This window comes from Salipiger sp. IMCC34102 (genome assembly GCF_004145405.1).
In the GTDB taxonomy this organism is placed as follows: domain Bacteria; phylum Pseudomonadota; class Alphaproteobacteria; order Rhodobacterales; family Rhodobacteraceae; genus Loktanella.
In genome coordinates, this window is record NZ_SELQ01000007.1 from 1 (window position 1) to 55,454 (window position 55,454).

The 55,454-nt window shown below is 66.5% G+C and carries 54 protein-coding genes, 6 pseudogenes and 1 riboswitch (1 of these 61 running past the window's edge); of the genes and pseudogenes, 32 read left to right on the forward strand and 28 right to left on the reverse strand.

Annotation, left to right across the window (positions count from 1 at the left end; translation table 11 throughout):
* The 10 genes and pseudogenes from EU805_RS13805 to EU805_RS17890 all read right to left on the reverse strand — a co-directional run.
* On the reverse strand, positions 1-126 hold a 126-nt coding region (locus tag EU805_RS13805; protein ID WP_129761895.1), incomplete at its 3' end, for an ACT domain-containing protein.
* Positions 123-1,133 (reverse strand): inositol 2-dehydrogenase, encoded by a 1,011-nt coding sequence (gene iolG, locus EU805_RS13810; RefSeq protein ID WP_129764580.1) that lies wholly within the window; start codon positions 1,131-1,133, stop codon positions 123-125. The genes iolG and EU805_RS13805, both read right to left, overlap by 4 nt.
* Positions 1,130-2,206, reverse strand: a complete 1,077-nt coding sequence (locus EU805_RS13815; RefSeq protein ID WP_129764581.1) for a Gfo/Idh/MocA family protein — start codon at positions 2,204-2,206, stop codon at positions 1,130-1,132. The genes iolG and EU805_RS13815 overlap by 4 nt, the downstream gene beginning before the upstream one ends.
* Positions 2,207-2,254: 48 nt before the next feature.
* On the reverse strand, positions 2,255-3,037 hold the full coding sequence (locus EU805_RS13820; protein ID WP_129764582.1) for an ATP-binding cassette domain-containing protein: 783 nt from the start codon (positions 3,035-3,037) through the stop codon (positions 2,255-2,257).
* A 12-nt stretch (positions 3,038-3,049) separates the two neighbouring features.
* Positions 3,050-4,135: an ABC transporter permease gene (locus EU805_RS13825; RefSeq protein ID WP_129764583.1), complete on the reverse strand. Its 1,086-nt coding sequence runs from the start codon at positions 4,133-4,135 to the stop codon at positions 3,050-3,052.
* A gap of 65 nt (positions 4,136-4,200) precedes the next feature.
* Positions 4,201-5,145: a substrate-binding domain-containing protein gene (locus tag EU805_RS13830; protein ID WP_129764584.1), complete on the reverse strand. Its 945-nt coding sequence runs from the start codon at positions 5,143-5,145 to the stop codon at positions 4,201-4,203.
* A 79-nt stretch (positions 5,146-5,224) separates the two neighbouring features.
* A complete protein-coding gene (locus EU805_RS13835) occupies positions 5,225-6,109 on the reverse strand; it encodes a TIM barrel protein (protein WP_242494171.1) in 885 nt (294 codons plus the stop codon).
* Positions 6,110-6,175: 66 nt separating this feature from the next.
* Positions 6,176-7,189, reverse strand: a complete 1,014-nt coding sequence (locus EU805_RS13840) for a LacI family DNA-binding transcriptional regulator (protein WP_242494172.1) — start codon at positions 7,187-7,189, stop codon at positions 6,176-6,178.
* A gap of 202 nt (positions 7,190-7,391) precedes the next feature.
* Positions 7,392-8,114 (reverse strand): annotated as a pseudogene (locus tag EU805_RS13845) (IS5 family transposase).
* A 98-nt stretch (positions 8,115-8,212) separates the two neighbouring features.
* Positions 8,213-8,331 (reverse strand): annotated as a pseudogene (locus tag EU805_RS17890) (IS3 family transposase); the annotation flags it as partial.
* 103 nt (positions 8,332-8,434) lie between these two features.
* On the opposite strand from EU805_RS17890, the pseudogene EU805_RS17740 reads away from it, so the two are divergent.
* Positions 8,435-8,821 (forward strand): annotated as a pseudogene (locus EU805_RS17740) (transposase); the annotation flags it as partial.
* Positions 8,822-8,922: 101 nt separating this feature from the next.
* Here EU805_RS17740 and EU805_RS13855 read toward each other — a convergent pair.
* Genes EU805_RS13855 through EU805_RS13865 form a run of 3 tightly spaced genes read right to left on the reverse strand, consistent with a single transcriptional unit; the run spans position 8,923 to position 11,103 of the window.
* Positions 8,923-9,654 (reverse strand): amino acid ABC transporter ATP-binding protein, encoded by a 732-nt coding sequence (locus EU805_RS13855; RefSeq protein ID WP_129764587.1) that lies wholly within the window; start codon positions 9,652-9,654, stop codon positions 8,923-8,925.
* Positions 9,651-10,325: an amino acid ABC transporter permease gene (locus tag EU805_RS13860; RefSeq protein ID WP_129764588.1), complete on the reverse strand. Its 675-nt coding sequence runs from the start codon at positions 10,323-10,325 to the stop codon at positions 9,651-9,653. The genes EU805_RS13855 and EU805_RS13860 overlap by 4 nt, the downstream gene beginning before the upstream one ends.
* A 7-nt stretch (positions 10,326-10,332) precedes the next feature.
* Positions 10,333-11,103: an amino acid ABC transporter substrate-binding protein gene (locus EU805_RS13865; RefSeq protein WP_129764589.1), complete on the reverse strand. Its 771-nt coding sequence runs from the start codon at positions 11,101-11,103 to the stop codon at positions 10,333-10,335.
* A gap of 389 nt (positions 11,104-11,492) precedes the next feature.
* On the opposite strand from EU805_RS13865, the gene EU805_RS13870 reads away from it, so the two are divergent.
* The 10 genes and pseudogenes from EU805_RS13870 to EU805_RS13910 all read left to right on the forward strand — a co-directional run bounded on the left by EU805_RS13870 (position 11,493) and on the right by EU805_RS13910 (position 18,118).
* Positions 11,493-12,203 carry a Crp/Fnr family transcriptional regulator gene (locus tag EU805_RS13870; RefSeq protein WP_165351956.1) on the forward strand — a complete coding sequence of 237 codons (711 nt, stop codon included), beginning with the start codon at positions 11,493-11,495 and terminating at the stop codon, positions 12,201-12,203.
* 96 nt (positions 12,204-12,299) lie between these two features.
* Positions 12,300-13,013, forward strand: coding sequence for an acyl-CoA dehydrogenase (locus EU805_RS13875; RefSeq protein WP_129764591.1), 714 nt, complete (start codon positions 12,300-12,302; stop codon positions 13,011-13,013).
* 18 nt (positions 13,014-13,031) lie between these two features.
* A pseudogene (locus tag EU805_RS13880) lies at positions 13,032-13,448 on the forward strand (hypothetical protein); the annotation flags it as partial.
* Complete coding sequence (locus EU805_RS13885; RefSeq protein WP_129764593.1) at positions 13,445-14,143, forward strand: PIG-L deacetylase family protein; 699 nt, start codon at positions 13,445-13,447, stop codon at positions 14,141-14,143. The pseudogene EU805_RS13880 and the gene EU805_RS13885, both read left to right, overlap by 4 nt.
* A complete protein-coding gene (locus EU805_RS13890) occupies positions 14,140-14,721 on the forward strand; it encodes an SAM-dependent methyltransferase (RefSeq protein ID WP_129764594.1) in 582 nt (193 codons plus the stop codon). Before EU805_RS13885 ends, EU805_RS13890 begins: the two co-directional genes overlap by 4 nt.
* A complete protein-coding gene (locus tag EU805_RS13895) occupies positions 14,718-15,581 on the forward strand; it encodes a glycosyltransferase (RefSeq protein WP_165351957.1) in 864 nt (287 codons plus the stop codon). Before EU805_RS13890 ends, EU805_RS13895 begins: the two co-directional genes overlap by 4 nt.
* Positions 15,550-16,375: pseudogene (locus tag EU805_RS13900) on the forward strand (manganese catalase family protein). Before EU805_RS13895 ends, EU805_RS13900 begins: the two are co-directional and overlap by 32 nt.
* Positions 16,376-16,465: 90 nt before the next feature.
* Entirely contained in the window at positions 16,466-17,269 is an 804-nt protein-coding gene (locus tag EU805_RS13905) for a hypothetical protein (protein WP_129764596.1), read from the forward strand.
* Between the two features lie 16 nt (positions 17,270-17,285).
* Entirely contained in the window at positions 17,286-17,447 is a 162-nt protein-coding gene (locus EU805_RS17475; protein WP_165351958.1) for a hypothetical protein, read from the forward strand.
* Between the two features lie 116 nt (positions 17,448-17,563).
* Positions 17,564-18,118, forward strand: a complete 555-nt coding sequence (locus tag EU805_RS13910; RefSeq protein ID WP_129764597.1) for a DUF421 domain-containing protein — start codon at positions 17,564-17,566, stop codon at positions 18,116-18,118.
* Positions 18,119-18,360: 242 nt separating this feature from the next.
* On the opposite strand, the gene EU805_RS13915 is transcribed toward EU805_RS13910, so the two are convergent.
* A complete protein-coding gene (locus tag EU805_RS13915; protein ID WP_129764598.1) occupies positions 18,361-19,356 on the reverse strand; it encodes an ABC transporter ATP-binding protein in 996 nt (331 codons plus the stop codon).
* A gap of 3 nt (positions 19,357-19,359) precedes the next feature.
* Positions 19,360-19,770 carry a carbohydrate ABC transporter permease gene (locus EU805_RS13920; protein WP_242494173.1) on the reverse strand — a complete coding sequence of 137 codons (411 nt, stop codon included), beginning with the start codon at positions 19,768-19,770 and terminating at the stop codon, positions 19,360-19,362.
* Between the two features lie 19 nt (positions 19,771-19,789).
* On the opposite strand from EU805_RS13920, the gene EU805_RS13925 reads away from it, so the two are divergent.
* The 4 genes from EU805_RS13925 to EU805_RS13940 all read left to right on the forward strand — a co-directional run bounded on the left by EU805_RS13925 (position 19,790) and on the right by EU805_RS13940 (position 23,062).
* The gene (locus EU805_RS13925; RefSeq protein ID WP_255465905.1) at positions 19,790-20,038 is read left to right on the forward strand and encodes a substrate-binding domain-containing protein; all 249 of its coding nucleotides are present in this window, start codon (positions 19,790-19,792) and stop codon (positions 20,036-20,038) included.
* Positions 20,039-20,185: 147 nt separating this feature from the next.
* On the forward strand, positions 20,186-21,607 hold the full coding sequence (locus EU805_RS13930) for an ATPase domain-containing protein (RefSeq protein ID WP_129764600.1): 1,422 nt from the start codon (positions 20,186-20,188) through the stop codon (positions 21,605-21,607).
* Positions 21,604-22,641, forward strand: a complete 1,038-nt coding sequence (locus EU805_RS13935) for a sensor histidine kinase (RefSeq protein ID WP_129764601.1) — start codon at positions 21,604-21,606, stop codon at positions 22,639-22,641. Before EU805_RS13930 ends, EU805_RS13935 begins: the two co-directional genes overlap by 4 nt.
* Positions 22,642-22,714: 73 nt before the next feature.
* The gene (locus EU805_RS13940) at positions 22,715-23,062 is read left to right on the forward strand and encodes a response regulator (RefSeq protein ID WP_129764602.1); all 348 of its coding nucleotides are present in this window, start codon (positions 22,715-22,717) and stop codon (positions 23,060-23,062) included.
* A 148-nt stretch (positions 23,063-23,210) separates the two neighbouring features.
* Here EU805_RS13940 and EU805_RS13945 read toward each other — a convergent pair whose 3' ends face one another.
* Positions 23,211-23,483, reverse strand: coding sequence for an SUMF1/EgtB/PvdO family nonheme iron enzyme (locus EU805_RS13945; RefSeq protein ID WP_129764603.1), 273 nt, complete (start codon positions 23,481-23,483; stop codon positions 23,211-23,213).
* A gap of 239 nt (positions 23,484-23,722) precedes the next feature.
* Here EU805_RS13945 and EU805_RS13950 point away from each other — a divergent pair.
* Both EU805_RS13950 and EU805_RS13955 read left to right on the forward strand, forming a co-directional pair.
* Positions 23,723-24,480: pseudogene (locus EU805_RS13950) on the forward strand (IS5 family transposase).
* A 16-nt stretch (positions 24,481-24,496) separates the two neighbouring features.
* Positions 24,497-24,715 carry a hypothetical protein gene (locus tag EU805_RS13955; protein ID WP_129764604.1) on the forward strand — a complete coding sequence of 73 codons (219 nt, stop codon included), beginning with the start codon at positions 24,497-24,499 and terminating at the stop codon, positions 24,713-24,715.
* Between the two features lie 403 nt (positions 24,716-25,118).
* On the opposite strand, the gene smc is transcribed toward EU805_RS13955, so the two are convergent.
* Complete coding sequence (gene smc / locus EU805_RS13960; protein WP_129764605.1) at positions 25,119-28,574, reverse strand: chromosome segregation protein SMC; 3,456 nt, start codon at positions 28,572-28,574, stop codon at positions 25,119-25,121.
* Between the two features lie 236 nt (positions 28,575-28,810).
* A riboswitch (cobalamin riboswitch) is annotated at positions 28,811-29,035 on the forward strand.
* A gap of 35 nt (positions 29,036-29,070) precedes the next feature.
* On the opposite strand from smc, the gene EU805_RS13965 reads away from it, so the two are divergent.
* The 3 genes from EU805_RS13965 (at position 29,071) to EU805_RS13975 (ending at position 31,373) form a co-directional block, all read left to right on the forward strand.
* Positions 29,071-29,745: an energy-coupling factor ABC transporter permease gene (locus tag EU805_RS13965; RefSeq protein WP_129764606.1), complete on the forward strand. Its 675-nt coding sequence runs from the start codon at positions 29,071-29,073 to the stop codon at positions 29,743-29,745.
* Positions 29,746-29,862: 117 nt separating this feature from the next.
* A complete protein-coding gene (gene cobW / locus EU805_RS13970; protein ID WP_129764607.1) occupies positions 29,863-30,924 on the forward strand; it encodes a cobalamin biosynthesis protein CobW in 1,062 nt (353 codons plus the stop codon).
* A complete protein-coding gene (locus tag EU805_RS13975; RefSeq protein ID WP_129764608.1) occupies positions 30,921-31,373 on the forward strand; it encodes a GNAT family N-acetyltransferase in 453 nt (150 codons plus the stop codon). Before cobW ends, EU805_RS13975 begins: the two co-directional genes overlap by 4 nt.
* Positions 31,374-31,375: 2 nt before the next feature.
* Here EU805_RS13975 and EU805_RS13980 read toward each other — a convergent pair whose 3' ends face one another.
* Positions 31,376-31,669 (reverse strand): hypothetical protein, encoded by a 294-nt coding sequence (locus EU805_RS13980; RefSeq protein ID WP_129764609.1) that lies wholly within the window; start codon positions 31,667-31,669, stop codon positions 31,376-31,378.
* Positions 31,670-31,734: 65 nt separating this feature from the next.
* Here EU805_RS13980 and cobN point away from each other — a divergent pair, with 65 nt between their 5' ends.
* Positions 31,735-35,478 (forward strand): cobaltochelatase subunit CobN, encoded by a 3,744-nt coding sequence (gene cobN / locus EU805_RS13985; protein WP_129764610.1) that lies wholly within the window; start codon positions 31,735-31,737, stop codon positions 35,476-35,478.
* Between the two features lie 97 nt (positions 35,479-35,575).
* On the opposite strand, the gene EU805_RS17855 is transcribed toward cobN, so the two are convergent.
* Positions 35,576-35,698 carry a hypothetical protein gene (locus EU805_RS17855; RefSeq protein WP_255465899.1) on the reverse strand — a complete coding sequence of 41 codons (123 nt, stop codon included), beginning with the start codon at positions 35,696-35,698 and terminating at the stop codon, positions 35,576-35,578.
* An 86-nt stretch (positions 35,699-35,784) separates the two neighbouring features.
* Here EU805_RS17855 and EU805_RS13990 point away from each other — a divergent pair, with 86 nt between their 5' ends.
* The 3 genes from EU805_RS13990 to cobO are packed head-to-tail and all read left to right on the forward strand — an operon-like array spanning position 35,785 to position 37,479.
* Entirely contained in the window at positions 35,785-36,126 is a 342-nt protein-coding gene (locus EU805_RS13990; protein ID WP_129764611.1) for a CidA/LrgA family protein, read from the forward strand.
* Positions 36,123-36,848 carry an LrgB family protein gene (locus EU805_RS13995; protein WP_129764612.1) on the forward strand — a complete coding sequence of 242 codons (726 nt, stop codon included), beginning with the start codon at positions 36,123-36,125 and terminating at the stop codon, positions 36,846-36,848. The genes EU805_RS13990 and EU805_RS13995 overlap by 4 nt, the downstream gene beginning before the upstream one ends.
* Positions 36,820-37,479: a cob(I)yrinic acid a,c-diamide adenosyltransferase gene (gene cobO, locus EU805_RS14000; protein WP_255465901.1), complete on the forward strand. Its 660-nt coding sequence runs from the start codon at positions 36,820-36,822 to the stop codon at positions 37,477-37,479. Before EU805_RS13995 ends, cobO begins: the two co-directional genes overlap by 29 nt.
* Before the next feature lie 135 nt (positions 37,480-37,614).
* Here cobO and EU805_RS14005 read toward each other — a convergent pair whose 3' ends face one another.
* On the reverse strand, positions 37,615-38,649 hold the full coding sequence (locus EU805_RS14005; protein WP_129764614.1) for an FAD-binding oxidoreductase: 1,035 nt from the start codon (positions 38,647-38,649) through the stop codon (positions 37,615-37,617).
* A 49-nt stretch (positions 38,650-38,698) separates the two neighbouring features.
* Here EU805_RS14005 and mnmD point away from each other — a divergent pair, with 49 nt between their 5' ends.
* Together mnmD and EU805_RS14015 are read left to right on the forward strand one after the other, a co-directional pair.
* Positions 38,699-39,364 (forward strand): tRNA (5-methylaminomethyl-2-thiouridine)(34)-methyltransferase MnmD, encoded by a 666-nt coding sequence (gene mnmD, locus EU805_RS14010; RefSeq protein WP_129764615.1) that lies wholly within the window; start codon positions 38,699-38,701, stop codon positions 39,362-39,364.
* 4 nt (positions 39,365-39,368) lie between these two features.
* A complete protein-coding gene (locus EU805_RS14015; protein ID WP_129764616.1) occupies positions 39,369-40,253 on the forward strand; it encodes a DMT family transporter in 885 nt (294 codons plus the stop codon).
* 105 nt (positions 40,254-40,358) lie between these two features.
* Here the strand turns inward: EU805_RS14015 and EU805_RS14020 are convergent, their stop codons facing one another.
* Positions 40,359-42,530 (reverse strand): lytic transglycosylase domain-containing protein, encoded by a 2,172-nt coding sequence (locus EU805_RS14020; RefSeq protein WP_129764617.1) that lies wholly within the window; start codon positions 42,528-42,530, stop codon positions 40,359-40,361.
* A 155-nt stretch (positions 42,531-42,685) separates the two neighbouring features.
* Here EU805_RS14020 and dapA point away from each other — a divergent pair, with 155 nt between their 5' ends.
* The 6 genes from dapA (at position 42,686) to EU805_RS14050 (ending at position 48,570) form a co-directional block, all read left to right on the forward strand.
* The gene (gene dapA, locus EU805_RS14025) at positions 42,686-43,558 is read left to right on the forward strand and encodes a 4-hydroxy-tetrahydrodipicolinate synthase (RefSeq protein WP_129764618.1); all 873 of its coding nucleotides are present in this window, start codon (positions 42,686-42,688) and stop codon (positions 43,556-43,558) included.
* Between the two features lie 236 nt (positions 43,559-43,794).
* Positions 43,795-44,268, forward strand: a complete 474-nt coding sequence (smpB, locus tag EU805_RS14030; protein WP_129764619.1) for an SsrA-binding protein SmpB — start codon at positions 43,795-43,797, stop codon at positions 44,266-44,268.
* Between the two features lie 69 nt (positions 44,269-44,337).
* Entirely contained in the window at positions 44,338-45,201 is an 864-nt protein-coding gene (sseA, locus tag EU805_RS14035) for a 3-mercaptopyruvate sulfurtransferase (protein WP_129764620.1), read from the forward strand.
* An 11-nt stretch (positions 45,202-45,212) separates the two neighbouring features.
* Positions 45,213-46,397: an amino acid aminotransferase gene (locus EU805_RS14040; RefSeq protein WP_129764621.1), complete on the forward strand. Its 1,185-nt coding sequence runs from the start codon at positions 45,213-45,215 to the stop codon at positions 46,395-46,397.
* Positions 46,398-46,515: 118 nt separating this feature from the next.
* Positions 46,516-47,472 (forward strand): L-malyl-CoA/beta-methylmalyl-CoA lyase, encoded by a 957-nt coding sequence (locus EU805_RS14045; RefSeq protein ID WP_129764622.1) that lies wholly within the window; start codon positions 46,516-46,518, stop codon positions 47,470-47,472.
* 135 nt (positions 47,473-47,607) lie between these two features.
* Complete coding sequence (locus EU805_RS14050) at positions 47,608-48,570, forward strand: acetyl-CoA carboxylase carboxyltransferase subunit alpha (RefSeq protein WP_129764623.1); 963 nt, start codon at positions 47,608-47,610, stop codon at positions 48,568-48,570.
* A gap of 157 nt (positions 48,571-48,727) precedes the next feature.
* Here the strand turns inward: EU805_RS14050 and EU805_RS14055 are convergent, their stop codons facing one another.
* The 7 genes from EU805_RS14055 to EU805_RS14085 form a co-directional block, all read right to left on the reverse strand.
* Positions 48,728-49,714: an endonuclease/exonuclease/phosphatase family protein gene (locus EU805_RS14055; RefSeq protein WP_129764624.1), complete on the reverse strand. Its 987-nt coding sequence runs from the start codon at positions 49,712-49,714 to the stop codon at positions 48,728-48,730.
* Positions 49,711-50,784 carry a sn-glycerol-3-phosphate ABC transporter ATP-binding protein UgpC gene (ugpC, locus tag EU805_RS14060; RefSeq protein ID WP_129764625.1) on the reverse strand — a complete coding sequence of 358 codons (1,074 nt, stop codon included), beginning with the start codon at positions 50,782-50,784 and terminating at the stop codon, positions 49,711-49,713. Before ugpC ends, EU805_RS14055 begins: the two co-directional genes overlap by 4 nt.
* Positions 50,784-51,626, reverse strand: a complete 843-nt coding sequence (locus EU805_RS14065) for an ABC transporter permease subunit (protein WP_129764626.1) — start codon at positions 51,624-51,626, stop codon at positions 50,784-50,786. The genes ugpC and EU805_RS14065 overlap by 1 nt, the downstream gene beginning before the upstream one ends.
* A 4-nt stretch (positions 51,627-51,630) precedes the next feature.
* The gene (locus tag EU805_RS14070; RefSeq protein WP_129764707.1) at positions 51,631-52,548 is read right to left on the reverse strand and encodes an ABC transporter permease subunit; all 918 of its coding nucleotides are present in this window, start codon (positions 52,546-52,548) and stop codon (positions 51,631-51,633) included.
* A gap of 127 nt (positions 52,549-52,675) precedes the next feature.
* Positions 52,676-53,974 (reverse strand): extracellular solute-binding protein, encoded by a 1,299-nt coding sequence (locus EU805_RS14075; RefSeq protein WP_129764627.1) that lies wholly within the window; start codon positions 53,972-53,974, stop codon positions 52,676-52,678.
* 388 nt (positions 53,975-54,362) lie between these two features.
* The gene (locus EU805_RS14080) at positions 54,363-54,962 is read right to left on the reverse strand and encodes an MSMEG_1061 family FMN-dependent PPOX-type flavoprotein (RefSeq protein ID WP_129764628.1); all 600 of its coding nucleotides are present in this window, start codon (positions 54,960-54,962) and stop codon (positions 54,363-54,365) included.
* Positions 54,959-55,454 carry the 3' portion of a 1-acyl-sn-glycerol-3-phosphate acyltransferase gene (locus EU805_RS14085; RefSeq protein ID WP_129764629.1) on the reverse strand. It continues 278 nt past the right edge of the window, so the window shows 496 of its 774 coding nt (coding positions 279-774); its start codon lies beyond the right edge, outside the window; the stop codon is at positions 54,959-54,961. The genes EU805_RS14080 and EU805_RS14085 overlap by 4 nt, the downstream gene beginning before the upstream one ends.

A 55,454-nucleotide genomic window follows, 5' to 3' on the forward strand; every position in this document is an offset into this window, starting at 1 on the left:
GGTCTCCAGGTCGTCGAACTGCGAGGCATCGGTGATGTTGCAGCCCTGGTCGGCCAGGAACACGGCGATGGCGGCGACGATCCCGCGACGGGAGGGGCATTGGACGCGAATGGCGAATTTGCTCATGCCGCGTCCAGCACGTCCGAGACCTTGACGGCGCGCCCTTCTTCCACGGATTTCAGTGAGGCATCGGCCAAGGCCAGGGCCATCATCCCGTCATGCCCTGTGGTGGGCGTCGGCGTGCCGTTGGCCACCGCATCGCTGAAAGCGGCGATTTCGTTGGCATAGGCATTGACGTAGCGCGACATGAAGAAATTCAGCAGCGGCGGCCGGACGTAGCCGGAGCCGTCGGCGATTTCGATATTGGCCTCGCGGTGGTTTTCGGCCGAAACCGATCCCTTGGAGCCCAGAACCTCGATGCGCTGATCATAGCCGTAGGTCGCGCGGCGCGTGTTGGTGATCGTGCACTGCTTGCCGCTGGCGGTCGTCAGGATCACATTCACGCTGTCGTAATCGCCCAGTTCGCCGATCTTTGCGTCGGTCAGGACCGAGGCCGCGGCCTGCACCGTCTCGACCTTTTCGCCCAGTAGCCAGCGGGCCACGTCGAAATCGTGGATCGTCATGTCGCGGAAGATCCCGCCCGAGACCTTGATGTAGTCGTAGGGCGGCGGACCGGGGTCACGGCTGGTCAGCGTGATCATCTCGACCTCGCCGATGCGGCCCTCGTCGATGGCCTGCTTGAGCGCCATGAAATCGGGATCGAAGCGGCGCTGAAAGCCGACCATCAGGCTCGCGCCCTCTGACTCTACGGTTTTCAGGCATTCTTTCACCCGTGCCAGCGACAGATCGACGGGCTTCTCACAGAACACTGCCTTACCGGCCTTGGCGAATTGCTCGATCAGGTCGGCATGGGTGTTGGTCGGCGTGCAGATCAGAACTGCATCCACGTCGTCGCTGGCCGCGATCTCGTCGATCGAGCGGATGTCGCAACCGTAGGTCTCGGCCAGACGCTTCACGACGTCGGCCATGGGGTCGGAGATGGCCACCAGCCGGGTGTTCGGCGTTGCGGACACCGCGCGCGCATGGACCTGACCGATGCGGCCGGCCCCCAGAATGGCGATACGAAGGGTCATGTTTTGTCTCCTTTGGGCGTGGTCGCCGCATCCGCGTCCGCCACTTCATGTAATTCAACGACTTGTCCCGCGGCGGCACTGGCGCGAGCGGCTTCCAGAACGGCGACCGTGTGAAGGGTTTCCGACGGCGGCACCGGAGGTGCCGTGCCTGCCGTCACGGCCCTGGCGAAGCTTTCGTAGACCTCCGCGTAACGGGTCTGCACCGCGGGAACACGCTGCGCACCGCCTTCCAGATAGAGCGTGCCCCACGCCTCTTCCGGCTCGACACCCCAATCCGGGCGGTTTCCGACCGGCAAATCGCAGGCCAGCACCGCGGCGACCTGCGCATCTGCCCCTCGCACGACGAAAACGCCAGTCTCACCGTAGGCGCGCAGGTCGCGCGCATGAAGATGGTTCGCCTTGCTTGCCTCGCTGAAACTGACGGCCCCGCTTGGGTGGCGCAGCGTGACGGTAAAGCCGACCTCGGTCCGGCCGCCGGGAACCTCACCCTGCTCGGTCTGGGCAAAGACCGAAACAGCGGGACCCAGAAGCCACAGCATCTGATCGACGAGGTGACTGCCCAGATCCCCCAGAAGCCCGCCTTCGGGCCCCGGCAGCAAGCCGTCGAGCGAGGGGAAATCCATTCGGTTGTGAACCCGCTGCACCCGGCCCAGAGATCCGTCCGCAATAACCTTTGCCAACGTGCGCAGATCGGAATCCCAGCGGCGGTTCTGGTAGGCGGCGATGACGACGCCCGCGGCCTCGGCCGCGCGCACCATGCGAAGGGCATCCGCTGTGCGAAAGGCGAACGGCTTGTCGGCGACGACGTGCAGACCGGCGGCGATCGCCTCCATCACCAGCGGCACCCGTGTTGATGGAGGCGTGCTGACAGCGACGGCCTCGATCCCACCCGCCGCGATCATGTCGGTCAGGCTTGCGAAGACCGGCACGTCTGGAAAATCCGCCCGGGCGTCGGCCACGCGGTCCGGGGAGCGCACGACGATCCCGGCCAGCTCGCCCCCCCCGGCGGCCCGGATGAAGGGCGCGTGGAACCAGCGGCCCCCGAAGCCGTATCCTGCGAGACCAAGTTTCATTTCATCTTCGCCAATTGTTGGTGTCTGCCGCGGTTTCTTTCCGCGACGTTACAGAACGCCGTCTTCGGCGAACTCGGGCTGGGTCTTGGCGCCCGTGATATAGGCGACCACGTCCTGGCCATCGGTCTCTTCCTTGGCGAGGTCGGCCACGATCCGTCCGCGGCGGAAAACCACGATCCGATCCACGAGGTCCATCACCTGCCGCATGTTGTGACTGACGAGGATGAGCGGCTCACCCGCCTCCTTAAGTGTGCGCACGATGTTCTCGACCTGCGCCGTCTCCTGCACGCCGAGCGCCGCGGTGGGCTCGTCCATGATCGTCAGCTTCGAGTGGAACGTCGCGGTGCGGGCGATGGCGACACATTGCCGCTGGCCGCCGGACATGTTGCGGATGCTGCCCCTAATGTTCGGGATCTTCACCGCCGTGCGTTCCAGCCCCGCCATCGTCGCCTCGCGCATCGCCTTGTAGTCGAGGATCCGGAACGGGCCAAGCCAGTCGAACTTCGTCTTCTCGCGCCCCAGAAAGAGGTTGTCGGGCACATCGAGATCGTCGCAAAGCGCCAGCGTCTGGAACACCGTCTCGATCCCGGCCTGCCGCGCCTCGAGCGGGCCCTCGAAATGCACCGGCTTGCCATCGAAGATGATCTCGCCGCGGGTGCGGGTCTCGACCCCGGTAATCTGGCGCACGAAGGTGGATTTGCCCGCACCGTTGTCGCCCATGATCGCGATATGCTCGCCGCGGCGCAGTTTGAAGTTCGCGTTCTCCAGCGCGTGAACGCCACCGTAGTGCTTTGTCAGACCGCGGGTCTCGAGGATCAGGTCGTCGCTCATGTCACGTCCTCCCTAGCGCAGCGTTGCGCGACGTTGGCGATACTGGTCGAGGACCACGGCGCCGATGATGATCGAACCCATCGCCATCAACTGATAGAAGGCGTCGAGCTTGATGAAGGTGAAGCCGGACTGGATAACGCCGAAGACCATGGCGCCCAGCACAGTGCCGACGATCGACCCACGACCGCCACGCAGCGACACGCCGCCGATCACGGCCATGGCAATCGCATAGAGTTCATAGAACTGCCCCATGCCAGCCTGCGCGGTCAGGTTCTTGGAGCTCAGCACGATGGCTGCGAAGGCGGCCAGCATCGAGGCGATCATGTAGACCATCATCTTGTGGCCCTTCACGTTGATGCCCGACATGCGCGCCGCATCCTCGTTCGACCCGATGGCGTAGGTGTGCTTTCCGTAGACGGTGTATTTCATCAGAAGGCTCAGCACGATTGCGAGCAGGATGAACCACACGACCGGCATCATCCCCGACCCGATGGCGGCGAACTGATCGCTGGGGAACGACACCGGCTGGCCCTTCGTCCACCACTGAGAGATACCGCGGCAGATCAGAAACATGCCGAGCGTCGCGATGAAGGGCGGAATCCCGGTGAAGGCGATCAGACTGCCGTTGATCAGCCCGATCATGGCCCCGAAGGCGAGGCCCACCAAGATCGGCGCGAGCACCGGCAGATCGAAGGACCAGGGCCCGAAGACCGCCTTGGGATTGAGCTGGCCGTTCACCAGCTCTGTCTGGGCGAAGGACATCACGATCATTGCCGCCGCGCCCACCAAAGGACCGGATGACAGGTCGATGCCGCCCAGGATGATGACTTGTGTGACACCCAGAGAGATGATCCCGATGATCGCTACCTGCAGGATCACGATCTTGATGCGCGCCATGTTCAGGATGGTGCCATCGCGCGCCTCGTTGAAATCGAAGAGCATCGACTGATTGTTCATGTAGGGCAGAACCTGGCCCAAGAGTTCGAAGATGAGAATGATCGCAACGAGCGCGATGAATACGTTGGCCTCGTTCGGCCATCCGCGCTTCTTGCGGTCGTAGGTCAGCCCCCCGATACCGTGTGACGTCTGATCAGCCATTGCGGCGCCCTCCCCCGGCCCCAGTCTGGTTCGGGCGGCGCGGGTGTGCGCCGCCCGGTGTCGCCTCAGTTGGACGACATGTAGTCAGCCATGTTGTCCGGCGTGACGAGTTCGAATGGCACGTAGACCTTCTGCTCCACGTCCTCGCCATTGGCGAGTGCCAGCGCCGCCTCGAGCGCGCCGCCACCCTGTGCAGCCGCGTTCTGGAACACGGTCACGTCCAGATCGCCCGCCTGCATCGCGGCCAGAGCGTCCTGCGTGGCGTCCACACCGCCCACGACCACGGTGTCCATGCCGATGCCGGCGGCCTTCATCGCCTGAATCGCACCCAGCGCCATCTCGTCGTTGTTGGCGATGACGGCGTCGAAGGACTCGCCCGAGGACAACCAGTTGGTCATCAGCGAGTTCGCCTGCTCCCGCGACCAGTTGGCGGTCTGACGGTCGATCTCCTCGATCTCGACAGCACATTGGCCGTTGGCGATCACGTCGTCGATGTCTTGTGTGCGCACGACGGCAGCCTGGTTCGACAGCTCGCCCATCATGATGTAGACGCGCGCGGGATCGGTGCCTTCGGCAGCCAACTGATCGCACATCGCGATGGTTTCCAGCGTGCCGGACTCGACCTCGTTCGAGGCGACAAACGCCTGGTTGTCGGGCAGCGTGTCGACGTTGATCGGCTGGCGGTTCACGTAAACCAGCGGCACGCCCGCGGCCTCGGCGGCCTGGGTCATCGCTTCGGTAGCCGAGGTATCGACCGGGTTCACGATGATCGCATCGACGCCGGACGCCACGAAGTTGTTGATCTGGTCCAGCTGGCGCGCCACGTCGTTCTGCGCGTCCTCGATCTGGACGTCGACGCCGTCCATGCCGTCGGCCTGCTCCTGGATGCCGTTGCGCAGAACGGTCAGGAAGTTGTCGTCGAACAGCGCCATCGAGACGCCGATCGTCTCGGCCATAGCGGTGGTGGACATCAGCGACGCGAACGCCGCAACGGTCAGGGTCTTCTTCATCGGGTTCCTCCCTTGATCGGTGTCCGGCGCACCGTTTTCCCGTGCCGGAAGCCCCGTTCCGGGGCGGTTCATCCCCGCATCAGGCGGCGCGCGCCTGAAGTTGCGAGGAAATGAAATCGAACGATCGCTTTATCTCCGTGTAAGGATCCTCGAGCGCGTGGGTCTGCGTCGAGAAACATTCGTAGGAAATCGGCCCGTCGTAACCGGCGGCGATCAGGGCCGCGATCTGCTCGACATTGCCAAGACGATCCTGCGCGTCGATCAGCACCCGATGCTCGTCCTCCATCTGCGCGATGGTCAGGTCGGGATCGACCACGGCCGAAATATGCACGATTCCGGTCATTTCGGGATAAATCGGGCCGCCGTTCGCCAATGTATGATGGAACGTGTCGTGGACGATCCTGAACCGATCCTGCCCGCCTATCGCGGAAATCGCCTCGATCAGCTCGGCCTTCGAGCGCAGCGACGAGCGCTGGAAGCCCAGCGGTTCGACCAGCGCCGTCATCCCGGCATCCTGCAACAGTGGTAGCACACCTTCCAACGCGGCCTTCAGGTTGGCCTGACGTTCCCCGTCTGCACCGGCAGTTCCGTCATTGCGGGGGATCAGGCTGATGGTCTCTGCCCCGCAGGCTTTTGCCGTTTCGATCAGCGCTTTCACGGCATCCTCGCGCTCCGGCGTCCAGTCGTTGAAGGGATAGACCTGGCTGAGACCGACAAGACGAAGCCCCTTGTCCGTCGCGATGCGTCCGGCCTCGGTTGGATCGAGATCGTCGAACAGAGGGCGAGGGATATCATTGCGCACCTCGACGCCGATGCAGCCCAGCCGTGCGGCCAGATCGAGGAACGACACATACCCCAGATCGGGTGTCGTCATGTGGTTCAATGCTGTCTTCATGTGCCCCTCCTGCCGAATCCTCCATTCGGCTCTGATGGTCAAATTGCGTGGACCTCCCCATTCAGTCAATCATGGCCTCTGCATTTCACGTCATTCATGACGCATTCTACGGTATAAAATGACGCGTTATCGTCATCAAACTATTTCGGGCAGATGCAGGACCGGATCCAGGAAGTATTGCCCCGCGACACCGTCGTCCGCCCGACCCTGTGTCTCGACCATCATATCGACCAGATCCCTGCAGAGACCCGAAAGCGGTGTCTCGATGACCATGATCGCGTATCCGTCCCCGAGTGCGGCGCGGCTTTCGGCTGTCAACTCGTTGACGACAAGGGCGACCTGCGGTTCGGAATGACGCTCGCGCAGGGCAGCGATTGCGCCCTCCATGCCTCCGCCAGCCACGTAAAGTCCCTTCAGATCCGGGTGTCGGTCCAGAAGTTCGAGCGTCGCTTCGTAGGTCAATTTTCGTGTCTCCAAATTGACGAGCGTGTCTAAAACGGAGAAGCCCGAGTTCGCCTCGCGCACGAAAGATCGAAACCCGACCTCACGCAGATCATGTCCATGCCAACGGTTGCCCCCCACGAAGATCGCAAGTTTTCCTGGCTCATGCACAGTCTTGGTTATCAACCAAGCCGCCACTCGCCCCACCTTCATGTTGTTCAGGCCGACGTAGCTTCGACGGATCCCTTGCGCGAAATCGTTCAGTAGCGAAAAGACCGGCACCCCCCTGCTCTTGAGATCCTGCACGACGCGGTCGAGCTTCTGATCGTTCACGGCTGACGCGGCGATCACGTCGCAGGTTTCACCCAACTCCAAGAGGATTTCTGCGAACTCGGCGGGCGACTGGGATGACGAAAACCGGACGATTGCCTCACCACGGATATCCGGACGCGCTGCGACTGCCAGTTCGATCTCACGAGCAAAGTTGCGGTAGAACTCTTGGGATTGCTTCAAGAGCACGATGCCGAATTTCAGCGCTGGAAGTGTCTGATCCAACCGGTCCTGAAATGTGCCAATCCCGTGATATCCCACCCGTCGGGCGGCCTCGGCAATCTTTTTCAGGGTATCGGGTCTTACCGTCGCTCGCCCGTTAATTGCCCGATCGACAGTCGTTACACTGACACCGGCCTCTCGCGCGACATCTTTCACCGTTGCCCTGCTTGCCACCGATCGCCCCCCGGATGACGGAAACCTCGTCATCCAACGCTACCTTGGATGACGCTTTCTGCCAATGACCATCAGCTATCCGGTTTTTCTAATTGTCGTATCGGCAGTCCAAGCCACAACATCTGAAAGCTGCTTGAACAATGAGACGATCTGAAATTCTGCCGCGCGCAGTTAGGCTGAGGACTCATAGCCGGTAAATGACGAGCGCGGCGAGGGCGATTGCCGACAGGAAGACCTTGGGACAGCGGTCATATCGTGTTGCTACCCTACGCCAGTCCTTGAGCCTGCCGAACATGATTTCGATCCGGTTACGGCGTTTGTAGCGGCGCTTGTCGTATCGAATGACTGTCTTGCGTTGCCTTCGGCCAGGAATGCAGGCGCGTATCCCCCTGCCTTTCAACGCCTCCCGGAACCAGTCGGCATCATAGCCGCGGTCGCCAAGTAGCCAATCGACATATGGCAGGCTGCCCAGCAGAGCCCGTGCGCCGATGTAATCGCTGACCTCACCGGCGGTGACGAACGGGTTCAGAGGCCGACCCTCGCTGTCGCAGACGGCGTGCAGCTTGGTGTTCATACCCCCTTTGTCCGACCGATCAGGCGTCCACGCCCCCCCTTTTTAACGCCCAGACTGGACGCCGTTCGGTGGGCCTTGGGTAAGTGGCGTCGATCATGACCGTCTTTTCTTCGCCGTGGTCAGCGGCAAGACCGGCCATCATCTGAGCAAAGCTGCCCTTGTCGCTCCAGCGCTTCCATCGGTTATACAGCGTCTTGTGCGGGCCGTATTCCCTGGGCGCATCGCACCAACGCAAGCCATTGCGATTGATGAAAATAATTCCGCTCAGCACACGCATTCATTAACCCGTGGTTTGCCGTGGGACTTGGGAAAGTAGGGTTCCAGACGCGCCATCTGCGCCTTGGTCAGCCAAAAGAGATTGCTCGTGTCACCGCTCGTTTTCAGCCGGTGAATCACAAACGCAGAAGCTGATTAATGGGCCCTGAGCCTCAGGACCAGCGGGCATTGGAATGCGCGGCAATGGCCATCGGTGACCTCGTACCGCGGGGGCCCGTTTCCGGCCGCGCCGCCGTCTCACCGACAGGCCTTCTTCGCGGTAGATCCTGTAGAGCGTTTCCAAGGCTCACACGGTCCAACCGGGGCCACAGTCCCTTCCAACTGTGGTTCATGCTCATGCCCCTGCGTTCTGACTTGCCCCCCCCGCGAAATCCTTCGCTCGGGAGCTCAGCGTCTCAATCCGGGTCCACGGCAGGCCCGGCTACATTGTCGGCGACATTGAAACCGAGTTCCATCAGTCGGTCGATTCAAAAACAAGCGACTAGAATACCGACCTTTGGAACTATATGGCTCTTGGCAAGGCGCAGCAGAACGCTTTTGTAGAAAGCTCCAATGGCAGCCTTCGGGCGGGACTGCTGGACGAGGAAATATTCGACAGCTTGATCGAGGCACAGCGCAAACTGGCCCCCTGGCACTGCTACTACAACACGGTCCGCTCACATCCGTCACTAGCTAACCAAACCTCGTAACACGCGCGCCGAGCGCTTGAGCGATTTGAGAGCGCTGCGACCGGCGCGCTCGCGGCAGATGGGCAAGCAGAATAGCAAAATCCGACCTACAGACTCTCGTTGTGAATCAGGGTCTGTCGGTAGTGCCCGCGCCGAAAGGACCTGTCCTGTTGACGCGCCGCTCAACGTCCTGCCGCTTATAAAACCCGCTTCAGAAAGCGTTTCAGCCGCTCGTCGCGCGGCGTATCAAGCACGTCTTCCGGACGTCCGGCCTCGACGATCCTGCCGCCGTCGATGAACACGATCCGGTCGGCAATCTCGCGGGCGAACTGCATTTCGTGCGTCACGATCAGCATGGTCTGTCGCTGTTCGGCCACCCGGCGCATCAGGTCGAGGACTTCACCGATCCATTCGGGATCGAGCGCCGAAGTCGGCTCGTCGAAGAGCATCAGGTCCGCGCCGATCGCCATCGCGCGCCCGATCCCGACGCGCTGTTGCTGCCCGCCCGAAAGTGCCGCCGGATAGCTTCCCGCCTTCTCGGTCAGCCCCGTCTCCGCCAGGATTGCCCGCGCTCGCTGCTCAGCTTCGGCCCGGGGACGGCCCTGTACCGTAACGAGCGCTTCCATGATGTTCTCGAGCGCCGTCTTGTTGGCGAAGAGCGCATAGTTCTGGAAGACGAACGAGGTGGCCCGGCGCAGCGACAGGATATCGCCCCGGGTGGCGTGGCCGGCATCGACATGCACGTCGCCCACCGTGATCGTTCCCGCATCCGGTCGGTCGAGGAAGTTGAGACAGCGCAGCAATGTGGATTTCCCGGTGCCGGAGGGACCGATCACGACGACCCGCTCGCCATCGGCGATATCAAGGTCGATCCCGTCCAGGACCGTGGTGTCGCCGAAGCGCTTGGTCAGACCGCGTAGGGTGATCATCGGGCGTAAGCCTTGTTCAAATAGGTCTCGAGCTGCCTCTGCACCTGGTTCAGCGTCTCGACGATCACCCAGTAGAGAATGGCCACCACGAGAAACGCTTCGAAATACAGGAAGCTGCCGGAGGCTTCCTTCTGCGTCGCGCCCATCATCTCGGTCACGCCAAGCGTGAAGGCGAGCGACGTGCCCTTGATCATGTCGATGAAGTAATTGACGAGCGTCGGAGCGGCGATGCGCCCGGCCTGTGGGAGAACGATCCGCCGCATGGTCTGCGCCTGCGTCATGCCGATGGATTGCGCGGCTTCCCACTGGCTACGATCGACGCCGGTGATCGCCGCGCGGATGGCCTCGGCCATATAGGCGGAGAAATGCAGCGTGAGGCCCATAATCGCCGCCGTCACGCCGTTGATCTGGGTCAGGAACGAGACCACCTGCGGCAGCCCGTAGTAGAACAGGAAGAGCTGCACCAGAAGTGGCGTGCCGCGGAAGAAGCTGATGAAAAGCACCACCAGCCAGTCCAGCCCGGGCACCCGGATCACGCGCTCCACGGCCAAAAGCGACGCGAGCACCAGCGCGCAGACCATCGCTACGGCCGCCATGAACAGGGTCAGCGGTACATAGCCAAGGATCACGGGCACCAGTCCCAGCATGTAGTCGAGATCAAGCGCCCGCATGGTTGGATCAGTCCGAGACGGTCGGGGATGTGGTGATATCACTCCCGAACCATTTCTGCGAGATTTCGGACAGGGTTCCGTCCTCCTTCAGCGCAGACAGCGCCTCGTCGACCCGATCGCGCATGGCGCGGGCCGCCTCGTCGTCACGGAAAGGCAGGGCGTTTCGGATCTCCGAGAACGGCTCCCCCGCTAATTGCAGCGGCAGCGGGCTTTCCTCGATCACCTGGGCCGAAGACACCCGGTCCATCACGAAGGCATCGACGCGGCCGAGTGCCGTATCCTGCTCAATGTTGGATTCGTAGGTGCGGATGTCGATCTCATCGGCATAGGGCAGATCCCGGAGGAGCTGTTCGAAGTTCGAGCCGAGATTGACCGCCACGGTCCGGCCTTTGAGCGCCTCCACGCCGTCGATCTCGTCGTTGCCCTCACGCGTGACGACCTGGGCGCCGTCGATGACGTAAGGCTGGGTGAAGACGAAGGCCGCTTCGCGTTCGGGGGTGATGGTGATCTGGTTGGCAATCGTGTCGATCCGTCCCGCCTGCAGCGCTCCGATGAGCCCAGAGAACGACATGGTCTCGAACGCGATGTCGAGCCCGGTCTCTTCGCCCACGGCGTTCATAACGTCCACTTCGAATCCCTGCAGTTCATCTTGGCGCACAAAGGTGAAGGGAAAATAGCCGCCCGACATGCCGACTCGTAGGGTGTCGGCGTCCTGCGCCACTGCGCCGTTTGACAGACCAGCCACACCGATCGCGGCGGCGATTATCGTTCTTAACATCTCGAAGCTCCTGCTTGCGTTGGACCAAGGACCTGCAGTCTTGGACGACCGGTTTCAATAATACTTTGACAATTAAGACGGTTGTTCCCGATTGCAGTGTTGCGTGGAATGCAGTTCGCCGCGGTGATGTGCTTTCGGACTACCGTTTCGATCGGGTCGGGTTCTTGTATCTCCCTCCATCAGTTTGACCCTCTGCCCCTCAAACGACCAAGGACGCATAGGTTGCAAAGCGTGCCGCCCCCGTTATTGAGACACAGACCGAGAGGTTGCGGACATGCGTCCCATCGCAAGCCGACCCATCGTTCATCGTTGATGGGCGCAACCTCGGGCGCATTCGCCTGACGATGGTGCCATGGCGACCGCTCGCCGCAAAACGTGAGGACTTCACCATGGCGAACTCCCGCCGGCTCGAAGCCAGCCTGTCGCGGCGTGCGGATTTATCCGCGACCGAGCGGACAGTTTTGCGCGAATTGCCGGTGACGCGAACGACGTATTCCGATGGAGCGTGCATCGTGTCCGAGGGTCCCACCCAGAACGGCAGTTGCCTACTGGTCGAGGGCATGGCGATGCGGGCGCACCGGGTCGGGCCGTCCGACCGGGTGATCAGCGCCCTGCACGTCCCGGGGGATTTCGTCGATCTCCATGCGTTCCTGCTGGATCACCTCGATCACGACATCCTCGCCGTCGGACCCTGCACGATCGAGTTCATCTCCTCCGAACACCTGACGCAGATTACCCGCGATCACCCCAATCTGACGCGGCTACTGTGGTTGGATACGCTCATCGACGCCAAGATCCACCGCGTCTGGGTCGCCACGCGCAGTGCGTTGCGGGGCCCCCAGCGGGTCGGCCACCTTCTGTGCGAGTTGCACGCCCGGCTGGATGCGGTGGGGTTGGTCTCCTCGAACGGCTTTGCCATGCCGATCGACCAGCGCGGGTTGGCGAAGGTGCTGGGCTACTCGGTCGTCCATGTGAACCACGCGATCCGCGATTTGCGGGCGGATGGCTTGCTGGAGTGGGACCGGGGCCACGTGCGTCTGCCCGACCCGACCGGGCTGGCGCGTCACGTCCGGTTCGATCCGGCGTACCTCGAGCTGTGAAACCCTCGAAACCGATCCGTTAAACAACTTTAACAAAAGGTTGCTGTTTTATCGCCGCGGCTAGCTCCACCGAGAAGCACTGGCGCGGAGACCGGAATGGGCCGTCACGAAGGTGAACCGAATGCGCCGGGGGCCACCAGGCCCGATGTCGCGATCCAAGCCGTACTCGACGATCTGCGCGCGGGTGCCGATGCGGCGGCGCATAACTCGCCGGACCTTGGCGGCCCGATCGACCTGCTTGGGAAAACCGGCGTCCTGAAGTCCGTCCTGCCGCCGCCCGACGGGGTGGGGCTTGGCTGGACGCCCGGAGAGGGCAGGACGCTGTCCGACCTGTTGCGCCACGTGGGCGCCGCGGATCTTGCGCTGGCCCGCCTGCTGGAAGGGCACGTCAATGCCGCGATCCTAGTCGAGATCCATGGCGACGGCCCGGCGCGCGATGCGATGCGGGAGTCGGTGCGCGAGGGCGCGCTTCTCGGCGTCTGGGGCGCGGATGGGCCGGAGCCGCTGGAATGGGTCGACCGGGCGAAGGGGAGCATCTTGTTGAAGGGATCGAAAATCTTCGCCTCGGGATTGAGCCATGTCGATCTTGCTGTCGTGACGGCCCGTTCGGCGGCAGGCGCGCCCGCGCGCATGTTCCTTGTGCCGGCGAACGATCCCGCGCGGCACGATCATGCATCCTGGACCGCCTCCGCAATGCGCGCCTCCCGCTCGGGCCGGTTCGATGCCACCGGTCTTGTCCTGGACGAGACCGGCTGTGTCGGCCCTGCCGGTGCCCTCATGACCGAACCGTGGTTCGAAGGGGGCGTCTGACGCTACTGCGCCGCATACGTAGGGGGTGCCGAGGGGCTGATTGCGCGCTGGACCGATCTTCTGCGACGCATGGGGCGCCTGGACGACCCGATCCAGAGGGACCGGCTCGGTCGGGCGATGGCCGACGCCGTCGCGGCGCGCGCCGTGGTCGAGGCCGCAGCCCAAGCAGTGGAAGAGGCGCTTGACGCCCCGCCCGACCACGTGGAGCGTGCGGTCGCGCATGGCCTGATGGCCCGCGAAGCCGTGGAAGGGGCCTGTACGCGCATCCTAGCCCTTTGCGAGCGCAGACTCGGCATGGCCGCCCATGATACCCGAGGCCCGGTCGATCAGATGCGGCGCGACCTGTCGCTGTTCCTGCGCCAGGCGGGACCGGACGCGAAACTCGACCGGGCCTTGCGGACAGCCCAGGACGTCGGTCCGGGAGGTCTGCGATGAACGCTGGCTCGACCGATCTCCTGCTGGCCGAAACCCCCCTTCTGGTGCTCGCCCCACATCCCGACGACGAGTCGCTGGGGTGCGGCCTGCTGCTGGCCGAACGCTGGCAACGCGGATTGCCCTCGCACGTGGCTTGCCTGACGGACGGGGCCGCGTCGCATCCCGCCTCGCAAGAGTGGCCGGGGCCACGCCTTTCCAAGCTGCGCCGCGAGGAGTTATCGAAAGCGGTGGGCTGCCTCGGCGGCGACCCTGCGCGCGATATTACCTGGTTCGGCTACCCGGATGCCGCCTTGCACCGACTGCGCGCGCCGAAGGAGGATCTTGCCCGGGACCTCGGGGCGTTGATTGACCGGTTGAACGCCTCCACCGTTGTGACCGCGTCTTCCGACGATCCTCATTGCGACCATGTTGCCTGCGCTGCCGCGGCGCGTCAGGCCGTCGCAGAGCGCCCCGGGGTGAGCCTCTGGTCCTACGCGATCTGGTCGCGCTGGAACGGGTGGGCCGAAGGCCGCGAGGCGCCCGGGGCACGGTTGGACCTTCCCGAACGGCGCGATGCCAAGAACGCCGCCGTCCGGGCCCATGGCAGCCAGTTGGGCCAGGTGGTTAGGGACGACCCCCAGGGCTTCGCCATGCCACCCGGCTTCGCCGCACGTTTTTGCGCCGAACCCGAGATCTACAAACGGGTGCAGCCGTGAGGGCGGCGGATCTGGCGCATCTGCGCGGCCTTTACGCCGGGACGGACGATCCGTGGGATTTCCGGGCCTCCCCTTACGAGGCCAAACGCTTTGCGGCGGTGGCCGAGGCATTGCCGCGCGAAAGCTATGCGGCAGCCCTCGAACTTGGCTGCGGCAACGGTGAGCTGGCGCGACGGATCGCCCCGCGCTGCGGATCCTACACCGGACTCGACGCGGTTCCCGCAGCACTCGAGGCGGCCCGCAAGGCCGTTCCGGCGGGCTGCTTCGTCGAGGGGTTCCTGCCCTGCGCGCTTCCTGCCCCACCGCAGGACAGCGGCTACGACCTCATACTGCTGAGCGAGATCCTCTATTTCATGGGCCCTGCCGGCATCGCGGAGATTTCGCAGATGCTCGACCGGGACCATCCCGCGGCGGACGTGATCAGCGTGACGTGGCGCGGCGCGACCGGCCACGCGTTGAGCGGCGACGAGGCTCTGATCGCCTTCGCCGACGCGTCCCGACGCTCCAGTTGGACCAGTCGTCTGACGCAAGGATACCGGATCGCGGTCTTCTCACCTTTCCAGGGGTCGCAACCGTGACGCAAGCGATCGTCGTCATCCCGGCGCGGAACGAGGCGGCTCTTCTCCCTGCTGCCCTCGCGTCGCTTCGGCAGGAAGGTCTGGCCGCGCTGGTCGTGGCCAACGGGTGCACCGATGCGACGGCCGCACTTGCCCGCGCGGCGGGCGTTGACGTTATAGAGACACCCGCCCTCGACGGGGGCGTGGGCGCGGCGCGGGCCATCGGTCTTGCAGCCGCCATGGACCGGGGTGCGGAAATTCTGTTCACGGTGGATGCCGATTGCAGGCTGGCCCCCGGCACGGCCGCCACCGTCCGGCGCGCCCTCGGGCAGGCCGATGCGGTCTTCGGGCGGGTCGTGCCCAACGCGGCCGACTTCGCGTTGCTGCCCGCCGAGGTGCGGCGCCACGGTCTCGCCGAAGACCGGCGGGACGGTCTTCGGGCCCTGATCGCCTCCGCCGCAGCGGCCCGCCTGTGGGACCCGTTCCCGGCCCATGCCCAAAGTCCCGGCGCCCTGATCGCCTGGCGTGTCACGGCCTATCGCGCCACCGGCGGCATCGCACGGGTCGCCTGCCACGAGGACCGGCAGATGGCGGCCACGTTGGCCGTTCAAGGCTTGCGGGTCGCACGGCCCTGGGGGGCGGTCACGATTGCCTCCTGCCGGCTGACCGGCAGGGCACCCGGCGGAATGGCGGACACGATCGCCCAGCGGACCCGCCTCGGCGCCCGTCTTGTCCGGGAAGCCGCGGACCTGGAACGCGAATGCGCTGAGCTCGAACAACGCCTGTCGGCGTTCATCCCCCGTGCCGATTGGCCGGACCTTCCAACCCTCTCTACCGAAGGAGACGAAAATGTTTCATCATTCCAGCAAGCTACAGTATGAGGTTCGGGTCGACACGCCCGATCCGCAATTCGCCAAGTTCCTGCAGCAGGCCATCGGCGGGGTCGAGGGCGAGATCCGCGTCGCCATGCAGTATTTCTTCCAGGCCATGGGGGCGCGCGGCGACGCGAAATACCGCGACATGCCGATGATGACCGCCACGGAGGAGCTCAGTCACATCGAGTTCCTCGGCCATGCGGTCGCGCTCAACCTCGAAGGCGCGCCGGTCTCGGTCCAGGAAGAGGCTGCCAAGGATCCGGTCGTGAACGCGATCATGGGCGGTGCGAACCCGCGCCACATCCTGTCCTCGGGGCTGTCGGCGATGCCCGTGAACTCCAACGGCGTGCCCTTCGCACATGAGCCACGTCTACGCCACCGGCAACCTTGCCGCGGACATTATGGCCAACGCCACGGCCGAGAGCGGCGGCCGCGTGTTGGCCTCCCGGCTTTACAACATGACCGAGGACAAGGGCATGAAGGACATGCTGTCGTTCCTCATCGCGCGCGACACGATGCACCAGCAGCAATGGCTCGCGGTGATCGAGGAGCTCGGCGGCTGGGAGACGCAGCTGCCGATCCCGAACTCCACCCCCAAGGAGCACGAGGCGACCGAGCACAGCTACTACTTCCTCAACACCTCGCTCGACGAGCCGACGCCCGAAGGGCGCTGGACCTCCGGCCCCTCGCTCGACGGGCGCGCCGAGTTCTCTGCCAAGGACCGGGTGGAGCCGCTGGGCCAGAAGCCCGACCTGGGCAAGGCGAAGCCCGGCAGCGGCACGCAGTCGGAACAGCAGTGACCTTGTGCCCCGGACCCGTGCCGGGGCATCCGTCGGGGGGCTCTGTCGGTTCCCCGACGCTTTATCTACTTTTTAGCCCGGAGGACCAACATGTCTGAAACCTACCTCACCGATCGGTCGCACGATCGACGCTCCACGTTATCAGCGGTCATCGTCGGCGCGATCGTGGCCCTTGGCCTGATGGTCATGTTTACCCTTCTGGGGCTTTCGATCGGGATCGCCAGTCTCGAAGCCGTCGGCGAAGGGCTGGGGATCGGGGCTGCACTTTACATCGTCGTGACCCAGCTGATCTCGCTCGCGGTCGGCGGTTTCGCCGCGGCGCGCTTCGCCGCCTCGCACGACACCATCTCCGCGGCCCTTGCAGGCGCCGCCGTCTGGTCGCTGACCACGGTCATCGTGGCGTTCGGCGGGTTGAACACGGGCACCGCCGCCATCAGTTCTGCCACCTCGCTCGTCAGCCAGACCGCGCAGACGACGGCCAATGCCGCGCAAGCGATCACGCCGGACAACATCTCGCTGCCCGATTTCTCTCAGATCGCGGGAAATCTCTCGCTCGCGGATCTGCCGCCGCAGGTTCAAACCGCCCTGGAAAACGCCGATGTCACACCGGCGCAGCTGCGCACCGAAGCGCGAGAGGCCTTCCGAAACGTCGTCAGCCAGCAGGAAATGGCGCGCGCCCGCACGATCCTGACGAACACGCTAGGCGACGTCGCCGCGAGCCCGGGCTCGCTTGGCGAAGAGGTGAACGCGGCCCTGGACCAGCTGATCGGTGGCGAGAACGCCGTCTTCAGCGAAGAGGACATCACCGAGGCCACCAATACGCTTCCAGGCGCGGCTGGGTATCTCCGACAGTCAGGCCCAGCAGATCGCCGACACGATCCGCGCGAGCTTTGACGAAGCGGTCGAAACCGTGCGCCAGACGGTCGATGAGTTGCAGCAGCAGCTTGTCGAGACGGTGAACGCCGTGCAAGGCGCGGTGTCCTCCGCCGCCTTCTGGCTGTTCCTCGCGTCATTGCTGGGGCTGGGGGCCGCCGCGGGGGCCGGTGTCGCCGCGCGTCGCGTCCGGATCTGACCGGCTGTAGGGGCAGCAGGCTTTCGTCGGCCCGATGAGACCTGCCGCCCCGAAACGACAGGCGGTTCCCCGGCGTGGTGCCCGGGGCCGCATATCCTGACCTGAAAGATATTCGAATGCTTTTCGACAATGAGGGGGCCCTGTGGCAGGTCCCCGCATCCGCAATCGTGGGCTTTGCGGTCCTGCTTCTCCTGCTGCGGATCTCCGGCAAGCGGACGGTTGCCAAGTTCAACATGTATGACCTGATCCTGACCTTCACGGTCGGCTCGATCCTGTCGTCCTTCATCGTCCTGGAATCGGTTCAGTTCGTCGACGCCTTGCTCGGTCTCGCGTCGGTCATCGCGGTGGACTACGTCATCTCGTGGGCCGTCATGCGATCGGACCGCGTGCGGTCCTGGGTGAAGGCGAACCCGACCCTTCTCGTCTTCAACGGTGACATGCAGCGCGCCAACATGCGCAAGGAACGGATCGTCGAGGACGAAGTGCTGATGTTCATGCGGCAAAAAGGGATCGACCGTATATCTCGCGTGAAGGCGATGATCCTTGAGCCTGCCGGAGATATCTCGGTCTTCACCACGGACGAGGATGAGGACGAGGACGAGGATCACGACATGTCGAAGTCGCTGCGCCGGTCCGGCGTAAATATTCCGAAGAGCGGCAGTGACGCGTGAGGTCAGATAATTTCGCTCGGTCGTGCGGTCTCTCTCGGATGCACCCTGACGCTTTGGCCGCATCGCCGGTCGATGACGGTTGCCACAAGCGCGAAGGGCGCGTGAAAGTCCCTCGAGCCATCGGCCGTAGCGGGTGGCTCCACGGCTTCGGGCCTTGCGCCTGAGCCATCGGTAGGCGGGCCTTCGTTAGCGGGGGGCAGGTTTTTCCCTCCCCCGCTTCGAAAGAACGGTCGACGGCGCGCTCAGTCAACAGCGGAGGGCGTGTACCGGAACTCGCGTTCGGGATCCGGCGTCAGGTAGACGCGCGCGCCATGGGCGTAGGTGCGATGTCCTTCGATCCGGGCCAGCACCGGGCCGAGGTCGGGGACCTCCACGTGCAGGATCGTGTCCGCGCCTAGCCGCTCGACATGACGCACGGTGCCCTGCCAGGTTCCGTCATCGTCGGAGACCTTCAGATGTTCGGGCCGGATGCCGTAGACCGATGCGCCCATCCGCCGGGCCACCTCGCCTTCGAAGAGGTTCATCTTGGGCGAGCCGATGAAGCCCGCCACGAAGGGGGTCGCGGGGCGTTCGTAAAGGTCCATCGGGGTGCCCACCTGCTCGATCCGGCCGGCGTTCAGCACGACGATCTTGTCGGCCATGGTCATCGCCTCGACCTGGTCGTGGGTCACGTAGATCATCGTGGCCCCCAGCCGCGCGTGCAGGTCCGTCAGCTCCAGCCGCATCTGGCTGCGCAGGGCGGCATCGAGGTTCGACAAGGGCTCGTCGAAGAGGAACACGCCCGGATCGCGCACGATGGCCCGCCCGATCGCGACCCGCTGGCGTTGCCCGCCCGACAGCGCCTTGGGCTTGCGGTCCAGGAGCGGTTCGAGTTGCAGGATCGCCGCGACCTTGTCGACCTCCGCCGCGATCTGGTCCTTGGGCATCCGTGCCAGGCTGAGGCCGAAGCCCATGTTCTCGCGCACGGTGAGGTGGGGGTAGAGCGCGTAGGACTGGAACACCATCGCGATGCCGCGCTTGGACGGCTCGGCCCGGGTCACGTCCGCCCCGCCGATCTCGATCGTGCCGGAGGTGACCTCCTCCAGCCCGGAGATCATCCGCAGCAGCGTGGACTTGCCGCAGCCCGAAGGGCCGACGAAGACGCAGAACTCGCCGTCCTCGACATCGAGGTCGACGCCCTTGATGACCTCGACCGCGCCGAAACTCTTGCGCAATGCGTTCAGGACCACGCGTGCCATGGGTTATCCTTTCACGGCGCCGGAGGTCATGCCCGCGACGATCTGACGGTTGAAGAAGACGAACACCAGCAAGGGCGGGATCGTGATGAGCAGGATGTTCATGAACAGCAGGTTGAGCTGGGAGGTGAACTGGCTCTGGAAGTTGTAGAGCGTGAGCTGCACCGTGATGTTCTCGGCCCCCGGCAGGTAGTAGAGCGGGTGGGTGAAGTCGTTGAAGATGGTGATCGACTGCACGACGATCACGGTCAGCGTCACCGGCTTCAGCAGCGGCAGGATCACCCGGAAGAAGACCTGCAGCGGCGTGGCCCCGTCGACGATGGCCGCCTCGTCCAGGTCCCGCGGGATCGACGAGATGAAGGCCCGGAACAGCAGGATGCAGAACGACAGACCATAGGCCACCTGGATCAGGATCATCCCGTGGATCGGGAGCGATCTGGACGGTGTCGATCTGCTGGGGGCTACCCGCAAGCGCGGGTTGCGCGTGCCCGAGGATCTGGCGCTCGTCTCCTACGACAACAATGCCATGGCGCGCCTGCCGATGGTGGATCTGTCCAGCGTGGACCGGCACGGAGAGGAGATCGGCCGCCGCGCCGCCGCCGCCCTGCTCTCGCCGCTGGAGGGCCGGCGCGAGGCGAGCCACGATCTGGTCGCGCCGGACCTGGTGCTGCGCTCAAGCTGCTGACGGGGGGCCAGGACTCCCTGCCCGCTTGACGGCTGCGGCGGGTCGCAGGCGCGACGCCGGGGCAACCCTCTTCGGTGCCAAAGTTATATGGACAAAACCGTCAAAAAATTGAAATATAACGCCGACTTGCAGGGGCTTTAGGACGATATGACAGAAAAACGGATAGCCTCAGGCATTAAGGGGCTGGACGAGATCGTCCGTGGCGGATTGCCGGTGGGCAATGTCTACCTGGTTCAGGGACCTCCCGGCGCCGGCAAGACGACCATCGCGCTGCAGTTCCTGCGGGAGGGGGCTGCCCGGGGCGAGCGCGCGCTCTATGTCACACTCAGCCAGACGACGCATGACCTCGAAGAGATCGCGAAATCCCACGGGTGGTCTCTCGACGGGATCGACGTCGTGGAACTCCAGGCACATAGCGACGTAACACAGGCGGGTCAGAGCATCTTCCGGACGTCCGATTTGCGGCTCGACCAGACTCGCGAACAGGTCGAGCAGGCGATCGAGGAGTACCGGCCCAACCGTCTGGTCTATGACTCCCTGCTGGAAGTGCGCCTGCTGACCGCCGACATGACACGCTATCAACGAGAGTTGATCGGCCTGCGCGCCTTCGTCGGAGAGCGCAAGATCACCACCATGCTGCTGGATACGGATGTGTCCAACGATTCGACCGATGAAGGTCAGTCGCGCGGGATCGTCCATGGGATCTTCACGCTGGACAAGGTGCTTCCGACATTCGGCAGGGCCAAGCGCCGTGTCGAGGTCAGCAAGATGCGCGGCGTGAACGTCTTCGACGGCTGGCACGATTTCGATATTCGCCAAGGCGAGGGCGTGGTCGTTTTCCCCCGACTCACGCACGAGATCGCGACGAAGTCGCGCTTCGACGGCGATCTGATCCGCTCGGGGCGCGACAAGATCGACGCCGTGTTCGGCGGCGGCATGGAGGCCGGAACGACCACCATGGTCGTGGGCCAGGCGGGCACGGGCAAGTCGACGATGGCCTCGCTCTACGCGACCGCGGCACTTGAACGGGGCGAGGAAGTCGCGCTGTTTTTGTTCGAGGAACGGGTGGAGACCTTCTTCCGGCGGTCGGAGGGTCTGGGGATGGACCTGCGGGGCTATTATGAAGAAGGCACGCTCCGGATCTACGATTTCAACCCCGATCAGATCACCGCGGGGGAGTTCGCCCAGATCGTCCAGGCGGAAGCGGACTCCGAAAAGCTGCGCGTCGTCGTGATCGACAGCTTCACCGGCTACATGTCCTCGCTGTCTCACCCCGAACAGGCGCTCTACGACATTCAGACGCTACTGAAACACCTGTCGCGCCGCAATGTGCTGACCTTCCTGATCGTGGCGCAGCACGGTCTGCTGGGGCATAACGCGGAGGTGATGCTCGACCTCAGCTTTCTGGGCGACACCGTGCTGCTATTGCGGATGCGGGAGGTGGAACGCCAGGTGCAGCGTGAACTGGTCGCCGTCAAGAAGCGCCACGGCCCGCACGATCTTTCCATCCAGCGCCTGATCATCGAAGCCGGCAACGTCGATATCGCCGGGCTCGATCCGGTCGGATGATCCCCACGCCGGTCCCCGAACGGGTGGCGGACGACCTTCCGCCCGCGCTTCTGGTGTCCCCCCGCAGGCCGGACAGCGTAGTGCTTGAATCCGCGCTGGTCGAATGCGGCATTCCGGCCCGCACTGCGCTGGACGAGACCGAGCTTGCCGCCCGGATCGACGAGGTCGGCTGCCTTGTCATCACGCAGGAGGCCTTCACGAACGGGGTGCGCGAGGCCATCGGCCGCGTTCTGGACAACCAGCCCGCCTGGTCGGAGCTGCCCATCGTCGTGATCCTGGACCACCGCACACCGGATCCGGGCTGGAACGACTTCGTGCTGAACCGTTGGCAGCGCGCGAACGTCACCTTCCTGGTTCGCCCCCTGTCGGGTCTGGAACTTCAAAGCGCGGTGCAACTGGCGATCACCGCACGGATGCGCCAATACCTCATCCGCAATCAGCTCGAACAGGAACGCGAACTGCGGCGCGAGCTGAACCACCGGGTCAAGAACATCTTCGCGACGGTTCAGGCCGTGGCTAGCATGACCCGCCGCATGGCGACAGAAGATGAAGACGCCTTCGTGCAGTTCGAGGGGCGGCTGGCCGCACTCGGCCGCGTTCACGGCAGCCTGGAGCAGGTCGAGCGCGGGGCGGAGACCTTCGGAAGCCTCGCGCGCATGGTCCTCGCGCCGTTCATCGTTGAAGGCGAGGACAGGTTCACGATCACCGGCCCCGACAGGGAGCTGTCCAGCTTCTCGGGCAACGTGATCGGCCTGTGCCTGTTCGAGCTTGCGACGAACGCCTCGAAACACGGGGCCCTGTCGGTCGACCAGGGCCACGTCCGGGTCGAGTTGTCCGAGATCGCAGAGCAGGCCCGCCTGAGCTGGATCGAGACAGGCGGCCCCCCGGCGCAGGACCCGACCCGCAAGGGGTATGGCTCGCGCTTCCTCACGACGACGCTGGGCTCCATCTTCGGGAACCCACCACAGATGATTTATGCGGCGGAAGGGTTTCGTCTGATCGCGGAAGGACGTCCCGATGACCTATTCCGGTAACGCCTCGCGCATTTTGTTTCGCCACCTCGCAACCCCAGTCCGCCTTCGCAAGTTGCCTGCGGTGAGGTAGAGTATGGACGTACTGATTTGCGAAGATAACCTGATCATCGCAATGGATCTGGAAATGACGATCGAGGAGATGGGGCACACCTGCGCTGGTATCGTCACGCGATCCGATACCTGTCTTGCGCACTGCAGGCAGGATCCGCCCGACATGGTGCTCGTCGATGTCGATCTCGACGACGGCCCTACGGGGCCCGGGCTGACCATGGAGCTCTCCGACCTCGGCATTCCCTCCATCATCATCTCGGGCCAGGTGGGCTCACTCGCGGACGACGACCACGTGGCCAAGGCGCTCTTGTCCAAACCGGTGCCCGTGGCCACACTCAAGGCCGCGCTCGACCGCCTCGTGACATCCTAGCCAGTCCGACCCGCTGGCGCGCGCGATGGCGTCTGGCTGTATCTGCGCCATTTGTCGGACAACGGCCATGACCGTGCAGCGCGCGGGCGGCACAGGCGTCGGGGCTGTCCTCCCACCCGGCACGACCGACCGAACCGCGCCGCGGCGATCAGGCGTCGGCGGCCACGCGGAAGCCGCAGTTCCCGGTGGAGTTGTCGGGGTCGTTCCGGGTGCGGGAGTGGACGTGATAGCGGTCGCAGTAGCTTTCGTGGCACAAATAGGACCCGCCGCGCTGGATCCGGGCATGGCCCTCGGCCGGGCCCCGGGGATCGCGCTCGGGGCGTTTGCCGGGGGCCGGGCGCGGGCCGAAACGGTCGCCCGCCCATTCCCAGACGTTCCCGGTCATGTTGTAAAGCCCGTAGTTGTAGCGAACTACAAACATCCGCGGTCTGAACTGCAAACATCGGCCATTTCTCGATCAAATTGGTTGCGACCATGGGGGGGGCAAACCACACTATCTGCGAACGAAACCACGCTTTCTGCGACTGGGCTGCAAACATCGGGATGGAACCAGAATACGTGAGAATTGGCTCGTAGGCGGGACTTAGGCTCAGGACCCATTGATCTGGTTGATGTTAAAACGCTTGCGTGATTCACGCTCCTCGAACCACGGAGGGCTTGATGAGCAGTTTGTATCGGCTGAGCGAGGCTCAGATGGAGCGCCTTCGACCCTATTTTCCGAAGAGCCATGGCATCCCTCGGGTCGATGACCGACGTGTGTTGAGCGGCATTATCTTCGTCAATCGCAACGGCTTGCGCTGGCGAGATGCACCGAAGGAATACGGTCCGCACAAGACCTTGTACAACCGCTGGAAACGATGGAGCGACATGGGTGGGTTCGCCCGGATCATGACGGGATTGGCGGCAGAAGCCCCCGCCAACAAGACGATTTCGATCAATGCGACCTATCTGAAGGCACATCGCACGGCTTCAAGTCTGCGGTGGAAAAAGGGGGGCGTGGGCGCCTGATCGGACGCACGAAAGGCGGCATGAACACGAAGCTGCACGCCGTGAGCGATGCGCAAGGGCGACCCGTTCAGTTCTTCGTGACGGCCGGTTAGGTCAGCGACTATACCGGCGCGAGGGCGTTGCTGAGCAGTCTTCCGAACGCCGACTGGCCCTTAGGCGACCGGGGATATGACGCGGATTGGTTTTGCGAAGCCCTTATAGACAAAAAGATATTGCCCTGCATCCCTGGTCGAAAGTCACGCGAAAAGCCCGTGAAATACGACAAGCGCCGCTATCGAAAACGCAACCGCATCGAGATCATGTTCGGTCGCCTTAAAGACTGGAGGCGAGTGGCCACGCGCTACGACCGATGCCCGAAAGTCTTCCTCTCAGCCATCGCCCTCGCGGCAACCGTCATCTATTGGCTATGAGTCCTGAGCTTACGTCGTGCAGGCTTACGAAACGCACGGCATCTACGAACCCGCCCCCCGCAAGATCGCCGACATCTTGCGCACCAGTTATGGCGGAACCAACGACGCGAAACGCCGACTGGGAGAGGTCGCGGCCATCCGGCAGACGTTCATCGGGATACAGGAGCACCTGCTTTCCGTTCATCGATCGCCGCGTCGCATGACGCTTTGCGCCACCAGCATCATTGGCAGATGACCGGGCGAATATTGCTCGACAGCATTGCACCTATTTCCTACATCTGACGCACGAATGGTTACACAAGTGTTCACACATATTACCGCTTAGGAATATGATTGAAGGCATAACCTACTGATTTAAATAAACTTCTTATAAGGCGTTGTTCTTGGCTGGGTATCCTACCACCCCAGCCAACCTTCTCTGATCGACAGACGACCGGCGCGGAGAGCGTTTCAATGGCGATGGATGTCACCCGCGGAGTGGTTCTGTCGCGCGCAGGTCATGCGGGCGCGTCCGCAGGTCGGGTTATTCAAACAGGTCCGGAGTCCCGGCAAGGCGCCGCGTGGCCGGTGGTTTTGGGGTCCAGGCACATCACGACTGATAGCGCGGAGGTCCCAGGCGCCGAGCCTTGCGCAGTGCGTCAGGCGACCAGCGTCTCCGCCGCCTTCAGATCGACCGAGACCAATTGGCTGACCCCCTGCTCGCCCATGGTCACACCGAACAGCCGGTCCATCCGGCTCATCGTGACGGCGTGGTGCGTGATGATCAGGAACCGCGTCTCGGTCCGGCGGGTCATCTCGTCCAGCAGGTCGCAGAAGCGCCCGACGTTGGCATCGTCGAGCGGCGCGTCCACCTCGTCCAGCACGCAGATCGGCGCGGGATTGGCCAGGAAGACCGCGAAGATCAGCGCCAGCGCCGTCAGGGTCTGTTCGCCCCCCGACAGGAGGCTCAACGTCGACAGTTTCTTGCCCGGTGGCTGGCAGAGGATCTCCAGCCCCGCCTCAAGGGGATCGTCGCTTTCCACAAGTGTCAGCCGGGCCTCGCCGCCGCCGAAGAGGTGGGTGAAGAGCGTCCCGAAGCTCTCGTTGACCTGCTCGAAGGCGGTCAAAAGGCGCTCTCGACCTTCGCGGTTGAGACTGGCGATCCCGTGACGCAGGGCGGCGATGGCCTCTTCGAGGTCGCGCTTTTCCTCCAGCAGCGTGTCGTGTTCGGACTGGACCTCCGCTGCGTCTTCCTCGGCCCGCAGGTTCACCGCCCCCATCGCGTCGCGCTGGCGCCGGTGGCCGGCCAGATCGGTGTCGAGCCGCGCGGCGTCCGGGATGTCGCCCAGGGCCACGTCGAGCGTGTCCAGAAGCGCATCGGGCGTCGTATCGCGAGCCTCCCGGATCGCCGCGACGGTGGTCTTACCCGTGTCGCGGGCCGCCTCGGCACGGGCGTCGGCCCCGGCGCGCGCCTCGCGGCTGTCGGACGCGGCGCGATCGGCCTCGCGGGCCGCGGCGGTCGCCTCGCGCAGGTGCTCCTCGGCCGCCGTCAGTGCCGCGCCGGCCGCGGTCTTGCGGGTTTCGGCCTCGGTCAGATCGCCGGTCAGCGCCGCCCGTTTCGCCGCCAGCGTGCCGGGGGCCTTGCGCGCACCGACCAGATCGGATTCGTAACCCGCCTTGCGCGTCTTCAACTCGTCGAGGCGCCCACTGGCCGTCGCGAGGCGCCCGCGCCAACCGCCGAGATCCTTGGCCACGCTGCGCAGGCGTGCGGCGCGGGTCTCACCTGCCGCGCGGACTTCCCCCTCGGCGGCGCGATGCGACATCAGTGTCATGCGCGCCGCCTCCACCGCGACGCGCAGATCCTCGACCTCCGCCCGGGCCGCGTCGAGATCGCCAAGCTCGGTCTGCGCGGCTTCGGCATCGCGCAGGGCGGTGCGGGCGGCAGTGGCTTCCTCGGCATGGCGCGCCTGCGCGAGGGTCGAGGCCTCCAACCTGCCCTGCGCCAGATCGCGGTCGGATTCGGCGCGGGTGGCTTCGCGGTGCGCCTGTGTCGCCGCGGCATCCGCATCGCGGCGGGCGGTGCGGGCGGTGCTGTCGGCCTCGGTCAGATCCTTCAACCGTTTCGCCAGACGGTCGTGGGCCTCCACGGTGGTCGCCGCCGCGGCTTCGGCCCTCTCGAGGTCCGCGCGCAACCCGTCCAGCCGGTTGATCTGCTCCAACCGCAGCGCGGCGGCGGAGGGCGCATCGGCAGCCCCCGCCCGCAGCCCGTCCCAGCGCCACAGGTCGCCCTGGGTCGAGACGAGGCGCTGCCCGGGGCGCAGGTCCGCCTGCAGACGGGGGCCCTCGGCGGCGTCGATCACGCCGGTCTGCGACAGGCGCCGGTCCAGTTCCGGCGCACCGGTCACGACCTCTGACAGGGGGCGGGCCGGGCCCGGCAAGGGGGCCGCATCCGCGTAGCCCTCAAGCCGGACCCAGCCGGTGGCCGCGTCGCCCGCGACCTTCGGGGCCTTGAGGTCGTCCGCCAGCGCCGCCCCGAGCGCCCGTTCGAAGCCCGGGCTGACGGTCAACGCATCGAGCAGGGCCGTCCCCGCCCCCCGGTCGCGCTCCACGAGGCGGGTGAGCGCCGCCACCTCGGCCCGCAAGGCACTGGCCTCGCCTTCCGCGGCGGAGCGCGCGGCGCGGGCGTCCGATTCCGCCGCCTGCGCCTTCGACCGGGCGGCTTCGGCCAGCAGCAAGGTTTCCTCGGCATTGGCCGCCGTCGCGGTGGCCGCGGCCTCCGCCGTACGCGCGTCTTCCAGTACCGTGTCGAGGCGTGCGAGGGCCGCCTCGGCCTGCGCCACCCCGTCGCGCGCGGCGTCCTCCTGCGCCTCGGCCCGGGTCACGGCCTTGCGGCTGTCGTCCAGGAAGCGTTGCGCGGACTGGTGCCGCGCGGCAAGGCGCGCCGTGTCCTCCGTCGCCTGGGACAGGTCCGCCTCCCGCGTGCCAAGCACCTCGGCCGCTTGCCGGGCCGCCGCCGCCGCGGCCTCGAGCGCCGGCTCGTGGCCTTCGGATGCCGCGCGCAACTCGGCCTCTTCCGCCTCCAGCGCCGCGATGCTGTCGCCCGCGTCGGCGTTGAGCTGCGTTTCGCGCGCCAGATCCTTGTCAATCTGCGCGATGCGCCCTTCGAGGGTGGTGATCGCGCGGGTGGCGCGGCCCTCCTCCTCGGTCAGCCGGTCGCGTTGCACGGTCAGCCGTTGCAGCACGGCGGCAGCGATGGCTTCCTCCTCGCGCAGGGGCGGCAGGGCCTCTTCCGCGCCCTGGCGGATGGCGTCGGCCTGGCGGGCGGCGGCTTCAGCCCGCGCGGCTTCGGTGGTGCGCTCGCGCAAGATGGCTTCGGCGGCGGCCAGCGCCGCATCGGCATCGGCCCAGCGACGGATGAGCAGCAAGCCTTCGGCCTGCCGCAGCGCCGTCCCGATCTCGCGGTAGCGGGCCGCCTGTCGCGCCTGCCGCGCGAGGGTCGAGAGCTGCGCGGCCAACTGGCCCACCACGTCGTCGACGCGGGCCAGGTTCGTCTCCGCCCCCTTCAGCTTCAGCTCCGCCTCGTGCCGTCGCTGGTAGAGGCCCGAGATCCCCGCCGCCTCTTCGAGGATCCGGCGGCGTGCCTTGGGCTTGGCGTTGATGAGCTCGCTGATCTGCCCCTGCCGCACCAGCGCGGGCGAATGCGCCCCGGTGGAGGCATCGGCGAAGAGCATCTGCACATCGCGGGCGCGCACGTCCCTCGTGCCGACCTTGTAGGCCGACCCTGCATCGCGCGTGATGCGGCGGGTAATGTCGAGCGTGTCGGCATCGTTGAAGGCGGCGGGGGCCAGCCGTTCGGCGTTGTCGATCTGCAGGACCACTTCCGCGAAGTTGCGCGCCGGCCGGGTCGAGGCACCGGCGAAGATCACGTCCTCCATCCCGCCGCCACGCATGGCCGAGGCGCGATTCTCCCCCATCACCCAGCGCAGCGCCTCGAGCAGGTTCGATTTGCCGCAACCGTTGGGGCCCACGACACCGGTCAGACCGTCGGCGATCACCAGGTCGGTGGGATCGACGAAGCTCTTGAAGCCGTTGAGGCGGAGGCGGGTGAAGCGCATAAGCCGATTCTTGTGACGGGTCGGGTTGCAGGAGGATGGTCACCGGGGCCGGGCCTGTCAACGCTGGCCACCGGATATGGGCGGAATTGCGCAGTTATCCACAAGATTTGGCGCAACGCTCTAGATCGGGGCACGCCCGGCGGCCCCACTGGGCAACGCCCGCCCCCCCACGGAAGGGCGGTACCCTTCCCAAGTGATCTGTTCGGTGGCCCTTGACGGAATCGCCGCGGGCGGCGCACAAAGATCGCGCACGAGGTTCCCACGATCACGGCGCAAAGCGCCCGGGGGAGACAACCGGGAATGCGGACGGGGCCGATCGACCACGAGGTCCCCAGCCGCAGCCGCCCCCGCGACTGTATGCGGTGAGCGCTTCGTCACGATGCCACTGGGGCCACCCCGGGAAGGCGACGAGGTGCCGCGATCCGCAAGCCAGGAGACCGGCCCCGTGCGGAACCTGAAACACCCCGCCGGGGATGGCGGGAATGGGAGAACGTCAATGCATATCGAACCGGGCCTGGTCACGGGCGCGAAACTGGCGCTTGGCGCCGTCACGGCGGCGGGCGCCGCCACCGTCAGCGCCAAGCTGGTGTGGGACAACCTGCGCGAGCGGGGCGCCCTCAGCCTGATCGCGCGCGCGCTGCTGGCCACCGTCGCCGTCTTCGTCTTCTTCGAACTTCTGCCACACGTGGCCGTCGGGGTGTCGGAAGTGCACCTGATCCTCGGCTCGACGCTGCTGCTGCTGCTAGGGACGGCCCCCGCGGCCATCGGCCTCGCTCTCGGCCTGCTGATCCAGTCGCTGTTCCTCGCCCCGTCGGACCTGCCGCAATACGCAATGAACGTGACCACGCTGCTGGTGCCGCTTCTGGCGCTCCATGTCGTCGCGCGCAAGGTGATCGCCCCCGGCACGCCTTACGTCGATCTGAACTACGGCGAGGTGCTGAAACTGTCGGCCACCTACCAGGCGGGCATCGTGGCCTGGGTCGCCTTCTGGGCGTTCTGGGGCCAGGGCTTCACCGCCGAGACGCTGGCCTCCGTCGGCACGTTCGGCGCGGCCTACATGACCGTCATCCTGCTGGAGCCGCTGGTCGATCTGGCCGTGCTGGCCGCCGCCAAGGCGCTGCGCGGAACGGGCTCTCCGCTTCTGAACGACCGGCTGTACACCGCCGCCTGAGCGACCCCGATTGGACTTGAACCCGGCGGGCCGGAGGGGCATCCCTTCGGCCCGCCCCCCTTTACGGGCGGGCCGCTTCCGGTCCGTCCCTGACCCCTAATCCGAAAGGTGCCCGACATGGCCGCCAAGATTCCCGCCACCGTCGTCACAGGCTTCCTGGGCGCGGGCAAGACGACCCTGATCCGCCACATGCTGCAGAACGCGGGCGGGCGGCGCATCGCGCTCATCATCAACGAATTCGGGGATCTCGGCGTCGACGGCGATATCCTCCAGGGCTGCGAACAGGAGGCCTGCGGCAAGGACGACATCGTGGAGCTTTCGAACGGCTGCATCTGCTGCACCGTGGCCGACGACTTCATCCCCTCGATGGAGGCGCTTCTGGCGCGCGATCCCGCCCCCGATCATATCGTGATCGAGACCTCCGGCCTTGCGCTGCCGCAACCCTTGGTGCGCGCGTTCAACTGGCCCGACCTGGCCAACCGTGTGACGGTGGACGGCGTTGTGACGGTCGTGGACGGCGTCGCGGTGGACGAAGGCCGCTTCGCCCATGACGTGGAACGCGTCGATGCCCAGCGTCGCGCCGACGAGGAACTGGACCACGAGACGCCCCTGTCGGAACTCTTCGAGGACCAGATCGCCTGCGCCGACATGATCGTCGTGAACAAGACCGACCTGATGCTGCCCGAGGCGGCCTCGGACCTGGCCAAGCGCCTCAAGTCCGAAGCCCGCGACGGGGTGCAGGTCGTGCGCGCCTCGATGGGGGCCGTGCCGGTCGACGTGCTGCTGGGCCAGGGGATCGGCGCGGAAGGCGACCTCGACGCGCGCCACGAGGTGCACCACCATCACCACGACGACGAGGACGGCGACCACCACGACCATGCACACGAACACGGCCACGACGAGTTCGACAGTTTCGTCATCGACCGCCCCGAGATCGCCGACCCCGAAGCCTTTGCCCAGCGCCTGTCGCAGGTCATCCGCGACCACGACATCCTGCGTCTGAAGGGGTTCACCTCGGTCGCAGGCAAACCGATGCGGCTGACGGTGCAGGCGGTGGGCCCCCGGGTCGATCACTATTTCGACAAGCCCCTGGGGCAGACCCCGCGCGGCGCACGGCTCGTGGTGATCGGCGAGGCGGGCCTCGACCGGCTGGCGATCACCGAGGCCCTTTCGGCATGAGCCTGCGCGTGGCGCCCGCCGATCCGCGCAGCCCGGCGGCCTTGCGCCTGCTGCGCGCAAGCCACGCGTATCTTCTGTCGAAGTACCCGGCCGAGCACAGCTTCGCGCTTTCCCCCGACGCGCTGGCAGAACCTCACATCAGCTTCTTTCTCGCCCACGACGACGTGCAGGCGATCGGCTGCGGTGCGCTGGCCAACAAGGGAACCTACGGCGAGCTGAAGTCGATGTTCGTCGACCCCAAGGCGCGCGGATCGGGCGCCGGCGCGGCCATCGTCACCGCGATCCTTGCGGCCGCGCGCGAACAGGGCCTGCCCGCCCTGAAGATCGAGACCGGCGACGACCTCTATCCCGCGCACAGGCTTTACGCCCGCCACGGGTTCACCCCCTGCGGCCCGTTCGGAGACTACGTCGAAGGGCCCCATTCCATCTTCATGGAACGGGCCCTGTGATCCTAGTCTTCCTTTTCTTCCTTCTTCTTGTCGATGTTCTCGGGGCCGCGAATCGTCTTCGGCCCCTGCTCGTCGATGGCGATCTTCTCGGCCCCGTCGTTCGGGCGATCCGTGGGTTCGCCCTCGATATCGGCGAGCTTCTTCTTGTCGTCACTCATGGCGTGTCCTTGCGCGGCTTTCATGCGGGCCAGCAGATCGGTCTTGTCGGCGCGCACAGCCCCCGGTCCCTGCCCGGCTTCGGTGTGGCGCGGGGCGTTGCGGCCCTTCTTGGGCGCGCCCGATTTGCTGTAATCCATCGCACGCAGTCCTCTCTGCTGGGTCGCCTCGCAACCTGTGACGCCTCAATCAAAGGTCAAGCCTGATGCATCTTCTCGCAGCGACCCCGGGCGCCATGTCCGACGGGACCGAACCGGTGGACCTTGGCCAGACCCCGGCGGAGGTCGTGGTGATCTCCGCCGCCGATACCGAGCTTGCGGCCCTGTCCGAAGCGCGCGCCGCGATGCAGGATGCGCCCACGCTGCGGCTCGCCAGCCTGATGCATCTGCAGCACCCGATGTCGGTGGACCTTCATCTGGACGATTGCGCCACGAAGTCCCGCCTCGTGATCGCGCGGGTCCTCGGCGGTGCCGGCTACTGGCGATACGGTCTCACGCAATACGCGGCCCGCCTGCGCGAGGCGGGGGTGCCCGTGGCCTTCCTGCCGGGCGACGACCGGGAGGATCCGGATCTGCGCGGTCTCTCGACCGTGGCGGACGCGGATTACGACGCGCTCTGGGCCTACCTTGTTGAAGGCGGACCGCAGAACGCGGTGCGCTTTTTGAAATGCGCCCGTGCCATCGTTACGGATGCCGAGCGCCCTGCCCCGGCCAGCCCCCTCCTGCGGGCCGGTGTCTACTGGCCCGGCGCGGGGGTGGCGGACCTCGACACGGCCCGCGCAGGCTGGACGGCAGGGGCACCGGTCGTGCCCATCGTCTTCTACCGCGCGCTGGTGCAAGGCGGCGGGCTCGCGCCGATCAACCGGCTGGTGCGCGCCCTAACGCGCGCCGGTCTGAACCCGCTGCCGATCTTCGTGGCCTCGCTGAAGGACCCCCTGTCCGCGGCGACCCTGGCGGACCTCTTCGACCGCGCGCCGCCCGCCGTGGTCCTGAACGCCACGGCCTTCGCCGTGGGCTCGCCCCACGACGGCGACGACAGCCCGGACAACCCGCTGGCTGGCGACGCGCCGGTGTTCCAGGTCGTCCTTTCGGGCGGAACCGAAGCGGCTTGGGCCGACAGCCCGCAGGGCCTCTCCGCCCGCGACATCGCGATGAACGTGGCCCTGCCGGAGGTCGACGGCCGCATCCTCACCCGCGCGATCAGCTTCAAGGGAGAGGCCTTCTTCGACGACGCCACCGAATGCCCCATCGCCACCTACCAGGCGCAGGGCGACCGGATCACTTGGGTCGCGGAACTGGTGGCGAATTGGACCCGCCTGCAACGCACCCCCGCGGCAGAGCGTCGCGTGGGGCTGATCCTCGCCAATTACCCCAACAAGGACGGGCGGCTGGCCAACGGCGTGGGCCTCGACACGCCCGCCGCCACGGTCCACGCGCTGGGGCTGCTGGCGGATGCGGGTTACGACACCACGCCACCCGCCGACGCGCAGGCGTTGATGGACGCGCTGATGGCCGGCCCGACGAACTGGCTCACGGACCGGGCCGACACGGAAGGCGGGGAAGTCCTGCCGGTCGACATCTACCGCCAGCACTTCGACGCGCTCCCTTGGGAAATCCGCGAGCAGATCACGAGCCGCTGGGGCGCCCCCGAGGACGATCCCTTCATCTGGCAAGATAAACTCTCGCCGAAGGCACCGGACGCCCCGGCGTCCGGCTTCAAGCTCTCCATCCACCGCTACGGCAACGCGGTCGTCGCCCTTCAACCCGCACGCGGCTACAACGTCGACCCGACGGAGACCTACCATTCGCCGGACCTCGTCCCGCCGCACAATTACCTCGCCTTCTATTTCTGGTTGCGGCACCACTGGGGCGCGCATGCGCTGATTCACATGGGCAAGCACGGCAATCTCGAATGGCTGCCCGGGAAGGCGCTGGCCCTGTCCGAAACCTGCTGGCCGGAGGTGGCGCTCGGCCCCCTGCCCCACGTCTACCCCTTCATCGTAAACGACCCCGGCGAGGGCACGCAGGCCAAGCGCCGCACCGCCGCCGTCATCGTCGACCACCTGACCCCACCGCTCACGCGCGCCGAAAGCTACGGCCCGATGCGCGATCTCGAAGCGCTGGTGGACGAATACTACGAGGCCGCGGGTCTCGACCCCCGACGGCTCGACCACCTGCGGCGCGAGATCCTGTCCCTGTCGGAGGTTACAGGGCTCAGCCAGGACGCAGGTTTCGGTGGCGATGCGGATGGGGACCTCGCGAAACTCGACGCCTACCTGTGCGAGCTAAAGGAAGCGCAGATCCGCGACGGGCTGCATGTCTTCGGCCAAAGCCCCACGGGACAGCAGGAAATCGACCTCTCCATCGCGCTCGCCCGGGTGCCGCGCGGTGACGGCAAGGGGGAGAACGCCTCGCTCCTGCGCGCGCTGGCGTCGGACTTCGCGCTGTCCATCGATCCGCTCGACTGCGACCTTGCCGCTCCCGCGCCCGAAAAGCCCGCGGCACTCGGAGACACGAATGGCTGGCGCAGCAACGGCGATACCGTCGAACGGCTGGAGGCGCTGTCGCAGCAGCTGCTCGCCGCAGGCACGATCCCCGACAGTCTGAGCGCGACAGCAGGGGACGGTGGGCGGGGCGCCTCGGGCGTCAGCCCGACAGCGTCGTCCCCGGTCCTGCGTCAAATCTTCACGCGCATCCGGCCTGCCGTCGCGGCCTGCGGCCCGGACGAAGGGGCTGCCCTGCTGCGCGCGCTCGAAGGGCACGCCGTCCCGCCGGGTCCGTCGGGGGCACCGACGCGCGGACGGCTCGACACGCTGCCCACGGGGCGGAACTTCTACTCGGTCGACAGCCGCGCGGTGCCGACGCCCACCGCCTGGGCACTGGGCTGGAAATCGGCCAACCTGCTGATCGAGACGCACCTGCAGACCCACGGCGACTGGCCGCGCAGCCTGCTTCTCACGGCCTGGGGCACCGCGAACATGCGCACGGGAGGCGACGACATCGCCCAGGCCCTCGCGCTCATGGGCTGCAAACCGACCTGGGATGCCGCCAACCGCCGGGTGACGGGATTCGAGATCATCCCCGCCGGCACGCTGGGCCGCCCGCGCGTGGACGTGACGTTGCGTATCTCGGGCTTCTTCCGCGATGCCTTCCCGCAGCTCATCGCGCTCGTCGACAGTGCAGCCCGCGCGATCCAGGCACTGGACGAGCCGGAGGACCTCAACCCCGCCGCGGCCCGCACGCGACGCGGCGAGGCCGCCGCCCGGGTCTTCGGGTCAAAGCCCGGGGCCTATGGTGCCGGTCTTCAGGCGCTCATCGACGAGCGAATCTGGTCGGACCGCAGCGATTTCGCCGAGGCTTACCTGACCTGGGGCTCCTATGCCTACGGTGCGGACGCGCAGGGGACCGCCGCGCGTTCCGCCTTCGAGCAGCGCCTTGGCCAGACCGAGGGGATCGTCCAGAACCAGGACAACCGTGAACACGACGTGCTCGACAGCGACGATTACTACCAGTTCGAAGGCGGGGCCGCCGCGGCGGTCGCGACGCTGCAGGGCCAGGACCGCCCCGTCTACCACAACGACCATTCGCGCCCCGAACGCCCCGTGATCCGCACGCTGGAAGACGAGATCGGCCGCGTCGTCCGCTCCCGCGTCGTGAACCCGAAGTGGATCGCGGGCGTGAAACGCCACGGATACAAGGGCGCCTTCGAGATCGCGGCGACGGTCGATTACCTCTTCGCCTTCGCGGCCACCACCGGCGCCGTGCGCAACCATCATTTCGATCTGGTCGAGGAGGCGGTCCTGGCCGACGAGGAGACGCGCGACTTCATCGAAGGCGCGAATGCGCCCGCCCTGCGCGAGATCGCCCAGAGGTTGCAGGAAGCCATCGACCGCGGACTGTGGACGCCGAAGTCGAACTCGGCCCGCGCACGGATCGCGGGCTTGCTGTGACGGGATCGGCCCTGCGGTCAGGGCCTGCGATCCGAGTATCTGGACAAGAGCGGGGACGCCTGCGGGCGCGCGCCAGCAGCAGGCCGCCCCCGGGGCGTCACATGCCGACGGCGAGGGCCGCGGTGCCGAGGTAGACGGCGAAGATGGACAAGACGAAGAGGCGCATCGTTTGGGCTTTCTGCTCTATGTTGTTGTGCTGACCAATCGCTTGATGCGACATTTCGTTCCACACAAATGTTACAAAACGTCACGAGATGGTGCGGACCGTTTCCCGCGCGCCACAATTCCCGGATATCGAGGCCGCCCATGATCGCGCATCTGACCGTCCTGCTGACCTTTCAACTTCTGGGCGAGGCGATCAGCCGCGGCGCCGGGCTGCCGCTCCCCGGTCCGGTGCTGGGCATGGCGCTGTTGTTCGTATCGATGCTGATCGTGCCGCGCCTGTCGGCCATCGCCACCACGGCCCAGGGGTTGCTGGCCCATCTGTCGTTGCTCTTCGTACCGGCGGGCGTCGGCGTCGTGGGACAGCTCGACCGTCTCGGGGCGGACGGGCCGGGGCTGGCGCTGGCGATTGCGGGCTCCACCGCGATCGCCATCGTCGCGGGGGTCTATACGTTCCTCGCCGTCGCAAAGGTGTTGGGCCGATGACCGACGTGGCCGAGATCTGGATCTACCTCAGCCAGGGGCCCCTGATCTGGCTGACCTTGACGCTGGTCGCCTACGGGATAGGCGACTGGGCCTTCCGTGCGAGCGGGCGCAGGCCACTCGTGAACCCGGTCCTGCTGGCGGTGGCGATCCTTGCCGTGGTGCTGACGGCGACGGGCACCGCCTACGAGACCTATTTCGAGGGGGCGCAATTCGTCCACTTCATGCTGGGTCCCGCGACCGTGGCGCTGGCGGTGCCGCTGCACGCCAACCTGGCCCTCATCCGCCGGTCCCTGCTGCCCATGCTGGCCGCCCTCGCCGTCGGGGCCGGGACGGCCATGGTCTCGGCCGTGGCGATCGCCCGGATGGCGGGCGTCGCACCCGAGACGCTGCTGAGCCTCGTTCCGAAGTCCGTCACCGCCCCCGTCGCCATCGGCATCACCGAAGCGCTGGGCGGCCAGCCCGCGCTGACGGCGGTGCTGGTAATCGTCACCGGGGTCACGGGGGCGATCATCGGCACGCCGATCTTCAACGCCCTGGGAATCACCGACTATCGCGCGCGCGGCTTCGCCATGGGGGTCGCGAGCCACGGGATCGGCACCGCGCGGGCCTTCCAGGTGAACGAGACGGCGGGGGCCTTCGCGGGCATCGGCATGGGGCTCAACGCCCTTCTGACCGCGCTGATCGCGCCCTTGCTTGCGCCGCTGCTGGTCGCCCCCTACTGATGAGGCACAGGAGGACCGCCCGATGACCGACGACACCGACCGCCACAACGCGAAGATGGCCAAGAAAAAGGCCGCCCGCGACAAGATCATGGCCACCAAGACGGACGAGAAAGGCCTCGTCATCGTCCATACCGGCAAAGGCAAGGGCAAGTCCTCCGCCGCCTTCGGGATGATCTTCCGGTGCATCGCCCACGACATGCCCTGCGCCGTGGTGCAATTCATCAAGGGCGGCATGTCAACCGGGGAACGCGACCTCATCCTGTCGAAGTTCCCGGACATCTGCGCCTTCCACACCATGGGCGAAGGCTTCACCTGGGAAACCCAGGACAAGTCCCGCGACATCGAGATGGCGCAGGCCGCCTGGGCCAAGGCCAAGGACCTGATCCGCGACGAAAGCAACCGGATGGTGCTGCTCGACGAGATCAACATCGCGCTGCGTTACGAATATGTCGACGTGGCCGAGGTGATCGCCTTCCTAAGGGCCGAAAAGCCCGCCATGACGCATGTCGTCCTGACCGGGCGCAACGCGCACGACGACCTGATCGAATACGCCGACCTCGTGACCGAGATGGAACTGGTGAAACATCCATTCCGGTCCGGGATCAAGGCGCAGGTCGGCGTGGAGTTCTGAGCGGGGCGACGGCCTTTCGTGCAAATCCCGAAGTCAAGCGGCGCGCCGCTTGATGTACCGGGCAAGGGGGGCCAGCCCCCCGGCCCCGCGGGCCTCCCCCCGGGATATTTCCGGCCAGAAGAATGCGGATCCGTCTCAGAGGCACCGCTCGGGGTGGAAGTCGCCGGGGATGCGGTCGACGCCGGTCAGAATGAGGTCGGCCATGGCGCCAGCCACGCCGGGAGCCATGCCGAAGCCGATCTTGAACCCTCCGTTGGCGAGGTAGTGGCCGGGGCGGAAGGGATGCGGTCCGAGCATCGGCGCCCGGCTGCGGCTGCGTGGACGGACACCCGCCCAGCGTTCGAGGACGGGCGCATCGGCCAGGGCGGGAACGGCCGCGCGGGCGGCTGCGATCACGGTGTCGAGCTGGGCATCTGTCGTATCGGGGGCTTCGAACGTGCGCTCGGTGGTGGAGCCTACGGCGGTGGTGCCGTCGAGGTGCGGGATGACGTGCACGCCGTTCGCAAAGACCTGCGGCACACCCGGAGCGGCATGCCCGAGCAGCGCCGCCTGGCCCTTCACGCCGGTGCCGACGAGGCGAACGTGTCGCGCGGTCATCTCCTCCAGTCCCTGCCAGCCAGTGGCCCAGACGACAGCGCCTTCGTCCGCCCCCTCGGGCAGGATGCGCACGCCCTTTGCCTCCAGCGCCGCGGCCAGGGCGGTGCAGGCCTGGCGCGGGTGCAGGTGGGCGGAGAGCGTGTCCACCACCCAAAGACCGCTGGGGCTGTCGGGCACAAGGGCGGAGGCGGGCTCGCCCGCGACGCGCCAGGTCGCCCGTCCTTTCCACACTTCGCGGGCGCCGGCCTCCCGCGCGCGGGCGAGTGCGACGGCGGCCTCGTCGGCGAGCGGCTGCAGGCGGCCCGCACGGGTATAGCCGGTGGGGCGCCCGGCGGCGGCCTCGATCCCTGCCCAGAAGTCCTGCGCGGCCAGCAGGCTGTCGAGCTGAAAGGCCTTCTTGGCGTTCCACTGGTCCGGCACATGCGGCGCCAGCGCGCCGACGATCCCGCCGGAGGCGCCTGCCGCCACGCCCGCGGGATCGACGATCTTCACCCGCGCGCCGCCTTGCACGCAAGCCCAGGCGACGGACAGGCCGAAGATCCCCGCCCCGCGGATCGTCACGTCTCTTGTCATCGCGGCCTCCGGTCGTCACAGGTTGCACGTCGGCCTAAGGCAGAACCGGATGAGCGACCAGAGCGCAAAAGTCACGTGGAAGGAGACGGAGGCCGGACCGGTGCCGGTCTCGACCCTGTTCGACGATCCCTATTACTCGCTCAACGGTGGCGCGGCCGAGACGGCGCATGTCTTTCTGGAGGGCAACGATTTGCCCGCCCGGTTCCGGGAGGGGTTCCACATCGCGGAACTGGGCTTCGGGACCGGGCTGAACTTCCTTTGCACCCTGGCGGCGTGGCGGGCGGCGCGGGTGCCGGGACGGTTGCGCTTCACCAGCTTCGAGCTGCACCCGATGACGCGGACCGACCGGGCGCGCGCGCTGGCCCCCTTCGAGGGGGTCGCACGGGAGATCCTGGACGTGGAGGACGTGCGCGCCCTGACGGGCCCCGATTTCGATCTGCGCGTCGTCATCGGCGACGTGGGAGAGACCCTGCCCTCGTGGAAGGGAACGGTCGATGCCTGGTTCCTCGACGGGTTCTCGCCGGCGCGCAACCCCGCCATGTGGACCGACGCTGTGCTGGGGTGCGTGGGCGCCAGAACGCGTCCGGGCGGTACCTTCGCGACCTATACCGCCGCGGGGCACGTGCGCGCCGCCTTGAGCGAGGCCGGGTTCGACGTCACCCGCCGCCCCGGCTACGGACGCAAGCGGCACATGACGACCGGGACGAAAGGCTGAGGCGATGCAATCCTCGAACACGCGCCTGGGCATCGGGCTGATGACGGCAACCACCTTCATCTTCGCGGCCCAGGACGGGCTGAGCCGGCACCTCGCCTCCGACTACAACGTGATGATGGTCGTGATGATCCGCTACTGGTTCTTCGCGGCCTTCGTCATGGCGCTGGCCAAGGCGCAGGGCGGATCGGTGCGCGCGGCGGCGCGGACGGCCCAGCCGCGGGTGCAGATCCTGCGCGGCCTGCTGCTGGTGTCCGAGATCTGCGTGATGGTCTACGGCTTCGTCCTTCTCGGGCTGGTGGAAAGTCACGCGGTCTTCGCCTGCTACCCGCTGCTGATCGCGGCCCTTTCCGGCCCGGTGCTGGGCGAAGGCGTTGGACCGAAGCGCTGGATCGCCATCGGGGTGGGCTTCCTGGGCGTCCTGGTGATCCTGCAGCCCGGCGTGACAGTTTTTGCCCCCGCCGCCGCGATCCCGTTGCTGGCGGCCTTCATGTTCGCGCTCTACGGCCTGCTGACCCGTCACGTGGCCCGGCTCGACACGGCGGCGACCAGCTTCTTCTACACCGGCGTCGCGGGGGCCGTCGGGGCTACGGCGATCGGCGCCTGGTTCTGGGAGCCGATGACGGCCGCTGACTGGGGGTTGATGGGAATCCTCTGCGTGACGGGCGTCGCGGGCCACTGGCTGCTGATCAAGACCTACGAGGTGGCCGAGGCCAGCGCCGTGCAACCCTTCGCCTACCTGCAACTGGTCTTCGCGAGCATCATCGGGTTGACGGTCTTCGGCGAGGTGCTGGAACTGCACGTCGCCCTCGGCGCGGGCATCGTCGTCGCGGCGGGCGTGTTCACCCTGTTGCGCAGCGCGCGGAAGGCGCGCCCTCGCGCCAAGCTTTGAGCCACCCCGGGGCCGCAGGCCGTGGATCTGCCGCCAAGGCGCATCATCGGGTGATGGCGCCAAAGACGCCCCCCTGATCGCCTTCCGAGGGGTATCCGCGTCGCGTCAGCTTCCCGCGGGGCGCGGCACCGGGCGCAGGCTGCTGTCGGGGGCCGAGCCTTCCGGGATCACCACGTTCTCTGCCAGCTCGGGGTCGACGCTGGAGGTGCCGACCCGCGCCTCGGGCGCCAGCACGGCGGGGCGGGCCTCGGGACGCGGTGCGGCCAGGATCTCCTCCGTCGGCACCGGCTGCTCGAGCGAGCCGTCGGCGTTCAGCCGCGGCCGGACGGCGGCGGTGGTGCCGGTGATCTCGGCCAGGAAATCGATGCGGCCCGTGTTGCCCGACAGGCGGGCGCGGTAGACCGGCAGCGATTCCGTCACGCGCTGGACGTAGTTGCGGGTCTCGCGGAAGGGGATGTGCTCGATCCAGTCGACGATATCCGTCTCGGAGGTGCGGGGATCGCCGCGCTCGCGCATCCAGATCGCGGGACGGCCTGGGCCGGCGTTGTAGCCAGCCGCGATCTGCACCGGGCTGTCGCCGAACCGGTCGCGCAGACCGGCGAGGTAGGCCGCCCCCAGCCGCGCGTTGTAGCGCCAGTCCGCGGTCAGCTTGGCCTTGGCGTAGGACAGGCCAAGCTGGCCAGAGACCTCCCGCGCCGTGGCGGGCATGAGCTGCATCAGGCCCTGCGCGCCGACGGGGCTGCCCGCGCCGTAGTAGAACTCGGATTCACGACGCGAGATGGCGAGCGTCAGCTCCGGCGGGACCGGCAGGTCCAGATCCGCCACCGGATGCAGCGGGAAGTAGGCGGACGGCACGATGATCCCGCGCGCCGCGGCGGATTTGCCCAGCAGGACGGTCATCTGGGTATGATCGGCGGCGGTGAAGGCATGGCCGACCCGGGCGATGTCAGGGGCCTCGAGCGTCTCGCCCAGGGCATCGACGAAGGCTCCCGCCTTGCCGCGCTGGCCTGCCTCGATCAGCGCGAAGGCCACGCGGACGAGGTCCGATTCGATGATCTCGGAGGATTGCCAGTCCAGCCCCTCCTCGGCGCCCACGAGGGCGGGGTCGAGGTCGAGCCCCATGCGGTCCGCGGCCAGCAATCCGTAGAAACTGGTCTGATGGACACCCGCGCGCAGGTAGGCATCCTCGGCGTCCTCGGTCCGGCCCAATGCTTCGAGCGCGCGGCCCTGCCAGTACCCCGCCCGACCGTCGCTGATCGGCGTATCGACAGCGGCGGCGAAGGTGTCGAAATGCGCGAGCGCCAGTTCGGCGTCGTCCAGATAGGTCAGCGCGAGATAGCCCGACAGCCACTCAAGGTCGGAATAATTGTAACCGTCCTGCGGCTGCATGAAGTGGGTCGAGGCGATCCGGTAGGCGCGGGCCGGATCGCCCTCGCGCATCTCGGACCGGGCCAGGGTGCGGCGCCATCCCGACCAGCGGAACGGATCGCCCAGGGCCTCGGCGCTGGTGGATTGGGCCAGCAGGATGCCGATCGCCTGCTCGCGGCGGCCCCGCTCCGCCGCCCAGCTGTAGCGGTCGTACATCAACCCAGGCGTCGATTGCAGCGCGTCCGGCACGGCCTCGATCCCCGCGTCAAGACCGCCCTCGTCGCGGATCAGGCGGGTGCGCGCGGTCAGAAGGGCCTGCTGGCCCGCGTCCAGAAGCGGGCGCATCCGCTCTGCGTCGGAGGTACGCCAGCGAAACAGCAGCGCGTCTGTCCGCGCGGCGTGCAGGTCCGACAGATCGTCTTCGTAAGCGGCCAGCAAGGCGGCTTCGCTGGTAGACGACAGCGACAGGGTCAGCCAGGCGGTGCGCACGACCTCTCGGGCGCGCGCATCCTCGCCCACGGCCTCCAGCGCCTGTGCGAGGCGCAGGGCTCCTTCGCCGGTCAGGGGGGCGTCGTCGCCGAACCAGCCGATGACCTCCCGAGGGTCGTGGCCGCGCGGGATCACCTGTTCGCCCGCGGCGCGCAGCACGTCCTGACCGGGCCAATCGGGACGGTCTTCCGCGAAGTCCAGGTACTCGGCAAAAGGCGCGTCGCCGAAGCGCAGCTTCTGCCAGGTGACCAGGTCGGTCATGGCCGCATCGCTCGCGCCCGCCGCCGCGTAGGCAGGGGCGTAGTCGCGGTCCTTAGCCAGACGCACGGCGCGCACGTCGTCGGCGGTCACGGTCTGCGCGCAGAGCGGTCCCGTCGTGGCAAGGATCATCGTGGCGGCAAGAAGGCGCTTGAACATCATGGCAGGTCTCGGATCGGTCAGGATGGGGCGCGGCCAGTATGCAAACCCTGCCCCGAGCCGCAAAGCACATTCTTGGCATCGCGCCCGATCCCGTCTAGGGTCCGCGCGATTTCGCCGACGCCGCGCGCGCGGCCCCCTTCTTCAGGACCGATCCCATGTTCAAAGGCTCTTACGTTGCCCTCGTCACCCCGTTTCGCGACGGATCGGTGGACCTGAAGACGCTGAAGGCGCTGGTGGACTGGCACGTGGAGCAAGGCACCCACGGCCTCGTCCCCGTCGGCACGACCGGCGAAAGCCCCACGTTGACCCACGACGAGCACGACCTCGTGGTGCGCACCGTGGTCGAGCAGGCGGCAGGCCGGATCCCCGTCATCGCGGGTGCGGGATCCAACAACACCGCCGAGACGGTGCGGCTGGTGCGCGCGGCCAAGGACGCCGGGGCCGACGCGGCCCTCGTCGTGACCCCCTATTACAACAAGCCCACGCAGGCGGGGTTGATCGCTCATTTCACCGCCGCCGCCGACTGCGGGCTGCCGATCGTGATCTACAACATCCCCGGACGCTCGGTCGTGGACATGAGCGTGGCCACCATGGCCGAGTTGTCGAAACACCCGCAGATCGTGGGGGTGAAGGACGCGACGGGCGACCTTTCGCGCGTGCCCAAGACGCGGATGACGGCGGAGTCGGGCTTCGTGCAGCTTTCGGGCGAGGACGCGACGGCGCTGGGGTTCAACGCCCACGGCGGTGTGGGCTGCATCTCCGTCACCGCGAACGTGGCGCCGAAGCTCTGCGCGCAGATGCAGGAGGCGACGCTCTCGGGCGATTTCGCCACCGCGCTGGAGATCACGGATCGGCTGATGCCGCTGCACGAGGCGATCTTCACCGAACCGGGCCTGGTGGGGGCCAAGTTCGGCATGGCCGAACTGGGGCTCTGCACGGCCGACGTCCGCTCGCCCCTGGTCGAGCTGACGGAGGCCACGAGGGAAAAGATGCGGGCGGCGATGCGTCATGCGGGGCTGATGAACTAGAGACCGGCCGCGCAGGGGGCTCTGCCCCCGCCCGTGCCGGGCTCCCCCGGAGTTTATCCGGCCAGATGAAGATCCCTCCGGCGATGCGTCCTGCGGGACTGGTGGGTCCAGGCCGGGTCGGGGGGCTCTGCCCCCGGCGCCGGCGCGCCTCCCCCGGAGTATTTCGGCAAGAAGCGACGCAGGTGTGCGCGTCCCGCGGGCTTGCCCCGTGGGAAGGACAGGCCTATTTGGGCGGAATGGCCAAGAAACCCGAGAACAAGAACTACAAGGTGATCGCCGAGAACCGGCGCGCGCGCTACGACTACGCGATCGAGGACGACCTGGAGGTCGGGATCATCCTGCAAGGCTCCGAGGTGAAGTCGCTCCGGACCGGGCAGTCGAATATCGCCGACAGCTACGCCTCCGTCGACGATGGAGAGCTGTGGCTGACGAACGCCTATATCGCGCCCTACGAACAGGCGATGTTCGGCCACGAGGCGCGCGCCAAGCGCAAGCTGCTGGTCAGCCGCCGGGAGTTGTCGCGCCTTTGGAACGCCACCAAGCGCGAAGGCATGACCCTGGTCCCGCTGGTGATGTACTTCAACGACCGCGGGTTGGTGAAGCTGAAGATCGCGACCGCCAAGGGCAAGAAGAACCACGACAAGCGCCAGTCCGACGCCAAGCGCGACTGGGCCCGCCAGAAGCAGCGCCTGCTGCGCCACGACACCTGACCCGCTTGCGCCCGTGCGGCACTTGGGGTACCGGCTGAGGCGGTTTTCCAGCCGTGAAGGAGCCCCGGCATGGCGCATCCCGACGACCCCAGAACCCTCGTCAGCGCGGACTGGCTGAAGACGCATCTGCGAGATCCCGACATGCGCGTGCTCGACGCCAGCTGGCACATGCCGGACGCGGGCCGCGATGCCCGGTCCGAGTACGAGAGCCGCCATATTCCGGGCGCGCGCTTCTTCGACATCGACGACATCGCCGACGCGCGCTCCGAGCTGCCCCACATGGTCCCCGAGGTCGAAAAGTTCATGTCCCGCCTGCGCGCGATGGGCGTGGGCGACGGACATCAGGTGGTGGTTTACGACAGCCAGGGGATCTTCTCGGCGGCACGCGTCTGGTGGCTGTTCCGACTGATGGGCAAGCGCGACGTCGCCGTGCTGGACGGCGGCCTGCCCGCATGGGAAGCCGCGGGCGGCGCGATCGAGGACCTGCCCCCCGTCATCCGCGACCGCCACATGACCGTCAGCCGGCAGAACCAGCTGGTGCGCGACGTGACGCAGGTCGCCCGCGCGGCCAAGCTCGACGATCATACGATCCTCGATGCCCGCGGCGCCGCGCGTTTCGCGGGGGAGGTGGCGGAGCCGCGGCCCGGGCTGCGCAGCGGCCACATTCCGGGCGCCCGCAACCTGCCCTTCGCACAGCTTCTGAACGCGGATGGCACGATGAAGGACGAGGCGGGCCTGCGCGCCGCCTTCGACGCCGCCGGCGCGGATCTGTCCAAGCCGGTCATCACCACCTGCGGATCGGGCGTCACCGCCGCGATCATCAACCTCGCGCTGGAGCGGATCGGCAAGACCGACCACGCGCTCTACGACGGGTCCTGGTCCGAATGGGGCATGTACCCCGACCTGCCCATCGCCACCGGCCCCGCCACCTGAAAGGTCCCCTGATGTTCGAGACGCTCAAAGCCCAGCCCGCTGACAAGATCCTGTCGCTCATGGCCGCCTACCGCGAGGATCCGCGCGACACCAAGGTCGACCTTGGCGTGGGCGTCTACAAGGACGAGCATGGCAACACCCCCGTCATGCGCGCTGTGAAGGAAGCCGAGCGCCGGATCGTCGCCGATCAATCGACCAAGGCCTACACGGGACTCGCCGGCGATCCCGCCTTCGCGGACGCGATGATCGACCTGGTGCTGGGCGAGACCGTGGCGCGCGACCGTATCGCCGCCATCGCGACCCCCGGCGGGACCGGCGCGATCCGCCAGGCGCTGGAACTCATCCGCATCGCCTCGCCCGGGGCCACCGTCTGGCTGTCGAACCCGACCTGGCCGAACCATCCGTCGATCGTGAAATTCCTCGGCATGAAGATGCAGGAATACCGCTACTTCGACGAAGGCACCCGTGGCGTCGATTTCGACGGCATGATCGCGGATCTGGGCACCGTGGCGGAAGGCGACGTCGTCCTGCTGCACGGCTGCTGCCACAATCCCACCGGGGCAAACCCCACGGCGGACCAGTGGGACCGGATCATCGCCACCGTGAAGGAGCGTGGCGCGGTGCCTCTGGTCGACATCGCCTACCAGGGGTTCGGCGACGGGCTGGACCAGGATGCGCAGGCGACCCGAAAGGTGGCGGGCGCCTTCGACAACGTGCTCATTGCCGCGAGCTGTTCGAAGAACTTTGGCGTCTACCGCGAGCGGACTGGCATCCTCATGGGGATTGCCCGCGACGCCGACGAGGCCAAGCTGACTCAGGCGAACCTGAACTTCCTGAACCGTCAGAACTACTCCTTCCCGCCAGACCACGGCGCACGGGTGGTGACGACGATCCTCACCGACCCCGAGCTGCGTGCCGACTGGGAGGCCGAACTGGAAGAGACCCGCAACACCATGCTGGCCCTGCGCCAGCAACTGGCGGACGAGTTGCGGCAGCGGTCCAACGACGACCGCTTCGACTTCATCGCGCGGCACCGGGGCATGTTCAGCCGGATCGGCGCCTCCCCGGACGAGGTTGAGGCGATGCGGCGGGAGAACGGCATCTACATGGTCGGCGACAGCCGCATGAACATCGCGGGGCTGAACGCGAAGACCGTGCCGCTTCTGGCGCAGGCGATCGTCGACGCAGGCGTGTGACACCGCGCAGGCGCGCATCCTTGTGACCGACGCCGCGTTCCGGCCGTGCAGGACTTGTGCGCGGCCGCGCATCAATCTATGCCGATGGGTGACAGAAACGAAATAAAGTGTCTCGCCCATGTCTTTCCGCCTGCAACCGACGCCACCGGCCCGGCCGAACCGCTGTCAGCTTTTCGGACCGGGGTCGAATACCAAGCTCTTCGCCAAGATGGCCGCGTCGGAGGCCGACGTGATCAACCTCGACCTCGAGGACAGCGTCTCGCCGGGTGACAAGGACGCCGCGCGGGCCAACGTGATCGAGGCCATCGGCGCGCACGACTGGGGGACGAAGACGCTGTCGGTGCGGATCAACTCGCTCGACACGCCGTTCTGGTATCGTGACGTGGTCGACCTGCTGGAGCAGGCGGACGAACGGCTCGACCTCATCATGATCCCGAAGGTCGGCAATGTCGCCGACGTCTACGCCGTCGATGCGCTGGTCACCGCGATCGAGACCGCCAGGGGCCGCACCAAGAAGATCGGCTTCGAGGTCATCATCGAATCCGCCGCCGGTCTCGCCCACGTCAACGAGATCGCCGCCGCCTCGCCCCGGATGCAGGCGATGAGCCTGGGCGCCGCCGACTACGCGGCCTCCATGGGGATGCAGACCACCGGCATCGGTGGCACGCAGGAGAATTACTATATGCTCCACGGCGAGGCGCGGCATTACTCGGACCCCTGGCACTGGGCGCAGACCGCCATCGTCGCCGCCTGCCGCACCCACGGCATCCTGCCCGTGGACGGCCCCTTCGGCGATTTCAGCGACGACGAAGGCTACCGCGCGCAGGCCCGCCGCAGCGCCACGCTGGGGATGGTCGGCAAATGGGCGATCCACCCCCGCCAGATCGCGCTGGCCAACGCGGTCTTCACCCCCTCCGACGCCGCCGTGGCCGAGGCGCGAGAGATCCTCGCCGCGATGGAGGACGCCAAGGCCAAGGGCGAAGGGGCCACGGTCTACAAGGGACGCCTCGTGGACATCGCGTCGATCAAGCAGGCCGAGGTCATAGTAAAACAGTCAGAGATGATCGCGGGCTAAAGCCCTACTCGCTTCTTGGAGGGGCTCCGCCCGCTTGTGCCTGGGATCGTCCATAGGACGATCCCTGGACGGCCTCACCATTGCATCCCCTGCCCTCGCCCGCATATATCGGACGGGACGCAAAAGGGGCTTCTCATGACGCAATATCTCGATTTCGAAAAACCGCTCGCGGAAATCGAGGGCAAGGCCGAGGAGTTGCGCGCCATGGCCCGCGACAACGAGGGCATGGACGTCGAGAAGGAGGCGAAGGCCCTAGACCGAAAGGCCGCCGACCTGCTCAAGCAGCTTTACGGCAGCCTGTCGCCCTGGCGGAAGACGCTGGTCGCGCGCCACCCCGAACGCCCCCATTGCCGCGACTACATCGAGGCGCTCTTCGGTGAATTCACACCATTGGCAGGCGACCGCAACTTCGCCGACGACCACGCGGTGATGGGCGGCCTCGCCCGGCTGGACGGACGCCCCGTCATGGTCATCGGTCACGAGAAGGGGAACGACACCAAAAGTCGCATTGCCCACAACTTCGGCATGGCGCGTCCCGAAGGCTACCGCAAGGCGATCCGCCTGATGAAACTGGCCGACCGCTTCGACCTGCCGGTGGTCACGCTGGTCGACACCCCCGGCGCCTACCCCGGCAAGGGCGCGGAGGAGCGTGGCCAGTCCGAGGCGATCGCCCGGTCGACCGAGGCCTGCCTGGATCTCAAGGTTCCGCTGATCTCGGTGGTGATCGGCGAAGGCGGCTCCGGCGGGGCCGTGGCCTTCGCCACCGCCGACCGGGTCGCGATGCTGGAACATTCGATCTACTCGGTGATTTCTCCCGAAGGCTGCGCCTCGATCCTGTGGAAGGATCCTTCCAAGACGCAGGAGGCCGCGGCCGCCTTGCGACTGACCGCGCAGAACCTGCACGAACTCGGGGTTTGCGACCGGATCGTGCAGGAACCCCTGGGCGGCGCCCACCGCGCCCCCGATGCCACGATCCGCGCGGTGGGAGAGGCGATCAAGGAGCTTCTCGCCTCCTTCGACGGCGTCGCGCCCGAGAAGATCATGTCGGGTCGTCGTCAGAAGTACCTCGACCTCGGCAAGAAGGGTCTCGCCGCCTGACAATCTCGGCGCTTGGCCGACCCATGAGCGGCGGGTGACGGCGGCTCCTACGCCTAAAGGTCCTACCCTCCGCCTTCTGAACGCACATCGACCAACGACGCGGCATTCAACGGCGCATGTCTGTCGGTCACGGGGCGATCCGTGCCCGAAACGGGCTTTATCCGACCGAGCTCAGACCGAGAATATCCGCCACGATCATGTCGTGATCGGACAGCGGCGTGCCATCGGGCGCCAGTGACGGACGGATCTCCACCGGACCCAAGGTGACGCCGCGGGCCAAGAACCAATCGAGTTTCATCGCCCGCTCCGGCCAGCGGGTAATAAGGCTGGGCCGCGTGGTGGGTGTCTCTTCGTCTCCGCCATGGCGGGTGAAACCCGCGGCTTCGGCGAGCGCGAAAAGCCCCTCCGCCCGCCAGTCGCCGCCCGCGTGGTTGCCGGTGTTCAGATCGCCGCCGATCAGCACCGGCAGGCCGGGGAATGCCGTGTCGAGCGTGTCGATCAGGCCGCCGACCTGCGCTTGGCGGTGGGCGGCGGAACTTGCGCTTTCCAGGTGCACCGCGACGACCAGCAGAGGTCCCGCGGCGGTCTCGATCCGCGCGCCGATCGCTATGCGCTCGCCAAGCCGGGGCTGCTCCGCGTCGCCAAACCACTGGCGGTGCCCGTGCAGGCGAAGCGCGAACGGCGCCGCCAGCGTCGTGCGCGCCAGGACCGCGTTGCCGTGAAGGCCCATCTCGTTGTGCTGATCGGTGCAGAATTTCCGCTCGCCCGGTGACCCGAGGCCGGTTTCCACGAACTCCACCGCATAGGCATGACCCATGCCAAGCGGCGCTGCGACCTCTGCCGTGGTGTGAACCTGGGCGGTGCGGGCCATGCCGCAGTCCATCTCGGACAGCAGCAGCACGTCGCAATCACGGGCGTGCGCGGCCGCCGCGCCGGGGAAGAGACAGCGTTCGAGGTTCCAGGCCCCGACCCTGAACGGCACGGCAAGCGGCGCGGTTGTGGGTCCCTGCCGCAGCTCGATGGCATTCAGGGCCGCCACTTCGGCGGCATGGGCATCGTGGGTCGCCACGTCGCGCGCAAGCCCAGCGATGTCGCGCTGTGCGGCGGTCGGGGCGGGCAGTGTCGCGAGAGTGTCGCGTATCACGCGGGCACCGCCTCTGGCCGGGTGACGGTCTGCGGCAGGCGGCGTCCGGTCTTCACGTCGAAGAGGTGCAGCGCCCCGGGATCGACGGACAACCGCAGATCGGCCGGCAGCGACTCCGCCCCGGTTTCGGTCACGGCGATCTTCTGGCCGTCGACGAACCCGTGGACGATGCGCTGCGCGCCGAGTTCCTCGATATAATCGACCCGCATCGGCAGGGGGCCGTCGCGGGTGATGCGCAGATCCTCGGGCCGGAGTCCCAGCGTCACCTCGCCCGCGGGAACGGCGGCGGGGGCCACGACATGATCTCCGACCAAAGCCTGCCCGTCGCTCACCCGAGCGTCCAGAAGGGTCATCGCGGGGGAACCGATGAAGGCCGCGACGAAGGCCGACGCCGGACGGCGATACACCTCGAGCGGGGCGCCGACCTGCTCGACCGCGCCATCGCGCAGGACGATCAGCCGGTCGGCCAGGGTCATCGCCTCGAGCTGGTCGTGGGTGACGTAGAGCGACGTGGTGGCCAGCCGCTTCTGAAGGCGCCGGATTTCGCCGCGCATCGACACGCGCAGCTTGGCGTCGAGGTTCGACAGCGGCTCGTCGAACAGGAACGCCGAGGGCTGGCGCACGATGGCCCGGCCCATCGCGACCCGCTGGCGCTGGCCGCCCGAGAGCGCGCGCGGCTTGCGGTCGAGGTAGGGGGCCAGTTCTAGCATCCGCGCGGCCTCGTCCACGCGCCGGGTGATCTCGTCCTTGGGCGTGCGGCGGTTCTTCAGCCCGTAGGCCATGTTGTCGCGCACGCTCATGTGCGGGTAGAGCGCGTAGTTCTGGAACACCATGGCGATGTCGCGATCGGCGGGGTCGAGCGTGTTGACCACCCGGTCGCCGATGCGCACCTCGCCCCGGGTCACGTCCTCCAGGCCGGCGACCATGCGCAGCATCGTGGACTTGCCGCAGCCCGAGGGGCCGACCAGCACGACGAACTCGCCGTCCTTGATCTCGACGTCCACGCCCCGCACGGCGTCGACGCCGCCCGCGTAGGTCTTGCCGACGTTCGAAAGAGTTACCGTTGCCATTATTTATCGCTTTCCGTCAGGCCCTTGATGAACATGCGCTGGAACACCACCACCACGATGATGGGCGGGATCATGGCCAGCACGGCCAGGGCAAAGGCTTCGTTGTAATCGGGGATCTGGCTGCCGACCCAGACCTGGAGGATCGACTTGATGCCGCGCATCAGGGTGTAGAACGATTCGTCCGTCGTCATGATCAGCGGCCAAAGGTACTGGTTCCAGCCGTAGATGAACATGATGATGAAGATCGCCGCCATCATCGTCCGCGACAGCGGCACCAGCACGTCGACGAAGAACTTCCACGGACCCGCCCCGTCGATCCGTGCGGCCTCGAGCAACTCGTCCGGGACGGACTTGAAGAACTGGCGGAAGAAGAAGGTCCCGGTGGCCGAGGCCAGGAGCGGCACGATGAGGCCGGTGTAGCTGTTCAACAACCCCAGCGTCGACATCACCTGGTAGGACGGCATGATCCGCACTTCGAGCGGCAGCAGAAGCGTGGTGAAGATGGCCCAGAAGATCAGCGTGGCGAAGCGGAAGCGGAAGTAGACCAGCGCGTAGGCCGCGGTCATCGACAGGACGATCTTGCCCACCGCGAACCCGATCCCCATGATCATCGAGTTCCCCAGCATCAGCAGACCGGTGACGTCGCCGGTGAAGCCGCCGCGTGCGGTCAGCACCTTGTTGTAGGTCTCCACCCCGTCGCCGCCGGGGGTGAGGTAAAGTCCATTGCTGTGGATCTCGATCGCGGCATGGGTCGAGGACATGAGCGCCACGATCACCGGCAGCGCCATGAAGAGCGCGCCCAGGATCAGGACGAGATGGTCGAGGGGTTTCACTTGCTGCATGGTCTCACCCGTAATGGACGCGGCGTTCGAGGAAGCGGAACTGCACCACGGTCAGCGCCGCCACCACCACCATCAGGATCACCGATTGCGCCGAGGATCCGCCGATGTCGTTGCCTTTGAACCCGTCGAGGTAGACCTTGTAGACCAGCGTCATCGGGTTGTTCGCGGGCTTGTCCTTCACCACCACGTCGAAGATCGCGAAGGTGTCGAACATCGCGTAGGTGATGTTGATGATCAGCAGGAAGAACGCGGTCGGCGCCAGCAGCGGCAGCACGATGTCGCGGAACCGCCGCCAGCCCGAGCGGGCGTCGATCAGCGCCGCCTCGCGCACCGACACGGGCACGGTCTGCAACCCCGACAGGAAGAAGATGAAGTTGTAGGGGATCTGTTTCCAGACCGAGATCGTGATGACCGCGATGGCGGTGTCCCAGTAGTTCACGCCGACCCGCAGGTCGTGGCCGAAAAAGGCGAAGAGCTCGGTGATCGGCCCGATGTGCTGGTCGAAGATCATCATCCCGATCAGTCCCGCCACGGGCGGCGCGATGGCATAGACCGAGATCAGAACCGTCTTATAGGGCCCTGCCCCGCGGATCACCTTGTCGGCCTTCACCGCCAGCAGCAGCCCGATCCCCAGCGACAGCGCGGTGACCACGACGCAGAAGAACGCGGTGAAGGCCGCGGTCGCCTGGTAGCGCGCGTTGGTCAGCGCGTCGGAATAGTTCTCCATTCCCACGAAGGTCGCACCGAAGCCGAAGGGATCCTCGATGTAGAACGACGACAGGACCGCCTCGACCGAGGGCCAGTAGAAAAAGATCACGACGACGGCGAGTTGCGGCGCGAGGAACAGCCAGGGCGTCAGCGGACGGTCGAACTGGACGCGCTTCTGCGGCTCCGAAGCGCCGATCGCGGCCAGGCCGCGCATGAGCCGCGCGAAGGGCCGGCGCGGCACCGAAACGGAGGGATGGGTGAGGGTCACGTGGAATTTCCCGAACTTCGGAACGAAAGAAGGGACGGAGCGGCGACCGCTCCGTCCCGGTATGGCGGTCGGATCAGTTCGACGCGGTGCGGCCGAAACGCTCCAGCAGCTCGTTGCCCTCGGTCTCGATGATCTCAAAGGCTTCGCTCACCTCGACCTCGTCCGAGAAGATGCGGTTGAACTCGCGCTCCATCACGGTGCGGATCTGCGGGTAGAAGCCCATCCGGTAACCGCTGGTCCATTCGCCGCCGTCCAGCTGCAACTGCTGGATGCCGATTTCGGCGACGGGCTGCTCCTCGTAGTAGCCCTCGTCGCGCGCCATCTCGTAGGCGGCTTCGGTGATCGGCACGTAGCCCGTGTTCTTGTGGTAGTAGACCTGCACCTCGGGCGAGGTCAGGAAGGTGAAGAACTGCGCGGTGCAGGTGTTCTCTTCCTCGGGGTGGCCCGCCATCGCGAAGAGCGCCGCACCGCCGATGAAGCTTTGCGTGCCCGCGCCCTCGATGCCGTCCCAGTAGGGCATGAACACGGCCGAGAAGTCGTCCGACATCGACTGCTGGAGACCGCCGAACGAACCCGACGAGCCGATCCACATGGCGCTTTCGCCTTCCTCAAAGGGACGCAGGTTGTCGCCCCAGCCTGCACCGTAGAAACCGAAGAGACCGTCGTCGGCCCATTCCTTCAGCTTCTCGAACATCATCACCTGCTCTTCGTCGGTGACCATGATCTCGGTCCCGTCGATGGCGTCGTAGCCGTTGTTGTTGCTCGCGAACTGCAGGTTGTTACGCGACTTGAAGTTCTCGACCATCATCCAGGTCAACTGCGAGGCGGTCAGCGGCAGGTAGCCGGCCTCTTTCAGCGCGGGCGCGATCTCTTCGAACTCTTCCCAGGTCTCGGGCGGCTGCACGCCGGCCTCTTCGAAGGCGGCGGTGTTGTAGTACATGATCGGCGCCGACGAGTTGAAGGGCATGCCGATGAACTTGCCGTCCGAGTCGGCATAGAAGCCGCGCACGCCGGGGATGAAGGCCTCGCGGTCGAAGGATTCACCGGCTTCCAGGATCAAATCCTCGGCGGCGATGGTCGCGCCCTCGGCCGAGATGATCGTCGCCGCACCGGCGTCGAAGACCTGCAGGATGTTGGGCTGCTCGCCCGAGCGGAAGGCGGCGATGCCGGAGGACAGCGCTTCCTCGTAGGTTCCGCGGGAGATCGGCGTCAGGTTGCACTGGTCCTGCGCGTCGTTGAACTGCTGCGAGATCTCGTTGATGACCTCGCCGTTGCGGCCGCCCATGCCGTGCCACCAGCTGATGTCCGTGGCGGCCATTGCCGTCGTTGCGGTCAGGATGGAACCGATCGCGATGCTCGTCGTTTTGATCATGAGACCCTCGTTGTGTTGCTCGAGGCTCTCCTATGGCGGGAATGTAACGGATTTCTCTCGCTTTCGTGAATGCCTTGTAACAACCAGCCCGGCTGCCGCGGCGTCAAGCGAGACGGGGTTTTGACGACTGCATTCTGCCACCCCCTCATGGGTCGCCGCGACGTCAAAACGGATGAAATCGCCGAGATTCGGGCCGCTTTCACAGATCCATCCCGTGCGTGCGACCCGTGCCGGAGGGGTCGAGACCGCAAGTCACGTGCACGGGAAAACCGCGTGACCCGCAGGCAGTGTCGTTTCATGCGAGAAGCCCCGGTGCGCCCGTGACTTCCTTGGACGACCCTTCGAACCGGTCCCGCGTTGGTCTCTCGGGGCGGGGGCACGCCCCTTCTCACCACATGCGCGTGCGTGCGTAGTCCGGGTAGTCCGCGTCGTAGGCGCGTGCATCGGTTTCGCCGTCCGCCTCGCGCAGCAGCTCGCCCGCCGTGGGCAGACCGTTCGATCGGTCCTCGCCGGTCCAGAGATCGGCGCGCATAATCGCCTTGGCGCACTGGAAGTAGACCTCGTGAACCGAAACCACGACCACGCTGAGGGGGTGCTTGCCGGACTGGCTGAAACCCTGGACCGTGTCGGCATCCGTCGTGACGATCCCGGTGCCGTTCACGCGCACCACGCTGGTGCTGCCGGGCACCATGAACATCAGGCTGACCCGCCCGTCGCGCGCGATGTTGCGCAAGCTGTCGAGCCGGTTGTTGCCCTTCCAGTCGGGCAGCAGCACGGTCCTGTCGTCGGCGATCCGAACCACCGGCCCCGCATCCCCGCGTGGCGATCCATCGGTCCCCTCCGGCCCGACGGTCGAGACGACGACGAAGCGCGACTTGGCGATCCACGCCCGGTAGGAGGGTGTCAGGTGATCCTGCACCTTGGTCAGCGATCTCTCGCTGGGCGCGCCGTAAAGCGCATCGAGGTCGTCCACGCTCAGCGGTGTCATACGGGCGGTCCTTCCATCTCCGGCGGGTCGGGCGGGCGCCGTGTCAGCATCAGGCCCGCTTCGCGCGCCAAGGCGTTCGAGCGGGTCTCGATCACCTCTTCGAGCTGCTGCAGGAAGACGCGCGAGGTCAGTCCCGGGGCGATCGGATCGCAGAACTCGAAGACGGCGCGCCCGGGCTTGCGGTAGATGCCGCGCTTGGGCCAGAAGACGCCCACGTTGGTGGCGACCGGCACGCAAGGCTGGTTCATGTCCATGTAGAGCGCGGCCGTCCCCTTCTTGTAAGGAGCCATGACGCCGGGGGCGACGCGGGTGCCCTGCGGATAGATGCAAAGCTGCCCCGGCAGGGCATCGCCCGCCTTCACCCGCGCCAGCATGTCCTTGATCGCCTGGGATTTCTTGCCGCGATCGACGGGGATGCAGCCCGCGCGATAGGCAAAGAACCCCAGCACCGGCGCGTAGAGCAGCAGGCGCTTCATGATGAACCGCGGTCGC

Excerpts from the sequence above, each read along its gene's own strand:
- dapA (WP_129764618.1), top strand. The coding sequence starts at position 42,686 with ATGTTCAAAGGCTCTTACGTTGCCCTCGTCACCCCGTTTCGCGACGGA.
- EU805_RS13935 (WP_129764601.1), top strand. The coding sequence starts at position 21,604 with ATGATCCCCACGCCGGTCCCCGAACGGGTGGCGGACGACCTTCCGCCC.
- sseA (WP_129764620.1), top strand. The coding sequence starts at position 44,338 with ATGGCGCATCCCGACGACCCCAGAACCCTCGTCAGCGCGGACTGGCTG.
- EU805_RS14005 (WP_129764614.1), bottom strand. The coding sequence starts at position 38,649 with ATGACAAGAGACGTGACGATCCGCGGGGCGGGGATCTTCGGCCTGTCC.
- EU805_RS13915 (WP_129764598.1), bottom strand. The coding sequence starts at position 19,356 with ATGGCACGCGTGGTCCTGAACGCATTGCGCAAGAGTTTCGGCGCGGTC.
- EU805_RS14070 (WP_129764707.1), bottom strand. The coding sequence starts at position 52,548 with ATGCGCGGCCTGGCCGCGATCGGCGCTTCGGAGCCGCAGAAGCGCGTC.
- EU805_RS13820 (WP_129764582.1), bottom strand. The coding sequence starts at position 3,037 with ATGAGCGACGACCTGATCCTCGAGACCCGCGGTCTGACAAAGCACTAC.
- EU805_RS14080 (WP_129764628.1), bottom strand. The coding sequence starts at position 54,962 with ATGACACCGCTGAGCGTGGACGACCTCGATGCGCTTTACGGCGCGCCC.
- EU805_RS14020 (WP_129764617.1), bottom strand. The coding sequence starts at position 42,530 with ATGATGTTCAAGCGCCTTCTTGCCGCCACGATGATCCTTGCCACGACG.
- EU805_RS13905 (WP_129764596.1), top strand. The coding sequence starts at position 16,466 with ATGTCTGAAACCTACCTCACCGATCGGTCGCACGATCGACGCTCCACG.
- EU805_RS13995 (WP_129764612.1), top strand. The coding sequence starts at position 36,123 with ATGACCGACGTGGCCGAGATCTGGATCTACCTCAGCCAGGGGCCCCTG.
- EU805_RS13875 (WP_129764591.1), top strand. The coding sequence starts at position 12,300 with ATGGGCCGTCACGAAGGTGAACCGAATGCGCCGGGGGCCACCAGGCCC.
- cobW (WP_129764607.1), top strand. The coding sequence starts at position 29,863 with ATGGCCGCCAAGATTCCCGCCACCGTCGTCACAGGCTTCCTGGGCGCG.
- EU805_RS13860 (WP_129764588.1), bottom strand. The coding sequence starts at position 10,325 with ATGCGGGCGCTTGATCTCGACTACATGCTGGGACTGGTGCCCGTGATC.
- smpB (WP_129764619.1), top strand. The coding sequence starts at position 43,795 with ATGGCCAAGAAACCCGAGAACAAGAACTACAAGGTGATCGCCGAGAAC.
- EU805_RS13870 (WP_165351956.1), top strand. The coding sequence starts at position 11,493 with ATGGCGAACTCCCGCCGGCTCGAAGCCAGCCTGTCGCGGCGTGCGGAT.
- EU805_RS13825 (WP_129764583.1), bottom strand. The coding sequence starts at position 4,135 with ATGGCTGATCAGACGTCACACGGTATCGGGGGGCTGACCTACGACCGC.
- EU805_RS13965 (WP_129764606.1), top strand. The coding sequence starts at position 29,071 with ATGCATATCGAACCGGGCCTGGTCACGGGCGCGAAACTGGCGCTTGGC.
- mnmD (WP_129764615.1), top strand. The coding sequence starts at position 38,699 with ATGAGCGACCAGAGCGCAAAAGTCACGTGGAAGGAGACGGAGGCCGGA.
- EU805_RS13975 (WP_129764608.1), top strand. The coding sequence starts at position 30,921 with ATGAGCCTGCGCGTGGCGCCCGCCGATCCGCGCAGCCCGGCGGCCTTG.
- EU805_RS13930 (WP_129764600.1), top strand. The coding sequence starts at position 20,186 with ATGACAGAAAAACGGATAGCCTCAGGCATTAAGGGGCTGGACGAGATC.
- EU805_RS17855 (WP_255465899.1), bottom strand. The coding sequence starts at position 35,698 with ATGTCGCATCAAGCGATTGGTCAGCACAACAACATAGAGCAGAAAGCC.
- EU805_RS13865 (WP_129764589.1), bottom strand. The coding sequence starts at position 11,103 with ATGTTAAGAACGATAATCGCCGCCGCGATCGGTGTGGCTGGTCTGTCA.
- ugpC (WP_129764625.1), bottom strand. The coding sequence starts at position 50,784 with ATGGCAACGGTAACTCTTTCGAACGTCGGCAAGACCTACGCGGGCGGC.
- smc (WP_129764605.1), bottom strand. The coding sequence starts at position 28,574 with ATGCGCTTCACCCGCCTCCGCCTCAACGGCTTCAAGAGCTTCGTCGAT.
- EU805_RS13980 (WP_129764609.1), bottom strand. The coding sequence starts at position 31,669 with ATGGATTACAGCAAATCGGGCGCGCCCAAGAAGGGCCGCAACGCCCCG.
- iolG (WP_129764580.1), bottom strand. The coding sequence starts at position 1,133 with ATGACCCTTCGTATCGCCATTCTGGGGGCCGGCCGCATCGGTCAGGTC.
- EU805_RS14050 (WP_129764623.1), top strand. The coding sequence starts at position 47,608 with ATGACGCAATATCTCGATTTCGAAAAACCGCTCGCGGAAATCGAGGGC.
- EU805_RS13910 (WP_129764597.1), top strand. The coding sequence starts at position 17,564 with ATGCTTTTCGACAATGAGGGGGCCCTGTGGCAGGTCCCCGCATCCGCA.
- EU805_RS13885 (WP_129764593.1), top strand. The coding sequence starts at position 13,445 with ATGAACGCTGGCTCGACCGATCTCCTGCTGGCCGAAACCCCCCTTCTG.
- EU805_RS13940 (WP_129764602.1), top strand. The coding sequence starts at position 22,715 with ATGGACGTACTGATTTGCGAAGATAACCTGATCATCGCAATGGATCTG.
- EU805_RS13815 (WP_129764581.1), bottom strand. The coding sequence starts at position 2,206 with ATGAAACTTGGTCTCGCAGGATACGGCTTCGGGGGCCGCTGGTTCCAC.
- EU805_RS13830 (WP_129764584.1), bottom strand. The coding sequence starts at position 5,145 with ATGAAGAAGACCCTGACCGTTGCGGCGTTCGCGTCGCTGATGTCCACC.
- EU805_RS14065 (WP_129764626.1), bottom strand. The coding sequence starts at position 51,626 with ATGCAGCAAGTGAAACCCCTCGACCATCTCGTCCTGATCCTGGGCGCG.
- EU805_RS14075 (WP_129764627.1), bottom strand. The coding sequence starts at position 53,974 with ATGATCAAAACGACGAGCATCGCGATCGGTTCCATCCTGACCGCAACG.
- EU805_RS13990 (WP_129764611.1), top strand. The coding sequence starts at position 35,785 with ATGATCGCGCATCTGACCGTCCTGCTGACCTTTCAACTTCTGGGCGAG.
- cobN (WP_129764610.1), top strand. The coding sequence starts at position 31,735 with ATGCATCTTCTCGCAGCGACCCCGGGCGCCATGTCCGACGGGACCGAA.
- EU805_RS13945 (WP_129764603.1), bottom strand. The coding sequence starts at position 23,483 with ATGTTTGTAGTTCGCTACAACTACGGGCTTTACAACATGACCGGGAAC.
- EU805_RS14045 (WP_129764622.1), top strand. The coding sequence starts at position 46,516 with ATGTCTTTCCGCCTGCAACCGACGCCACCGGCCCGGCCGAACCGCTGT.
- EU805_RS14015 (WP_129764616.1), top strand. The coding sequence starts at position 39,369 with ATGCAATCCTCGAACACGCGCCTGGGCATCGGGCTGATGACGGCAACC.
- EU805_RS13920 (WP_242494173.1), bottom strand. The coding sequence starts at position 19,770 with ATGATCCTGATCCAGGTGGCCTATGGTCTGTCGTTCTGCATCCTGCTG.
- EU805_RS13855 (WP_129764587.1), bottom strand. The coding sequence starts at position 9,654 with ATGATCACCCTACGCGGTCTGACCAAGCGCTTCGGCGACACCACGGTC.
- EU805_RS14040 (WP_129764621.1), top strand. The coding sequence starts at position 45,213 with ATGTTCGAGACGCTCAAAGCCCAGCCCGCTGACAAGATCCTGTCGCTC.